Below are 54,461 nucleotides of genomic sequence, written 5' to 3'. Positions count from 1 at the left end.
ATCGCCGCGCAGGCGGGGGTGAGCGAAGCGACCGTCAGCCGCGTCCTCAACGGGAAACCGGGCGTCGCCGCCACCACCCGCCAGGCCGTGCTGGCCGCCCTCGACGTGCTGGGCTACGAGCGCCCGGTACGGCTGCGGCAGCGCAGCGAGGGGCTGGTGGGCCTGATAACCCCCGAACTGGAGAACCCGATATTCCCGGCCCTGGCCCAGGTCATCGGCCAGGCGCTGACGCGGCAGGGCTACACCCCGGTGCTGGCCACCCAGACCCCCGGCGGGTCGACGGAGGACGAGCTGACGGAGATGCTGGTGGACCGCGGGGTCGCGGGCATCATCTACGTCTCCGGGCTGCACGCGGACACCACCGCCGACATGCAGCGCTACGAGCGGCTGCGCGCCCAGGGGGTGCCGTACGTGCTGGTCGACGGCTTCTCGCCGAAGGTGCAGGCGCCGTTCATCTCCCCCGACGACCGGGCGGCGATGACCCTGGCGGTGACGCACCTGGTCTCCCTGGGCCACACCCGCGTCGGACTGGCGCTGGGCCCGAAGCGGTTCGTGCCCGTGCAGCGCAAGATCGAGGGCTTCGTGCGCACGGTGCAGGACCAGCTGGGCCTGAGCGCGCAGACCGTCGAGTCGGAGCTGATCCAGCACTCCCTCTACACGCTGGAGGGCGGCCAGGCCGCGGCGACGGCGCTCATCGAGCGCGGCTGCACGGCGGTCGTCTGCGCCAGCGACATGATGGCGCTGGGCGCGATACGGGCGGCGCGGCAGCGCGGCCTGGACGTGCCGAAGGACTTCTCGGTGGTCGGCTTCGACGACTCCCCGCTGATCGCCTTCACCGATCCGCCGCTGACCACGATCCGCAAGCCCGTCCCGGCGATGGGCCAGGCGGCGGTGCGCACGCTGCTGGAGGAGATCGGCGGGACGCCCGCGCCCCACAGCGAGTTCGTCTTCATGCCGGAGCTGGTGGTGCGCGGTTCGACCGCCTCCGCCCCCGGGGACCGCTCTCGTCCCTGAATCGCCCGTAATCGTCCCCGGGATGGAGGGCTCACGGCTCCGTGCCCTGCGGGGGTAGGACGCGGGGGCCTCCTCCCGTCGTAGAACATGCGGCCCGGATCGGACGAGAGGATGATCGGGGGACAGGGCTTTTCTGGCAGACTCTGTGCCTATGGGTGACACGACCGTGACGACACTGGAGGGCCGGGAAGCGGCCGTTCCACAGCCCGTCGCGGAGAAGGCGGGGCAGGATCTCCTGCGCCGGTTGCGCGCGCCGCGCCGGCCCCGCATCTGGTTCGAGGTCCTGCTGATCGCGGTGAGTTACTGGACGTACTCGCTCGTCCGCAACGCCGTGCCCGAGCAGAAGGCCGAGGCGCTGCGCAACGCGGACTGGATCTGGAAGCTGGAGCACCAGCTCGGCATAGCCGTGGAGCAGTCCGTCAACCACGCCGTGAACTCGGTGACTTGGCTGATCGTCGGCATGAACTACTACTACGCGACCCTGCACTTCGCGGTGACTTTGGGTGTCCTGGTGTGGTTGTACCGCAGTCATCCCGGCCGCTACGCGGCCACCCGCCTGGTGCTGTTCTCGACGACGGGCGTCGCCCTGGTCGGTTACTACCTGTATCCGCTCGCCCCGCCCCGGCTGATGAACGGCGGCCGCTTCGTCGACACCGTCATGGTCCACCAGACCTGGGGCTCGATGGCCTCCGGCGACCTGAAGAACATGTCGAACCAGTACGCCGCGATGCCGTCGATGCACATCGGCTGGTCGCTGTGGTGCGGCCTGACCATCTTCGCGCTGGCCACGGTGCCGTGGGCGCGGGTGCTGGGTCTGGTCTACCCGGCGGCGACACTGGTGGTCATCGTCGCCACCGCCAACCACTTCTGGCTGGACGCGGTGGGCGGCGTCCTGTGCCTCGGCTTCGGCTTCGCGGTGGCGCGGGTGTGGTACGGGAACCGGCCGTACGCGCTGCCGAGGCGGGTGGCGGACCGGGAGACGGGCGCGCGGCCGCCGCTGCCGGCCCGGGCCTGAGCCCGCACCCCGCCCGGGCCTGAGCCCGCACCCCGCCCGGGCCCGCTCGTCCGGCAGCCCGGCCGCGCGGCCCGTGCGGCCCGTGCGGCCGCCCCGGGCCGGCGGCTCAGGGCCGGCGGCTCAGGTGCCGTAGAAGAGCTCCTCCACCACGCCCCGCGCCCGGCGCGCCGTGCGGCGGTAGGCGTCCAGCATGTCCCCCACGTGCCCGGGCCCGTACCCCAGGTAGCGGCCGACGGCCGCCAGTTCCCGGGCGTCGGTGGGGAAGGTGTCCCCGGCGCGGCCGCGCACCAGCATCACCGCGTTGCGCACGCGCGTGGCCAGCACCCACGCCTCGTCCAGGATGCCGGCCTCCTCCTCGCCGATCAGCCCTGCCGCCCGGGCCGCCGCCAGTGCCTCCCGCGTGCGGGTGGTGCGCAGGCCCGGCTCCTCGTGGCCGTGCCGCAGCTGGAGCAGCTGCACGGTCCACTCCACGTCCGACAGCCCGCCCGGCCCGAGCTTGGCGTGCAGTTTCGGGTCGGCCCCGCGCGGCAGCCGCTCGGACTCCATCCGGGCCTTCAGCCGCCGTATCTCGCGCACCGCGTCGTCGCCGAGCCCTCGCGCCGGGTAGCGCAGCGGGTCGATCAGCTCGACGAACCGCCGCCCCAGGTCCTCGTCCCCGGCGACGGGCTCGGCCCGCAGCAGCGCGTGCGACTCCCACACCAGGGACCAGCGCCGGTAGTACGCCTCGTACGACTTCAGCGTCCGCACGAGCGGTCCGGACTTGCCCTCCGGGCGCAGGTCCGCGTCGATGAGCAGCGGCGGATCGGCGCTCGGGATCTGCAGCAGGCGCCGCATCTCGGAGACGACCCTGTGGGCGGCCTCGGATGCCTCCCGCTCGTCCGCACCGTCCCGCGGCTCGTGCACGAACAGGACGTCCGCGTCGGACCCGTAGCCCAGCTCGTGCCCGCCGAACCGCCCCATGCCGATGATCGCGAACCGGGTCGGCAGGGTGTCCCCCCAGCCCTCCCGGACGACCGCCCGCAGCGTGCCCGCCAGCGTCGCCGCCGTCAGGTCGGACACCGCGCCGCCGACCCGGTCCACCAGCGCGCCCTGGTCGGCCTCGGCGGGCTGGGACTCGGTGCCGTAGGAGCCGACGATGTCGGCGGCGGCCGTACGGAACAGTTCGCGGCGCCGCACGCCCCGCGCGGCCGTCACCGCCTGGGCCGCCCCGTCGGCCCGCCGCACCGCGGCGAGGATCTCCTGCTCCAGGTGGGCGCGGGGGCGGGGCGCGAGACCGCCGCCGTTGCCGTCGCCGAGCAGCGCGACCGCCTCCGGCGCGCGCATCAGCAGGTCGGGGGCGAGCCTGCCCGCCGACAGCACGCGTGCGAGGTTCTGGGCCGCCGCGCCCTCGTCCCGCAGCAGCCGCAGGTACCAGGGCGTCTTGCCGAGCGCGTCCGACACCTTGCGGAAGTTGAGCAGGCCCGCGTCCGGGTCGGCGGAGTCGGCGAACCAGCCGAGCAGCACCGGCAGCAGCGTCCGCTGGATCGCGGCCTTGCGGCTCACCCCGGAGGCCAGCGCCTCCAGGTGGCGCAGCGCGGAGGCCGGATCGGCGTACCCGAGCGCGACCAGCCGCTCACGCGCCGCCTCGGGGCTCAACCTGACCTCGCCCGGGGCGAGTTGGGCGACGGCGTCGAGCAGCGGCCGGTAGAACAGCTTCTCGTGCAGCCGGCGTACGACGGTGGCGTGCCGCTTCCAGTCGCGCAGGAGGCCGGTCACCGGGTCGGTGCGCAGCCCCAGCGACCGCCCGATGCGCCGCAGGTCGGCCTCGTCCTCGGGCACGAGGTGGGTGCGCCGCAGCCGGAACAGCTGGATGCGGTGTTCCAGGGAGCGCAGGAAGCGGTACGCCTCGTCCAGCCGGGCCGCGTCGGCGCGGCCGACGTAACCGCCCGCCGCCAGGGCCGCCAGCGCGTGAAGCGTGCTGCCGCTGCGCAGGGACGTGTCGGTCCGCCCGTGCACCAGCTGCAGCAGCTGTACGGCGAACTCGACGTCCCTGAGACCGCCCGGGCCGAGCTTGAGCTGGCGGTCGATCTCGGCGGCGGGGATGTTCTCCACCACCCGGCGGCGCATCTTCTGCACGTCGGCGACGAAGTTCTCGCGCTCGGCGGCCTTCCACACCAGGGGCCGGACCGCGGCGACGTACTCCTCCCCCAGCTCCGGGTCGCCGGCCACCGGGCGGGCCTTGAGCAGTGCCTGGAACTCCCAGGTCTTGGCCCAGCGCTGGTAGTAGGCGAGGTGGCTGGAGAGCGTGCGCACCAGGGGGCCGTTCCTGCCCTCGGGCCGCAGGTTGGCGTCGACGGGCCAGATCGACCCCTCCACCGTCGTCTCCGAGCAGATCCGCATCAGGTGCGAGGCGAGCTTGGTGGCGGCGCGCAGGGCCTTGCCCTCGTCGGCGCCGTCGACGGCCTCGCCCACGAAGATGACGTCCACGTCGGAGACGTAGTTCAGCTCGTGCCCGCCGCACTTGCCCATCGCGATCACCGCGAGCCGGCACAGCGCGGCGTCGTCGGGCGCGGCGGCCTGCGCGAGGGCGAGCGCGGCGCGCAGGGTGGCGGTGGCGAGGTCGGCGAGTTCGGCGGCGGTCTGGGCGACGTCGGTGGTGCCGCACACGTCACGGGCGACGATGGACAGCAGGCAGCGCCGGTAGGCCACGCGCAGGGAGACGGGGTCGGTGGCGTCCGCCAGGCCCCGCTCGAACTCCTCCACACCCGGATGCAGGTCGCGCGGCTCGTACGTGACGAGGGCGTGCCAGTCGCCGGGGTGGCGTACCAGGTGGTCGGCGAGCGCGGCGGACGCGCCGAGCACCCCGAGCAGCCGGTCGCGCAGCGGCTTGGCCGCTATCACCGTGTCGAGCAGCTCACGGCGGGCGGTGGGGCCGGGCTGCGCCTCCAGCAGGCGCAGCAGCCCCTGCAGCGCGAGGTCGGGGTCGGCGGTCGCGCCGAGCGCCTCCAGCAGCACCGGGTCGTTGCGGATCGGTGCCAGCTCGGGGCTGTCCAGGAGGCGCTCGGCGGCGGAGGCATCGGTGAAACCGTGCCGCAGCAGTCGTGTGAAGGTACTGCTCCTGCGTCCCGGCCCCGCCGTCATCCTCGGCCTCCCTCGGATCAAGGTCGTACGGCCCTGAGCCTAACCGCAGTGACCGGGACGGGCGCCGGCACGTTCCGCCCGGCGGCCGGGCGCGCCCCGCGTTCCTCGGCGCGAGGAGGCGGAAACCACCGCGTCGGCGGCCCCCGTCACCGCGGGCCGGGAGGCCCGGTCCGACATCCCTCCTCGCTGAGGCGTGTCAAACGCGAACAAGTGGCCACTCGGGGCGAAACGGACGGTCACGTGCAACGCCCGGTGTGCGGCCTCCGGCAGGCGCCGGATCGCGCGGGGCACGGGACCACACGCAGGACATCCGATGAGGGGAAGTCACCCATGAGTGAGTCCGTACAGACCGGAACCGGGGGCACCGGAGAGAAGGTCAAGGCAGAGACCGCCGCGACGGCCGGCCAGGCCAAACAGGCCGCGACCGAGGTCGCGGGCACCGCGGCGGACCAGGCCCGGGCCGTAGTGGGTGAGGCGCGGCAGCAGGCGGGCACGGTCGTCGGCGACCTGCGCAGCCGTGCCGTGGACGAGGCCGAGGAGCAGGCCAGGCGCGTGGCCGGCGCGCTGCGGAACTGGGCGCAGGACCTCTCGGGGCTGGCCGACAAAGCCCAGGGCGACTCGCCGGCCCGCAGCTTGGTGACGCAGGCCGCCGACCGGGGCAACCGGGTGGCCGACTACCTGGAGAAGCAGGGGGTCGAGGGCCTGGTCTCCGACGTCCAGGACTTCGCCCGCCGGCGTCCCGGGGCCTTCCTGGGCGGCGCGCTGCTGGCCGGGCTGGCCGTGGGACGTCTGGCGAAGGCGGCGGGAAGCGCCTCCCGGGCGGGCGGGCCCGGGCAGGGGCAGGCCACCGGGGTGCCGGACCAGGGCGAACTGGGCGCGTCGGCCACCCAGTCCCTGCCGCCCGCTCCCCCGGCGGGATCCGTGCCGGTGACCTCGCCGCAGGCGCCGTCCACCACCCAGGTCCCGCCCGTTCCACCGGTTCCGCCGGCCGTCGGCACGCCGCCCCACGGCGCGCCGGGCCGTCCGTACCCGGAGGTGTGAGATGGCCTCGTTCCACCCGCCCGGCTCGGTCGAGCCGCAGGGTCAGGACAGGTCCGTGGGCCAGTTGCTGTCCGACGTGACCTCGGACGTGCAGGCCCTCTTCCGCCAGGAGATCGAGCTGGCCAAGGCCGAGGTCAGGGAGGAGGCGACCAAGGCGGGCAAGGCCGCCGGGATGTACGGCGGGGCCGGCTTCGCCGGCTACATGGTCCTGTTGTTCCTGTCGCTGGCCGCCGTGCTCGGCCTGGCCAACGTGATGGACGGGGGCTGGGCCGCCCTGATCGTCGCCGCGGTGTGGGCCGTCGTCGCGGCCGTGCTGTACCAGAAGGGCCGCACGCGGATGCGCACCGTCTCCCCGACGCCCGAGCGAACCGTCGAGACCATGAAGGAGAACGCGGAATGGGCACGTCACCCGACGAAATGAGGGCCGAGATAGAGGCCACCCGCGGACGGCTGTCCGCGGACGTGGACCGGCTCGCCGACCGGACCAGCCCCCGACGCGTGGCGCGCCGCCGGGCGCGGCGGATGCGCGGCGCGCTGTCGGGCGTCCGCGAGCGGGTCATGGGCACCGCGTCGCACACCGCGCACGGTGTGACGGACACCGCGCAGTCGGCGGCCGGCTCGCTGCAGGAGGGCACCGGACGGGCGGCCGACACCGCCCGCGAGGCGGTCGGCCAGGCGGGACAGGCCGTCCAGCAGGCGCCCGAGCTCGCCCGCCGCCAGACGCAGGGCAACCCGCTGGCCGCCGGCCTGGTCGCCTTCGGCGTCGGGGTGCTGGCGTCCTCGCTGCTGCCCGCCTCGCGGGCCGAGCAGCAGAAGGCCTCCGACCTGATGCAGAGCGAGGCGATGGAGCCGGTGAAGCAGGCCGCCGCCGAGTCCGCGCAGCACCTGAAGGAAGGCGCCAAGGAGGTGACGCAGGGCGCGGCCGCGGAGGTGAAGGACACCGCCGCGCAGGCCGCCCGCACCACCCAGGAGGAGGCACGCGGCCAGACCGGCCAGGTCACCGAGCAGGCGCGCGGCTCCGGCCGCCAGCTCGCGGACGAGGCCCGACAGCGCAGGTCCGGCTGAGGCCCCGGGGCCGCCCGGCCGGGCCCGGACCCTCCTCGGCCGGTGCCGCGGCCCCCGCGCGGCGGACGACGGGGTCCGGCGGGGGCGGGGCGAACGCCGCGGGGCCGGCGGTCCACGACCGCCGGCCCCGCGCCCGCCGTGGCGGCGGGGCAGCCGCTTCGACGTCCCGCGCGCCTACAGCACCGGCAGGTTCTTGCGCAGCTCGAACGCGGTCACCTCGGAGCGGTACTCCTCCCACTCCTGCTTCTTGTTGCGCAGGAAATGGTGCGGGCCTGAAGCGACTACACACGGCCGAGGTCGGCGCAGCCTTGGTGGGCAGTAGAGGGGCCGTTAGTGGCCTCCCCAGTCGACGGGATGTTTCTTTCGGCGGTCCGCAAATGACTCTGCTCGCGCATAACGGCAGACTTACAGGAGGAGTAATTTTCAGCCAGCGTTCCACTGGCTGGGCCCACATGGACCCCCGTTACCGAGTTCTCGTTTTTTGATCAACCGAAGCCTTGATCACTGCAGATACCCCCGCAAGACTGCAATATCTCGTGAATCTTTTTTGCGGCCCACCCCGTTATTTTTAAACTTAATCTTCCATTCAAGCACCCTCTTTAGGGGCATAAATCTGATTCCTTCGATCGTTTCGGCCTCCATAATCAGAGAGTCGACAGGATACCCGAACCAGCCATCCAAGATTTCGATGACTCCGTCAAAAAGAACTATGCGCTGTGCATACCCAAGCGGCGCAGCTTCCGGCTGCCCCCACTCCAAGGCCACCCTCCAGGCGGCTTCATTAGCCACAACGTCAAGGTCCCCAACATTCTCCCTAAGCCCACGCGCGAGCATAGGCCCACTTCCAGCGATCACGTAGCCATCCACCGGAAGCCCCAGCGAAATAAGCTTTCGAAAGAAGGGATGCTCGCGCAACATCTAGGCTCCCTAGAAAGGCGACAGGCCAAGTCCCAGCCTAGTGATGCTGGACACCCCAAGGGCGACCGCCACACTGACAAGGGTTCCGATCAGATAGTAGTCACCAACCAGCCTCCCGCCTTCCCTGACTTCCGAGGCGCGCGCAAAGGACTTCGCAGTAACAACCAAAGCAGCAGCTTCCGGACTCCCTGAGACAAGGAATGCAAAGAGGATGAACCTCTCAATCCATCCAACATGAGACCCTGCCTCGACGAATTTCCTTACACTCGCCGGAAGTCGACCCGCCGCGATTTCAATGTCAATCTTCTCAATGAGTGGGTCTACAGCCATGGAAATCAGGAACTGACATCCGAAGACGGCCAGCAACAGACCTGAAGCAGTAATCACAAAACGATCATCATCAGCTACTGCCGCCCGTAAGTGCTCCAGTAAGACATTCCACCCCATGTAGGCCAAGAGGAAGGTCGAAGCTGTCGCCCCAGCAACTGCCAAGTATCGCATGGGAGACATTACCGGAAGCCAGCCAAAACTTATTGAAATACTGGCCCACGGCCTATTGAAGACGGCGCCACAAACGGACAACAGGGTAATGCCCAGCAGCACTAGCCAGGCATCGACACTCCTACTTTCAGGCAGTATGACCGCAGCCCCATACAGGAGGCTGAACAAAACTCCCCACCAGGGTGCTTTCTTGAGCCAGCCCAATGCGGCGGGCACAGATAATGCCGCAAGTAAGCCAATGAATGTACGCCCCAATTCCACGGGCAGTCATCCCTCTCTGACCATAAGGTACTCGGCCGCACTTCGCTACCAGCACATCGGATGCTGTCTGTCACCCGGCAGGTTAGCCGGTGGCAGGGGCGGATGTGATGAACACCCAATTTGACTGACTGCAGGATGGGTGAGAGGAACTCGTTCCACGCCGGTATGCGTATGCCTGACCATGCGACAAAGGCCCTCAAGCAGCACATACCGGCTTCAACCTACGCGCCTGGAAGCTCGCGCTCATTGCGGTCGGCGTCATCCCGCAGCCTCAGCCGGACGAACGCCACCAGGCGACGCGCGAACACGGCATCACGCTCTCAGGCACTTCTACGCCTCCGCCCTGTCTGACGCCGACGAGAACATCAAGGCATTGAGTCACCACCTCGGATACAACGATCCGGGCTTCACGCTTCGCGTCCCCACGCATCTCATGCCGAGCAACGAGGCGCGGGCCCAGAAAGCCGTGGACACCCCTACACCGATACTCTTTCAGCTCCTGACTGCCCACAGACAGCCCATGGGGTCGACGGTCCATGACTGTCGACCCCATGCGTCGTTTCAGCGAAAAATTCCCCCTGGCCCGCGCCTACAGCACCGGCAGGTTCTTTCGCAGCTCGAACGCGGTCACCTCGGAGCGGTACTCCTCCCACTCCTGCTTCTTGTTGCGCAGGAAGAAGTCGAAGACGTGCTCGCCGAGGGTCTCGGCGACCAGGTCGCTGCGCTCCATGAGCGTGAGGGCCTCGCCGAGGTTCTGCGGCAGCGGCTCGATGCCCATCGCGCGGCGCTCGGCGTCGGACAGGGCCCACACGTCGTCCTCGGCGCCGGGCGGGAGCTCGTAGCCCTCCTCGATGCCCTTCAGGCCGGCGGCCAGCAGGACGGCGTAGGCCAGGTACGGGTTGGCGCCGGAGTCGAGGGAGCGGACCTCGACGCGGGCGGAGCCGGTCTTGCCGGGCTTGTACATGGGCACGCGGACCAGGGCCGAGCGGTTGTTGTGGCCCCAGCAGATGTAGGAGGGAGCCTCGCCGCCGGCGCCGGCCGTGCGCTCGGTGCCGCCCCAGATGCGCTTGTAGGAGTTCACCCACTGGTTGGTGACGGCGGAGATCTCCGCCGCGTGCCGCAGCAGGCCCGCGATGAAGGAGCGGCCGACCTTGGAGAGCTGGTACTCGGCACCGGACTCGTAGAAGGCGTTGCGGTCGCCCTCGAACAGCGACAGGTGCGTGTGCATGCCGGAGCCGGGGTGCTCGGAGAACGGCTTGGGCATGAAGGTCGCCTGGACGCCCTGTTCCAGCGCCACCTGCTTCATGACCAGGCGGAAGGTCATGATGTTGTCCGCCGTGGAGAGGGCGTCGGCGTAGCGCAGGTCGATCTCCTGCTGGCCGGGCGCGCCCTCGTGGTGGGAGAACTCCACCGAGATGCCCATCGACTCCAGCATGGTGATCGCCTGGCGGCGGAAGTCCATGCCGATGTTCTGCGGGGTGTGGTCGAAGTAGCCGGAGTTGTCGGCCGGGGTCGGGCGCGAGCCGTCCAGCGGCCTGTCCTTCAGGAGGAAGAACTCGATCTCCGGGTGGGTGTAGAAGGTGAAGCCCAGGTCGGAGGTGCGGGCGAGGGCGCGCTTGAGGACGTACCTCGGGTCCGCGAAGGAGGGGGAGCCGTCCGGCATGAGGATGTCGCAGAACATGCGGGCCGTGCCGGGGGCCTCCGCACGCCAGGGCAGGATCTGGAAGGTCGACGGGTCCGGCTTGGCGATCATGTCGGACTCGTAGACGCGGGCGAAGCCCTCGATGGCGGAGCCGTCGAAACCGATGCCCTCGTCGAACGCCTGCTCCAGCTCGGCCGGGGCCACGGCGACGGACTTGAGGAAGCCCAGCACGTCCGTGAACCACAGGCGTACGAACCGGATGTCGCGCTCCTCCAAGGTCCGGAGCACGAACTCCTGCTGCTTGTCCATCTTCCGCTTCCCCATCCTTGCTGGTCAGGCCGCCTTCCCTCCCGCACCGCGGGAGACGGTCGGGCACCTGAGCATCCCACCACAACACCGTTTCATGCGCGTTGCGGACCTCGATCGGCCCGGCGACCCGGGTCTGAACGCCTCGCGTCCGGCAGGTACTGCCCTGTCGCCCATCTTGCCCCGTGAGCGGCGGCCCCGTAACGGCCGGACGACCGCTCTCGCAGCGTAGTGGTCACCTGTTCGACCCGGAAACTCCGCGCCATTCCCGCGCTCTCCCCCTACGAGCGGTCCCGCCTTCCCCATTACGATCAGCGGACCCGTCCGTCCCCTTCCGCAGAAGGACACACCCCATGGGTTCCGCCAAGAAGAGCAGCAGCCCGGCACGCAAGGCGCGCATAGAGGAGATGCGGCGCGCCGAGCAGGCCCGGGAGCGCCGCAATCGCATCCTCGCCGTCGCCACCAGCGTGGTGGTCGTCGCCGGGCTGGTCGTCGGAGGTGTCGTCCTCGTGCGGTCGCAGTCCGGCGACGACGACAGCGCGGCGAGCGACGCCAAGACGTCCGGCAGCTTCGTGACGGGCAAGGACGGCGTACGGGCCTGGAAGGGCACGCTGGGCCGCAACCACGTCACCAAGGCCGTGAAGTACCCGGTCCGGCCCCCGGTCGGCGGCGACCACAACCCGGTGTGGATGAACTGCGACGGCGACGTCTACACCGACGAGATCAACAACACCAACGCCGTGCACTCGCTGGAGCACGGCGCGGTGTGGGTGACGTACAACAGCAAGGCGCCCAAGGCCGACGTCGAGGCGCTCGCGGCGAAGGTGGAGAAGACGCCGTACACGCTGATGAGCCCGGTCGAGGGCCAGAAGGACCCGATCATGCTCACGGCGTGGGGCCACCAGCGCACGGTGACCGGGGCGGACGACCCGAACGTGGACAAGTTCTTCGAGACGTACGTCCAGGGCAAGCAGACGCCCGAGCCCGGCGCCGCCTGCACGAACGGGCTGTCCGAGTGAGACTGGCGGGAGCGGTCGCGGGGGCCGCGGCGGCGGTGCTCGTCGCGGCCGGCGCGATCACCTACGCGGTCGCCGGGGACGACGGCGCGGGCAGGACCCCCTCCGCCGGGTCGGCGGACGCCGGGTTCGCGCGCGACATGGCGGTCCACCACCAGCAGGCCGTGGAGATGTCGTACATCGTGCGTGACCGCACCGAGGACGAGGAGGTCCGGCGGCTCGCGTACGACATCGCGCAGACGCAGGCCAACCAGCGCGGCATGCTGCTGGGCTGGCTCGACCTGTGGGGGCTGCCGAAGGTGTCCGCCGACCCGCCGATGGCCTGGATGGGCATGGGCGGCACGGCCTCCGGCGAGGACGGCGCGCTGATGCCGGGCATGGCGACCGACACGGAGCTGGAGAAGCTGCGGGGGCTGGACGGGAAGCGGGCCGAGGTCTTCTACCTGCAGCTCATGACGGACCATCACAAGGGCGGCGTCCACATGGCCGAGGGCTGTGCCGCCCGGTGCACGGTGGGCGTGGAGAAACGGCTCGCGCAGGGCATGGTGGAGGCGCAGGAGTCGGAGATCGCGCTGATGGCGGACATGCTGGAGGAGCGGGGCGCCCGGCCGCGGCCGTAGCGCGGGCCCGGGACCCGTCCCGCCGGGTGGGCCCGCCCGGGCGGGACGGGTCACGCACCACCCCATTGCGTCGCTCTGACGATTACACTGGGCGGCGTGCCTCAACTACGCCTCGCCCTGAACCAGATCGACAGCAGTGTCGGCGACCTCACCGGGAACACCGAGACCATCCTGCGCTGGACCCGGCACTCCGCCGGGCAGGGGGCGCACCTCGCGGTGTTCCCGGAGATGGCGCTGACCGGGTATCCCGTCGAGGACCTGGCCCTCAGGTCGTCCTTCGTGGAGGCGTCCCGCGCGGCCCTGCGCTCGCTCGCGGCGCGGCTGGCCGCCGAGGGCTTGGGGGAGCTGCCGGTGATCGTCGGCTACCTCGACCGCTGCGAGACCGCCCAGCCCAGGTACGGCCAGCCGGCGGGCGCCCCGCAGAACGCGGCGGCGGTGCTGCACCGCGGCGAGGTGGTGCTGGCCTTCGCCAAGCACCACCTGCCGAACTACGGCGTCTTCGACGAGTTCCGCTACTTCGTGCCCGGCGACACCATGCCGGTCCTGCGGCTGCACGGCGTCGACATCGCCCTGGCCATCTGCGAGGACCTGTGGCAGGACGGCGGGCGGGTCCCCGCCGCGCGCTCGGCGAAGGCCGGGCTCCTGGTCTCGGTCAACGCCTCGCCCTACGAGCGCGACAAGGACGACACCCGTCTGGAGCTGGTCCGCAAGCGGGCCCAGGAGGCGGGCTGCACGACGGCGTACCTGGCCATGACCGGCGGCCAGGACGAGCTGGTCTTCGACGGCGACTCGATCGTCGTCGACCGGGACGGGAAGGTCGTCGCGCGGGCACCGCAGTTCACCGAGGGCTGCGTGGTCCTGGACCTGGACCTGCCGGCCGCCGCGGCCGACGCACCGGCCGGCGTGGTCGACGACGGGCTGCGCATCGACCGGGTCGTCCTGTCCGAGGAGCCGCTGCCCGCGTACGAGCCGGAGCACACCGGCGGCCACGCGGACCGGCTGGAGGACGACGAGGAGGTGTACTCGGCACTGGTGGCGGGCCTGCGGGCGTACGTCCGCAAGAACGGGTTCGGGTCGGTCCTGGTCGGCCTGTCCGGCGGTATCGACTCCGCCCTGGTCGCGGCGATCGCGTGCGACGCGCTGGGCGCGCGGAACGTGTACGGGGTGTCCATGCCGTCCAGGTACTCCTCGGAGCACTCCAGGGACGACGCGGCGGAGCTGGCCCGCCGGACGGGCCTGAACCACCGCACGGTCCCCATCGAGCCGATGTTCGACGCGTACATGGGGTCGCTGGGCCTGACGGGCCTGGCGGAGGAGAACCTCCAGTCGCGCCTGCGGGGCACGCTGCTGATGGCGATCTCCAACCAGGAGGGCCACCTCGTCCTGGCGCCCGGCAACAAGTCGGAGCTGGCGGTCGGCTACTCGACCCTGTACGGCGACTCGGTGGGCGCGTACGGCCCCATCAAGGACGTCTACAAGTCGTCGGTCTTCCGGCTGGCCGAGTGGCGCAACCGGGCGGCGCGGGAGCGCGGCCGGACCCCGCCGATCCCGGAGAACTCGATCACCAAGCCGCCGAGCGCGGAGCTGCGGCCCGGGCAGGTCGACACGGACTCGCTGCCGGACTACCCGGTGCTGGACGCGATCCTCGACCTGTACGTGGACCGGGACCGGGGCGCGGACGAGATCGTCGCGGCCGGCTTCGACCGCGACCTGGTCACGAGGGTCCTGCGGATGGTGGACACCGCCGAGTACAAGCGGCGGCAGTACCCGCCGGGGACGAAGATCTCGGTGAAGGGGTTCGGGAAGGACCGGCGGCTGCCGGTCACGAACCGGTGGCGGGAGACGGCGTAGCGGGGGCCGTACCGGTGGCGGTCCGCACGGGGACCGCCACCGGTTCGCCGCGGCGGGGCCGGACGCGCCCCGCGCCGGGCCGCGTCCGGCCCCGGGCCTCGGGCGTGACGGGGTGGACGGGGTGGGACCGGGGCGTGTCCCGGCCGCCGCCTCCGGCCCGGGCGCCCGTCAGCGGCGCACCGCCTGCGCGTCCTGCGGCACGTTCCCGGCGACCACGCGCTCGCGGGAGCCCCGCGGCACCCGGCGCCGGTCCACCGCGTACGCCGTCGCGGCCACGGCCAGGCCCAGCACGGCCAGGGCCGCGCCCGTCAGGGCCGGGGACGTCACGCCGTGGCCCGCCGCCAGCGCGAGACCGCCGATCCAGGCTCCGCCGGCGTTGGCCAGGTTGAAGGCGGCCTGGTTGGCGGAGGACGCCAGGGACGGGGCGGAGGCGGCCTTCTCCATGACCGTCAGCTGGAGCGGGGAGCCGGTGACGAAGGCCGCCGTGCCGAGCAGCGTCACGGCCGCGGCAGCGCTCCACGCCGTGCTCATCAGCAGCGGGAAGAGGGCCAGTACCGCCGCGAGCGCGGTCAGGCCGCCGAACAGGGTGGCGCGCAGGGAGTGGTCGGCCAGCCGGCCGCCCAGCAGGTTGCCGGCCGTCGCGCCCACGCCGAACAGGGCCAGCAGCAGCGTCACGCTGGTCTCGGCGTACCCGGCGGCGTCGGTGAGCATCGGCGTGATGTAGCTGTAGGCGGCGAAGAGCGCGCCGAAGCCCGCGACCGTGGTGCCCAGCGCCAGCCAGACGGGCAGGGAGCGCAGCGCGGCCAGTTCGCCGCGCAGGCCCGTCGCGGTGGCCTGGGCGCGGTCGTGCGGGACCAGGAGCGCGAGCGAGGCGATCGCCGCCACGCCGATCGCGCCGACGCCGAGGAACGCGGCCCGCCAGCCCAGGTGCTGGCCCATGAGGGTCGCCGCCGGCACGCCCACGACGTTCGCGACCGTCAGGCCGAGGAACATCAGCGAGACCGAGCGGGCCCTGCGCTCCGGGGCCGCCATGCCGGCGGCGACCACCGCGCCCACGCCGAAGAAGGCGCCGTGCGGCAGGCCGCTGAGCAGGCGGGCGGCCAGCAGCCAGTGCTGGTCGGGGGCGAGGGCCGACAGGGCGTTGCCCGCCACGAACAGGCCCATCAGGGCGATCAGGACCGTACGGCGGGACATCCGCGCGGTCGCCGCCGCCAGCAGCGGGGCGCCGATGACGACGCCGAGCGCGTACGCCGAGACCAGGTGGCCGGCGGCGGGGATCGAGATGCCCAGGTCGTCCGCGACGTCGGGCAGCAGCCCCATCATCACGAACTCGGTGGTACCGATGCCGAAGGCACCCACGGCGAGGGCGAGCAGGGCCAGGGGCATGAAGAACCTCTCGAGACTTTCGGGCGCGTTCGGCACGCGTATGTTCAACTACGGAACAAAGTCTCTCAGGAGGAGTGTTCCGCGAGGTGACGGCCCGGTTGCCGGAAAGTGCCGAAACCGGGCCGACCTGCGGCTTTCAGGAGCCGGATGTGGCGACCTTCACACGGGCCGCGACCGGCAGGTGGTCGCTGCCCGTCTGCGGCAGCGTCCACGAGCTCTCCGGCTCGATGCCCTTGACCATGATCTGGTCGATCCGCGCCATCGGGAACGAGGCCGGCCAGCTGAACCCGAACCCGCTGCCCGCGGCGCCCTGCGTGGAGCGCATCTGGGAGGTGACGGCGTTGAGCGCGCGGTCGTTCATGGTGCCGTTCAGGTCGCCGAGCAGCACGACCTTCGTCAGCCGCTCGCCGGCGATGGCCTCGCCGAGGGCGTCCGCGCTCTTGTCGCGCTGGCGGGCCGTGAACCCGGCCTCCAGCTTCACGCGCACGGACGGCAGGTGCGCGACGTACACCGCGACCCGGCCGGCCGGGGTGGCCACGGTGGCGCGCATCGCCCGCGTCCAGCCCAGCTTGATGTCCACCGCCCGCACGTCGCTCAGCGGGTACTTGCTCCACAGCCCGACCGTGCCCTGCACCGAGTGGTACCGGTACGTCGGCGCCAGCGCCCTCTCGTACGTCGGGACGGCGCTCGCGGTGAGCTCCTCCAGGGCCAGCACGTCGGCGCCGGAGGCGGCCACGTCGCGTGCGGTGCCGGACGGGTCGGCGTTGTCGGCGTTGACGTTGTGGGTGGCCACCGTCAGGCCGCCGCCCCCGGTGGCCTTGTCGGTGAGCAGGCCGCCGAAGAGGTTCAGCCACACGACGGCCGGCACCAGCACCGCGATCAGCGCGGTCGCCGAGCGGCGGACCAGGGCGAGCAGCAGCAGCACCGGGACGAGCGCGCCCAGCCAGGGCAGGAAGGTCTCGATGAGGCTGCCGAGGTTGCCGACCGCGTTCGGGATGCGGGAGTGGACCAGCATGACGCCGGCCAGCAGCACCGCGCACCCGGCCACGATCACGCCGCGCCGCCAGATCCGCCGGTCGCCGCGCCAGCCGGCCGTCAGGCGGTCGAACAGGCGCCGAAGCCGGGTCCCTGGACGCTCGGGTCCCGAGCCGCCTGCCGTCTCCGTCATGTACGCCTGCTGCGCCATACCGTCGCCTCACAACCTGCCGTGCACACCGTCTTCCCCCCGTGCCTCCAAGACCCTAGGGGATGATCGGCTCCGTTCCCGCCGTCCTGCGACGGCCGTACGGGGGCGAGGACGCACGAGCCGCGCGCGTGAGTTCCGGCCGCGGACGCGGAAAGCGCCCTCTGTGACGAAACGCGCACACTGGGCCCTGCCGGCCGGCCCCCGCCCCGCCGTCGAACTCCCGCTCCCCGGGCGGACGGCGGGAGTCCGGCGGCGGGGCTCAGGGCCGCGGGAGCCGCGCGGCGAGGGGCGGCGGGCCGGCCGGGCGCAGCCCTTCGAGGAGGGTGTCGACCACCTGTTCCGCGAGGTCCTCCGGGAGGTCGGCGTCCGGGTGCAGGACGGCGCGCACCAGGAGGGGGCCGACGAAGAGGTCGTACAGCAGTTCCGCGTCGACGTCGGCGCGCAGTTCGCCGCTGCGCTGGCCGCGGCGCAGGACCTCCAGGCCGGCCCTGCGGCGCGGGGCGACGACGGTCTTGTGGTACGCGGCCCAGATCCCCGGGCTGTTCTTCATCTGGACGCGGACGTTGTGCAGGATCGCCGACGCGCGGTCGGCCAGGCCGCGGCGGCGCAGCGCCTCCAGCAGGATCACGAGGTCCTCGCGCACCGAGGTGCCCGGGAGCTGGGGGTCGGGCGGCTCGGCGGCGCGCAGCACGTCGACGAAGAGCTCCTCCTTGCCTCTCCAGCGGCGGTAGATGGTGGCCTTGCCGACCCCGGCGGTGCGGGCGATGCGCTCGATGGACAGCTCCGCGAGCGGCACGCCCTCCTCCAGGAGCCCCATGACGCCCTCGATGATGGCGCGTTCGGCGGACTCACTGCGGGGGCGGCCCCTCGGGGGGCCGTCCTGGCGGGGGTGGCTTCCGGCGAGGCTCACGTCACTGCGTCCTTTCCGCGGGCTGGGGCGGTGCTCGGTCGGCGGGCTACTCCGCCGCCCCCAACTCTGCCTCCTGCGCGCCCTTTCCGGGCACCTGCCGCTTCCCCGGGAGGAACAGGGCCACCACGATCGCGCCGATCACGGCGACGCCCGCGCCCCACAGGGCGGTGATGTGCATGGCGTGCAGGAACGCGTCGTGGGCCGGTCCGACCAGGTCCCTGCCCCGCGGGCCGAGCTTCGCGGCGACGCCCAGGGTGGCCTCGACGGACTCGCCCGCGGTGTGGCGCAGGCCGGCCGGCAGCGCGCCGAGGCTGCCCTCGATGTCCGTGCGGTAGGCGGTGGACAGGACCGAGCCGAGGACCGCGATGCCGAGGGCGCCGCCGACCTGCCGGAAGGTGTTGCTGAGCGCGGAGGCCGAGCCGGCCTTCTCGCGGGGCAGGGCCTGCATGACGACGACGCTGACCGGGGTCATGACGTGCGCCATGCCGGTGCCCATGAGGAAGAAGACGGCTTCCAGGATCCAGAGGGGCGTGTCGGCGTCCAGGGTGGCGAAGGCGGCCAGCATGGCGGCGAGGAGGAGCATGCCGGCCGTGGTGGTGGCCCTGTTGCCGAAGCGGTCGACGAGCAGCCGGGCGCGCGGCGCGAAGAGCATCTGGGCGGCGGCCAGCGGCAGCAGCAGCAGGCCGGTCTCCAGCGGGGAGTAGCCGCGCACGCTCTGGGTGTAGAAGACCGCGAAGAAGGTCACGCCCATCAGCGCGAAGAAGACCAGCGCGACGGCGGCGATCGCGGCCGAGAAGGCCTTGTTCCTGAAGTACGTGACGTCGAGGGAGGGATGGTCGCTGCGCTTCTCGTGGACGACGAAGGCGACGAGGACGGCGAGGCCGGCGCCGATCGTCGACAGCACGGTCGCGTCGGTGAAGTCGGCGAGTTCGCCGCCCTTGATGACGCCGTGCACGAGCAGGACGAGGCCGACGACGGACAGCACGGCCCCGACGGGGTCGAGGCGTCCGGGGCGCGGGTCGCGGGAGTCGGGCACCAGCCACAGCATCAGGACGAGCGCGAGCAGCACGATCGGCACGTTGACCAGGAAGACCGAGCCCCACCAGAAGTGTTCCAGGAGGACACCGCCGGTGATCGGGCCGATGGCGATGGCGAGGCCCACGCCGCCCGCCCAGATGCCGATGGCCTTGGGCTGCTCCTCGCGCTCGAAGACGTTCATGAGGACGGCGAGGGTGGCCGGCATGACGAACGCGGCGCCCAGGCCCATCACCCCCCGGAAGGCGACCAGTTCGCCGGGCGAGCCGGAGAAGGCGGCGAGCGCGGAGCCGACGCCGAACACGGTCAGGCCGCCGAGCAGCACCTTCTTGCGCCCCAGCCGGTCGCCCAGCAGGCCGGCCGTGAACAGCAGGCCCGCGAAGACGAGGGTGTAGGCGTTGATCGCCCACTCCAGCTCGCTCTGGGTGGCCCCCAGGCCGGTCGGGGCGGGGGTGGAGATCGTCTTGACGGCGACGTTCAGGATCGAGTTGTCCAGCACCACGATCAGCAGGCTCAGCATCAGTACGCCGAGGATCGCCCAGCGCCGCCGGTGCACGGCTTCCGGTATCCGGGGGCTGTGGCGGGCGCGGTCGGGGGAAGTGGTCATGCCGCCGAGGGTAGAGGATTTACGATACGACACCGTCTCGTATCTTATTGTTTTTACCCGACTCTTACGCGCCGGACCGGCCCCGCCGCGGCCGCCGCGGGCCCGCGGCGGGGCCGGTCCGGAGGTGACGGGGGTCCCCTAGCCGTCGGTGACACGAGGTGCCACCATGGATGTGGTCCGGGGACGCCGTCAGGGCGCCTCGAGATGACGTGTAAGGAGCCGTTGCCATGACGCAGCTTTCGGCTGCCCAGAACGCGCAGCAGAAGTCCTCCGACGGCAGCAGGGCGCTGTACGGGGGCAAGAGCACCCGCCGTGTCACCGTCCGCGACATCGCCGCCGCCAAGGAACGCGGCGAGAAGTGGCCCATGCTCACCGCGTACGACGCGATGACCGCCTCCGTCTTCGACGAGGCCGGGATCCCGGTGATCCTCGTCGGCGACTCGGCGGGCAACTGCCACCTCGGGTACGACACCACCGTGCCCGTCACGCTCGACGAGATGACCATGCTGTCCGCCGCCGTCGTACGCGGCACCCGGCGCTCCCTGATCGTCGGCGACCTGCCCTTCGGCTCGTACCAGGAGGGGCCGGTGCAGGCGCTGCGCTCGGCGACCCGGCTGGTGAAGGAGGCCGGGGTCGGTGCCGTCAAGCTGGAGGGCGGCGAGCGCTCGCACGAGCAGATCAGGCTCCTGGTGGAGTCCGGGATCCCGGTGATGGCGCACATCGGTCTGACGCCGCAGTCCGTGCACGCCATGGGCTACCGCGTGCAGGGGCGCGGCGAGGAGGCGGCCCAGCAGCTGCTGCGGGACGCCAAGGCCGTGCAGGACGCGGGGGCGTTCGCGGTCGTCCTGGAGCTGGTGCCGGCGGAACTGGCGGCCGAGGTGACGCGGACCCTGCACATCCCGACGGTCGGGATCGGCGCGGGCGCGCAAACCGACGCCCAGGTGCTGGTGTGGACCGACATGCTCGGGCTGACCGGGGGCCGGGTGCCCAAGTTCGTGAAGCAGTACGCCGATCTGCGCACGGTGATGGGCGACGCGGTGAAGGCGTTCGCCGAGGACGTGGTCGGCGGAACGTTCCCGCAGGAGGAGCACTCCGTCCACTGAGCCACTGCGGCACCACGGGCGGCCCCGCCGATCTTCCCCCGTCGGCGGGGCCCGCCCTTTTCCGCGCCGCCGTCGGCGCCCTGTCGGCGGCTTGTAGACGGTTTGTCGGCCGGCACCGGCACCCTCGTCGGCATGACGCGAATCGACAAGAACCCCGGCGGCAGTGCCGTCACCGTGCGGGGGCTGGTCAAGCACTACGGGGAGACCAGGGCACTGGACGGCGTCGACCTGGAGGTGCGGGAGGGCACCGTGATGGGGGTGCTCGGCCCGAACGGGGCCGGGAAGACCACCCTCGTGCGGATCCTGTCCACCCTGCTGGCCCCCGACGCCGGGCAGGCCGTCGTCGCCGGTTACGACGTCGTACGGCAGCCGCGGCAGCTGCGGCGGGTGATCGGGCTGACCGGGCAGTACGCCTCGGTCGACGAGAAGCTGCCGGGCTGGGAGAACCTGTACATGATCGGGCGGCTGCTCGACCTGTCCCGCAGGGAGGCACGCGCGCGCGCCGACGAGATGCTGGAACGGTTCTCCCTCACCGAGGCCGCCGGGCGGCCGGCCGGCACCTACTCCGGCGGGATGCGGCGGCGGCTCGACCTGGCCGCCTCGATGATCGGCCGGCCGGTCGTGCTGTACCTCGACGAACCCACCACCGGCCTGGACCCGCGGACCCGCAACGAGGTGTGGGACGAGGTCAAGCGCATGGTCGGGGACGGGGTGACGGTGCTGCTGACCACGCAGTACATGGAGGAGGCCGAGCAGCTCGCCTCCGAACTCACCGTCGTCGACCGGGGCAAGGTCGTCGCGAGCGGCGGGACCGAGGAGCTGAAGGCGAGGGTCGGGGGCCGTACGCTGCGGGTCCGCCCGGCCGACCCGGCGCAGCTGCGGCCGCTCGCCGGGGCCCTCGACGGCCTGGGCATCACCGGGCTGGCGGGCACCACCGTGGACGCCGAGCGCGGGAGCGTCCTGGTGCCGATCCTCAGCGACGAGCAGCTGACCGCGGTGATCGGCGCGGTCGGCGCGCACGGCATCACCCTCGCCTCCCTCACCACCGAACTGCCCAGCCTGGACGAGGTGTTCCTGTCCCTCACCGGCCACCGCGCCGGTGCCCCGCAGGACGCAGCGCCCGCCGACGCCCGCGAGGAGGCCGCCGTATGAGCGCCCACCCGTCGCCCTCCACCGCCCCGCACCGGGCGCCCGTCGCCGCCCCCTCGCTCACCGCCGACGCCCGCATCCCCCTGCGGGCCCACCTGCGGCACACCGGGGCGCTGATCCGGCGCAACCTGCTGTGGATCCGGCAGGACCCGGAGTCCATGTTCGACGCCGTGCTGTTCCCGGTCGTCTTCACGCTGCTGTTCGTGTACGTCTTCGGCGGATCGATCGGGCAGTCGCTGGGCGGCGGGCAGGACGCGTACGTGCAGTACATCGTGCCCGGGCTGATGGCCATGATGGGCATGAACATGGCCCAGGGGGTGGGGACCGGCTTCAACCAGGACTTCAACACCGGTGTCATGGACCGCTTCCGGTCCCTGCCGATCGGCCGCGGCTCGGTGCTGTTCGCCAAGATCGCCGTGGAGCTGGTGCGGATGCTGCTGGCGACCGTGATCCTCATGGTCGTCGGCGTCCTGGTCGGTTTCGACATCACCGACTGGCCGGGCCTGCTGGCCGCCGTGGGCCTGTCCGCGCTGTTCGGCTCCGCCCTGATGTGGATCTTCCTCACCCTCGGCGTGGTGATGAAGAACGCGCAGTCGGTGCAGGCGATGGGCTTCCTGGTGCTGATGCCGTTGCAGTTCGGCTCGTCGATCTTCGCGCCGCCCCAGTCCATGCCGGGCTGGCTGCAGAACTTCACCGACTACAACCCGCTGTCCTCGCTCGCGGACGCCGCGCGCGGGCTGATGGTGGGCGGCCCGGTCGCGCACGACCTGTGGCTGACCGTGGCCTGGTCGGTGGCCATCACGGCGGTGATGGCACCGGTGGCCGTCCACAAGTTCCGCACGAGGACCTGACGCGCGGCGGCGGGCCGCCGCGCGTCAGACGAGGGCGGTGGCCTCCGGGAAGGAGAGGCCGCCGCCCTCGGCGTACGCGGCCTCGTACGCCGGGCCGTCGAGCAGCGCCCTGGTGCGCCGTTCCGCGTCCGCGCGCACCCGGCGCTCCTGCCGGGCCGGGACGTGGCCGGGCGGCAGCAGGGCGTCGGCGGCCCCCAGGCAGCGGGCCGCGTCACGGGCCCGCCGCTCACCGCCCAGGCCGGCCAGCGCCACCGCGGCGACCGTCAGGTACGCGGAGCGCATGTGGGGCGTCATGGCCTCGGACAGCGGGTCGGCGGCCCGCTCCAGCGCCTTCCGTATCGTCTCCAGGCACTGCTCGTAGCGGCCGTCGACCGCATCCAGCCAGGCTTCCGCGCCGAGGATGAACGCGTCGAAGACGACGTAGTGCGCGATGCGGAACTCCTCGCGCAGCAGCCGCAGGTGCTCGCGCCCCTCGGCGGTGCGGCCGGTCATGCCGAGCCAGCCGACCAGGAAGAGCCGGGCCGCGGGCAGCGCCTCGTTGTGGCCGCAGCGCGTCCGGGCGATCACGTCGCGCAGCAGCCGCTCGCCGCGCTCGCCCTCGCCCGCCTCCAGCAGCGCGGCGCCCAGGCGGGCGCTGAGCACGGCCGTCTGGGCGCGGGCGCCCAGGCGTTCGGCGCGTTCGACGGCCGCCTCGTAGTCGGCGGCGGCGGCCCGGTACTCGCCGGTGCGTTCGTGGGCCTCGCCGCGCGCCGAGAGCGCCTCGGCGGTGCCCCACTCGTCGCCCAGACGCCGGTGGATCTCCAGCGCCTCGTCGGCGTCCCGGGCCGCGCCGCCGGCCCAGTCGGCGCGGTTGGCCAGGAAGTTGGCGCGGATCTGCAGATTGATGGCCAGCTCCCAGTCGAACCCGGGCGTCCGGCGGCAGGTGCGCACGGCGGCGTCGACGGCGGTGCGCAGCCGGTCCATGTCGCCGGTCAGCATCACGGCGAAGACCCAGTACGCGCCGGGCGGACGGCAGGTCTGCGGCAGGCCCGGTTCGTAGGCGGCGGCGACGGCGCGCAGCTTGTCCTGCGCCTGCGGGTTCTGCCAGTCGTCCAGTTCGGTGTCCATGTAGGCCAGATGGGCCAGGTGCACCCCGCGCCGGGCCTCCGCCAGCACCTCGCCGGTCATCGGCGGCGGGGCGTCGGTGCAGCGCTGCCACACCGGCGCGGCGGGCCGCACCGGCTCGGCGAACGGGTCGGGGCCCAGGGCCATGACCTCCCGGCACCAGTTGCGGGCCTCGATGCGCAGATCGCGCATCTGCCAGTACCAGACCAGGGACAGCACCAGGCACAGCGCCTCCTGCTCGTCGCGCCGGGCGACGGCGTGCCGCAGGGCGGTGCGCAGGTTCTCGTACTCCCGCTCCAGCCGCCCGATGGCGGCGCGCTGGCCGGAGCCGCGCAGCAACGGGTCGGTGGTGCGGGCCAGTTCGCGGTAGTACGTCAGGTGCGCGTGCTCCGCCTCCGCGCGCTGCCCCGCCTCCTCGAGCCGGGCGCCCGCGTACTCGGCGACCGTCTCCAGCAGCCGGTAGCGCATCGCGCCGCCGTCCGAGGGCGCGGCGACGACCAGGGACTTGTCGACGAGCGAGGCGAGCGCCTCCAGGGCGGCCGGGCCGCACACGGCCTCGGCGGCGGCGAGGTCGCAGCCGCCCGCGAAGACGGACAGCCGCCGCAGCACGTCCCGTTCGTCCTCGTCGAGCAGGTCCCAGGACCAGTCGACCACGGCCCGCAGGGTCTGCTGGCGGGGCAGGACGGTACGGCTGCCGGAGGTGAGCAGGCGGAAGCGGTCGTCGAGCCGGTCGGCGATCTGGCGGGGCGTCAGCATCCGGAGCCGGGCCGCCGCGAGCTCGATGGCCAGCGGCAGGCCGTCCAGGCGCCGGCAGATCTCGGCGCAGGCGTCCGGATCGTCCGTCACCCGGAAGCCCGGCCGGGCGGCGGCCCCTCGGTCGGCGAGCAGCCGCAGCGCGACCGGCTCGGGCAGCGGCTCCACCGGGCGCAGCAGCTCCCCCGGCACACCCAGGGGTTCCCGGCTGGTGGCGAGCACCGTCAGGCCCGGGCAGCGCTCCAGCAGCTCCTCGGCCAGGCGGGCGACCGCGTCGACGACGTGTTCGCAGTTGTCGAGGATCAGCAGCATCCGGCGCCTGCCGCAGTGCTCGGCGAGACGCTCGACGGGGTCGTCGTGCCGGTCGGCGACGGCGGCCCGGATGCTCTCGGCGCCGGCGCCGTAGAGCACGGTCTCGCGGGCGCCGACGGCGGTGAGGACGGCCTCCGGCACGGCGTCGGGGTCGTCGACCGGCGCGAGTTCGGCCAGCCACACGCCGTCCGGCACGGCGTGCCGGACGGTCTCGGCGGCCTCCTGCGACAGCCGGGTCTTCCCGGCCCCGCCGGGCCCGAGCAGGGTGACCAGCCGGGCCGCCGCGAGGTCGCCCCGGATGGCCTCGATGTCGGCCTCCCGGCCAACGAAGGAGGTGAGGCGGGCACGGAGGTTGCCCGGGGCGGGGTCCGGGGCGGCGGGAGCGGTGCGGAGCCCGGGGGAGTCCGGGGCGGCGCTTCCCGCGCCGGCGCGGGAAGGCGTGGAGTCCGGGAAGCCGTGGGGCGCGCCGCCGTGGCCGGAGGGCCCGGAGGCGGCGGGCCCTGAGGCTGCGGGCCCGGAGGCTCCCGCGCCACCGCTCGCAGGCACGGCGGCCGCGGGGCCGGAGGGCTCCGCGCCGCGGCCGCAGGACCCGGGGTCCGCGGGGCCGGGGTCCGCGGGGCCGGAGGCACCCGTGCCGCCGGGGGAAGGCGTGGGGCCCGGCGGGCCGGACGCTCCCCCCGCGCCCTCGGGAGGTCCGGGCTCGGCGAGGGGGTGCGGCCGGGCGGCCCGGGGCGGGCGCGCGGCGCCCGGCGCGGTGGAACCGCCGGTCCTGGACTCCCCCGGACCGAGCAACTCCGCGTGCAGGGCGCGCAGTTCCGGGCCGGGGTCCGCGCCCAGGCGGTCCGCGAGCAGGTGCCGTACGTCCTCGTAGGCGGCCAGCGCCTCGGCGGTGCGGCCCGCGTCGCGCAGGGCGCGCAGCCGCAGGGCCTGGAGGGATTCGTCCAGGGGATGGCCGTCGCACAGGGCGGTCAGCTCCGGCAGGGACTGCTCGGCGTGGCCCAGGGCGAGGGCGGCGGTGTGGCGGGCGCGCAGCACGTCCAGGTGCCGGGTCTCCCAGCGGGCCGCCTCGGCGGTGCGGTCGGGCAGGTCGGCGAGGGCGGGGCCGCGCCACAGGGCGAGGGCGTCGTCGAGGACGACGGCCGCCTTGGCGGGGTCGCCGTCGGCCAGGGCGCGCAGGCCCTCGCCGGCCAGCCGCTCGAAACGGTGCAGGTCGATGTCGTCGGGGGCGGCCGTGAGGCGGTAGCCGCCCTCCGCGGAGGCGACCGCGTCCGCCCCGAGGGACCGGCGCAGCCGTCCGACCAGCGCCTGTAGCGCGCCGGGCGCGTCGGCGGGCGGGGCGCCGTCCCAGACCTCGTCGATCAGGAGCCCGACGGGGACGGCGCGGCCGGCGCGCAGGGCGAGCACGGTGAGCAGGGCACGCAGCCGGGCCCCGCCGACGGGGGCGGTGGTGCCGTCGGGGCGGAGTGCCTGGGTGGGGCCGAGGATGCGGTAGCGCACGGGGTCCATTGTCTCCGGGGGTCGGTTCGGTCGGACGGGCGGTGCGGGGCGGGGCGGGTGCCCGGGGCGGGCCGGTTCCGCCGGTGGTCGTCGCGCGCGGGTGCCGGTACGGGGCGGGGCGGGTGGCGCGGGTCCGGCGCCAGGCGGCTCCGCCGGATCCGCGCCGCGGGCCCCGCCCGCGTCCCCCACCCTCTCCGGAACCGGCGGCCCCCGCGAGACGTTTTCCGCGTGCGCCCGGTACGGTCGGGCCGTCCGTCCCCGCACGTCACCCGTACGTCCCCTCGCGTGTCCGAGAGCCCAGGGAGCCCGATGACCACCGCAGCCACCCGCCGCAGCGACCGGCGGATCAGTGCCGTCTTCGTCGGGCTCCTGGCCGTCACGGCGGTGACGGGGTGGGCCACCTGGACCGGGTTCGCCGCGCAGCCCGGCGTGGCCGTGTTCCTCTTCGTGACGGCCGCCTGGATCGTCTCCCTGTGCCTGCACGAGTACGCGCACGCGCGCACGGCCCTGCACAGCGGCGACATCTCGGTCGGCGCGAAGGGCTACCTCACGCTCAATCCCCTGAAGTACACGCACGCGCTGCTCAGCATCGTGCTCCCGGTGATCTTCGTGATCATGGGGGGCATCGGGCTTCCCGGCGGCGCCGTCTTCATCGAGCGCGGGCGCATCCGGGGCCGCTGGCGGCACAGCCTGATCTCGGCGGCGGGCCCGCTGACGAACGTGCTGTTCGCCGTCGTGTGCACGGCCCCGTTCTGGCTGGACGCGCTGGACGGCGTGCCCGCCGGCTTCCGGTTCGCGCTGGCCTTCCTGGCGCTGCTGCAGGTGACGGCCGCGATCCTGAACTCCCTGCCGGTGCCGGGCCTGGACGGCTACGGCGTCGTCGAGCCCTGGCTGCCGTACGGCGTCCGGCGGCAGGTGGAGCCCTTCGCCCCGTTCGGCCTGCTCCTCGTCTTCGCGCTGCTGTGGGTGCCGTCGGTGAACGGCGCGTTCTTCGGCGTGGTGGACTCGGTCCTGGCGGCGCTGGGCGTCTCGGACCTCGAGACGTACTGCGGTCAGGAGCTGTACCGCTTCTGGCAGGGCACGAACGAGTACTGCCCGGCCGGGTCGTGAGCCGGGGCCTTTCGTCCGGGGCGGGCCGGACCCCGCGAGCCCGGCACGATCCGGACGAGAGGCCCTAGCCGCGCCGGGCGTCCCGGCCGCGCTTCACGTAGTACCAGGCCATGTTCGACGACAGCCCGGCCAGCAGCACCCAGACGACGCCCAGCCAGCTGCCCCGCACGAAGGAGACCACGGCCGCGGCCACGGCGAGGACGCAGACGACGAGGGCGTAGAGGGCGAGGCGGGGCATGGCGCGGGCTCCTGTCGGGGGACACTGCTACGCCGACCAGTGTCCCCCATGGGCTCACACGTCCGTGACGCGGAGCCCCGCGTGCGCCTTGTAGCGGCGGTTGACGGAGATCAGGTTCGCGACCAGCGCCTCCACCTGGTGGGCGTTGCGCAGCCGCCCGGCGAAGACGCCGCGCATGCCGGGGATGCGGCCGGCCAGCGCCTGCACGGTCTCCACGTCGGCGCGCGCCTCGCCCAGCACCATGACGTCGGTGTCGATCTCCTCGATCTCCGGGTCCTGCAGCAGCACCGCCGACAGGTGGTGGAAGGCGGCCGTGACCCGGGAGTCCGGGAGCAGGGCGGCGGCCTGCTCGGCGGCGCTGCCCTCCTCGGGCCTGAGCGCGTAGGCGCCCTTCTTGTCGAAGCCGAGCGGGTTGACGCAGTCGACGACGAGCTTGCCCGCCAGTTCCCCGCGCAGGGACGCCAGGGTCTCGCCGTGGCCCTCCCACGGCACGGCGACGATCACCACGTCGCTGCGGCGGGCGCACTCGGCGTTGTCGGCGCCCTCGATGCCGTGTCCGAGCTCCTCGGCGGCGGCCCGGGCCCGTTCCGCGGCCCGGGAACCGATGATCACCTTCTGGCCCGCCTTGGCGAAGCGGTAGGCCAGCCCCTTGCCCTGCGGCCCGGTCCCGCCGAGCACGCCGACGACGAGTCCGGAGACGTCGGGCAGGTCCCAGGGGTCCTTGGCGGGAGCCTTCTGTGCGCTGTCGGTGGCAGCACTGTCGGTAGAGGTCATGGGCCGACTCTACGTCCGCCCCCGGCCGCCCTCGCACGCCCCCGGCCGCCCCTCGTACGCCCCGGCGGCCTCCCGCACGCGCGCGGGTCCGGGTGGGCTCCGTCGCGGGCGCCCGCCGGAGGGCGGTCGCCCCGCGGGCGCCGAAGGCGCCGCTCCCGTACGGCGGCCCGGCGGTGCCGGCACCGGTCCGGCCCGAGCCGGCCCGAGCCGGGCCGGGCCGGACCGAGCCGGGCCGGGCCGGACCGAGCCGGGCCGGGCCGGACCGAGCCGGGCCGGGCCGCGGTACGCGGCGACCGGGGCGACGACGGCCGGGGTGCCGGCGACCGGGGGCCGGGATGAGGAAACCGGCGGACCCCACGGGTGTTCGACGCCGGCACGGGTGATCCGTCCCCGTGCCCGGGTCGAGCGAATGCGGGGTGAACTCCAGATCACGGAAGACCGGTTGCGGCAGGATGCGGCCCCATGGATGCCGTACGGGTCGCGCTGCTGAGGGAGGTGCTCGCCGGGACCGAGTGGCTCGGGGCCACGCGGCGGTTCGCGGGGGTGCTGCGGGGATCGGTGGTGTCGCACGGGGGCGGGCTGCTGCTCGTGAGCACCGAGGAGTACGAGCCGTGGCACCTGGCGGCGCACCTGGTGGACGAGGCCGCCTGGTCGGGCACGCCGGAGCTGGTCCCGACCCTGGTACGGCACGACGCGCGCCCGTCGGATCCGCCGCACCTGGCGGTCGGGCCGGGGCGGCTGACGGCGGCACGGCGCGGGGAGACGCTGCTGGTGGTGGCGGAGCGGGGGCCCGGCGCTCCGCTGCTGGAGCGGGTGCACGACGCCCGGCGGGCCGGGGCGACGGTGCTGGCCCTCGGCCCCGGCGAGGGGGAGCTGCCGGCGATGGCCCACGAGGCGCTGGCCGTGCCGGACGGCTCGGAGCTGGACCTGGACACGGTGCAGCACCTGGTCGGCGCGGCGGCCGGGGAGAACGCGGTACCGGCGCCACGGGGGCGGCGGCGCTTCCGGGACCGCCTGGCGAGGCTGGCGGAACAGGTGACGGCTCCTCCGCCGGCGCACTGGTAGCCGCGGGACCGTGCCCGGACGGCCCCGCCCGCCCCTCCGGCGGGCGGGACGGGCGCGCCGGCCGCGCACGGCCGCGGCGCACCCGCCCCCGCATCCGCACCCGCCCCGCCAGGGAGGGCTTCAGTCCTCGTCCCGGCCGCCCGCCGGGGCGTCGTGCCACCGCGGGTCGTTCTCCCACTGGAGGTTGCGGTCCCGGGCCGTCTGCATCGCGTGTTCGGCCTCCGTGCGGCTCGCGTAGGGCCCGAAGCGGTCCTTGGCCGGGCACTCCGGCCCCTCCTCGACCTTCTTGTGCTCCAGGCAGTAGTACCACTCGCCCGGCTTCCCGGCCGTCCGCTTCTTGAACAGGGGCATGGGCAGCTCCTTTCGCCACGGACATGGTCCCCCGTCGGCGCTGTCTTAGACTCGCTGGCATGTCTGGCCAGTCGCTGCTCGTACCAGGGGAGCTGTCTCCCATCCGTTCCGTGCCCGGAAACATCCGCCGCCCCGAGTACGTCGGCAAGCCCGCGCCGGCCCCCTACACCGGCCCGGAGGTGCAGACCCCGGAGACCGTCGAGGCGATGCGGGTCGCCGGCCGGATCGCGGCGCAGGCGATGGCCGAGGCGGCGAAGCACATCGCGCCGGGCGTGACGACGGACGAGCTGGACCGGGTGGCGCACGAGTTCCTGTGCGACCACGGGGCCTACCCGTCGACGCTGGGCTACCGCGGCTTCCCCAAGTCGCTGTGCACCTCGGTCAACGAGGTCATCTGCCACGGCATCCCCGACTCGACCGTGCTGCGCGACGGCGACATCGTCAACCTGGACGTGACGGCGTACATCGGCGGGGTGCACGGCGACAACAACGCCACCTACCTGGTCGGCGACGTGGACGAGGAGAGCCGGCTGCTGGTCGAGCGCACGCGTGAGGCGCTCGACCGGGCGATCAGGGCGGTCAAGCCGGGCCGGCAGATCAACGTCATCGGCCGGGTCATCGAGTCGTACGCCAGGCGCTTCGGGTACGGGGTCGTCCGGGACTTCACCGGGCACGGCATCAGCACGGCGTTCCACTCCGGGCTGATCATCCCGCACTACGACAGCCCGCACGCGACGACGGTCATGCGGCCCGGGATGACCTTCACCATCGAGCCGATGCTGACGCTCGGCACCCACGAATACGACATGTGGGACGACGGCTGGACGGTCGTGACGAAGGACCGCAAGCGCACGGCCCAGTTCGAGCACACGCTGGTGGTGACCGAGACCGGGGCGGACATCCTCACGCTGCCGTAGCCGTCGTCCCTCCCCCGCCCAGGGCCCGCTCTCCCCGGAGAACGGGCCCTTTGCCGTGCCCGCGCCGGCCGGCCGGGACGCGGCTTCGCCGATTTACCGACACCCTGTCGGCAACCTATTGACTTAGGTAAGCCTAAGCATGAAGGATCGGCCGCATGGACTCGTTCTCGACCCTCATCCGCACCGCCTCGCACGAGCAGCACGCGGAGGCGGAGAACTCGACGTTCATGAGCGATCTGCTGGGCGGCCGGCTGGGGGTGGAGGCGTACGCGCGCTACACCGAGCAGCTGTGGTTCGTCTACGAGGCGCTGGAGTCCGCCGCGCGGCCCCTGGCGTCGGATCCGGTGGCCGGGCCCTTCGTCCGCCCGGAGCTGTTCCGCCTGGCCGCCCTGGAGCGGGACCTGGCGCACCTGCGCGGTCCGGGCTGGCGGTCCACCCTGACCGCACTGCCCGCCACGCGGGCCTACGCCGACCGGATCCAGGAGTGCGCGCGGGACTGGCCGGCCGGCTACGTCGCCCACCACTACACCCGCTACCTCGGCGACCTCTCCGGCGGCCAGGTCATCCGCGACAGGGCCGAGCGGACCTGGGGCTTCGCCAGGAAGGGCGACGGGGTCCGCTTCTACGTCTTCGAGGAGATCGCCAACCCGGCCGCCTACAAGCGGGGATACCGCGAACTGCTGGACGCGGTGCCGGCCGACGAGCTGGAGAAGCAGCGGATCGTGGCCGAGTGCAAGCGGGCGTTCGCGCTGAACACGGCGGTCCTGCGGGCACTCGGCGAGGAGTTCCCGCTGTCGGCGTGAGCCGCGCGGACACGGGGCGGGTCTCCCGCTCGCGGCGGGAGGGACCCGGTGCCGGCCCGGGCGGGCGCGCGGCGCCCGTCCCGGCTCAGCGTTCGAGGCGGACGCGTCCCCCGACCTCGACCCACCCGTCCGGTTGCGGGGCGGTGAGTATCTGCGAGCCCGCGCCCTGCGTGATGTTCAGGGCCCGGCCGAGCAGATCGGTCAGGAGCAGGGCCGCCGCGCCGGTCGCCTCGTCCTCCTCGACACCGTCGCCGCGGCCGGGGAAGGCGCGGGCGCGGACCCGCCCGGCGGCCTCGTCCTCCCAGGCCCAGGCGTAGACCCACTCCCCCGGCGGCGGCACGGGCAGGTCGTCGACCTCGGCGGCGCTCGCGTACCGGCGCAGGGTGCGCGGCGGCGCCCACTGCGCCCGCGCCTCGATCCAGCAGAACTCGCCGTCCTGACGGGCCCCCACCACTCCCGCGGGCGTGACCAGTTCGGGCACGTCGAGCAGCCAGGCCGTGCCGACGCAGGGGTGGCCGGCGAAGGGCAGGCGCAGGGTGGGGGTGTAGATGTCGATGACGCCCCGTTCGGGGTCGTCGACGAACACGGTCTCGCTGAAACCGAGTTCGGCGGCGAACGCCTGGCGCTCCGCGGGGCCGGGCAGCAGGGAGCCGTCGCGGACGACGCCCAGTTCGTTGCCGTATCCGCCGCGCGGGCCGCAGAAGACGCGCAGCACGTCGTAGTCAGTCACGGGGGCATTCAAACACCGCCCGGACGGCCGGGTCGTCCCGGGCGGCGGGGCCGCCGGGTCACGGTGTGGCCGCTGTATCCGGTGCCGGCGCTCGCGCTCTCGTCCGCCCCGGTAGGGTTCGCCTCCGGAAAGGGGAAGGTGAAGGAACCCGATGAGCAGGGATCTCGGCCCTCGAAGGCCCCGCAGGCTTGTCCGCAGCGCCCTCGTGGCGGCCTCGCTGACCGCTTCGTCGCTCACGGCGGGCGGCTGCGTGGTGGTGCACGGGGAGCGGGAGGTGCTCCCCGCCGCCACACGCGCCGAGGCCGCGAAGGCGCTCCGGCAGTTCACCACCGCGTACAACAAGGCCGACCAGGCGTACGACAGTTCCCTGGACGCCGGCCGCACCACCGGTGCCTTCGCCGACATCGACCGGGCGCGGCTGAAGGCGGGCCGCGCCAACAACCCGGGCGGAAACCCCCGCCACACGCCGCTGGAACTGACCGACGCCAGGTTCACGATCCCCAAGAAGGCGGGCTGGCCACGCTGGTTCCTCGCCGACGCGGCGGGCAACAAGGGCGGCGAGGCGCGCTGGCTGCTGGTGTTCACCCGCAGCGGCCTGGAGGATGCCTGGCGGGTGGCGTACCTGACGCTGGTGGCCCCCGGCGACGTCCCGGAGTTCAAGACGGACAAGGACGGCTGGGCCGAGGCCGTTCCCGCGAACTCCGCCGGGCTGGCCGTCCCGCCCGGCGGTCTGAGCCAGGGCTACGCGACGTACCTGAAGGACGGCGGGGACGCCTTCGCGGGCGGCACGCACACCAGCAAGTGGCGCGCGGAGCGGGCGAAGGCCGCCAAGCGGCCGGGGCTGGTCACCCAGTACATCGACGAGCCGCTGACCGGCGGCGCGTACGCGCCGCTGGCGCTGCGGACGGCGGACGGCGGGGCGCTGGTGTTCTTCTCCACGCACCACTACGAGAAGCAGACCGCCCACCCGGGCGCCTCGGTCCCCCCGCCCGCCGACGACGTGCTCGCCCTCACCAAGGGCGAGATCAAGCAGTCGCTGACGATGGAGTTCGTCTCCAACGAGGTGGCCCTCGCCCCGGCGAAGGGCGGCGGGAAGGTGTCGGTCCTGGGGCGGATCCAGGGGCTGACGTCGGCGCAGGGCGGGTGACGCCCGCCGGGCCTCAGTGGCGCAGGGGCCAGGCCGTGCCCGTCTGGTCGGCCTCCTCGCCGCCGTGGCGGGCGCAGGAGTCGGTGAGGACCTCCAGCAGGCTCAGCGGGTCCGGCAGCGGGTGCTCGGGGCCGCGCAGCCAGTGCACCGACTGGTCCTCGCCGGGCAGCCGGGCGGGCGGCACGAGGACGTAGGAGCCGCGGCAGTGCCAGCGCAGGCCGGGGTGCTCGTCCATGGTCTCCGGGTGGCAGTCCAGCTCGCACGGCCACCACTCGTCCTCGTCCTCGGGGGTGCCGCGGGTGAGGGTGAAGAACAGCATGCGGCCGTCGTCGCTCTCGGCGACCGGGCCGACCTCGACGCCGGCGGCGAGCAGGCGCTCCAAAGCGTCGCGACCGGCGTCCAGGGGCACGTCGAGGACGTCGTGCACCATGCCGGTCGCGGTGATGAAGTTGGCCTGCGGCTGGTGGCGGGCCCAGCGCTCGATCTGGGCGCGGTCGGTGGTGGACTGCGTCTGCCAGGCGAAGGACACCGGGTGCCGGGCCGGGGTGGGACAGCCCACGCGGTCGCAGGAGCACATGTATCCGGCCGGGTGGGCGGCGGGCGCGAGGGGCAGTCCCGCGGCGGCGGCGGCGAGCAGCAGGGCCTCACGGCCGCCGTCACCGGCGGCCTCCTTCGGCCGGCGTCCGCCGCGCAGCCACTGGGAGAGTTTGCCCTGCAGGCCGCTCCGGCCGCCGAACTCCGCGCTCATCTATCCCCTCGCCTCGCCGTCGTGCCGAACAGCATGCCTTATGGTCCCATCATCCTGCGCGCCGGGGGGCCAGTGCCCACATCCGGAACAGGTGGGGCGAGACGCACACGGGTGGGGCGAGGCGTACGCCGGCGGGACGAGGCGTACGCCGTGCCGAGATCGGGTGTCATTGACCGCTTTGCCGGGATTTCTCGCCCTACCGTGGTCGCATGATCACAAAGATCGCGCTGACCGGCCTGGCCTCCGCGGCGTCCGTGGTCTCGCCGCTCCTCACGGGATCCGGCGGCCGCGCGCCGGTCCCGCTGGAGTGGGGCACGGCCCCGGTGACGGTGGCGGCGCTGCCCCGCGTGACGTACGTCGCCCACCGCGGCGGCGCCCGCGAGGTCCCCGAGAACAGCATGTCGGGGCTGATGGCCGCCTACCACCGTGGCACGGCGCAGGTCCTGGACGTCGACACCCGGGTCCTGCGCGACGGCACGCCGGTCGCCTTCCACGACCCGACCCTGAACCGCACCACCTACCTCGGCGGCGAGGTGCGCGCGCTGAACGCCCGGGAGTGGCGGGGCGTGCGGCTGCGGCCGAAGGCGTCGCTGCCGGGCAGCTGGCGTTCGGAGCGGCCGCCGACGGTCGCCGAGGTGCTGGACCGCCTCGGCGGGCGGATCGTGCTGATGCTGGAGGCGAAGGACCCGCAGGGCCTGGACCGGCTGGCCGGGCTGATCCGGGACCGGGGCCTGACCCGCTCGGTCTTCGTGAACTCCAACGATCCCGAGGTGGCCCGGCGCGCGCACCGCCTGGGCCTGCTGTCGCAGGTGTGGCGCTCGGCCCGGCAGCTGCGCACCGACCGGCCCGAGCGGTGGCGGTCGTACGTGGACCTCCTGGACGTCGACGTCAAGGCGCGGGACGCCGACCTGGTGCGGGCGGCGCGCTCGGGCATCCCCCGGGTGTGGGCGCACACGGTGCTCACCCCGGGGCAGCGGGACCGGGCCCTCGCGCTGGGCTGCGACGGGATCATCACGGACGCGCCGGGACGGCTGGCCCGGCATCCGGTGCGGGCCGTGCCGGTCAGCGCGGCGCGAGGCCGTTGAGGGCGTAGTCGACCAGGGTGTCGGTGTACTCGTACGTGATCGGGCCGGTGTACTGCAGCCAGCGCTGGGCGAGGGGGGAGACGAACAGTTCCAGGGCGATGCGCGGGTCGACGTCGGCCCGGACCTGCCCCGCCTCCTGCGCGGCGCGCAGCCGGTCGACGTAGAGCCGGAGCGAGGGCTCCAGCAGCCTGGCCACGAAGATCCGCCCCAGCTGCTCGTCGACGACGCCCTCGGCGGCCAGCGCGCGGGAGGGCGCCTCGAACCTGGGGTCGCGCAGTTCGTCGACGGTGGCGCGCAGCACGGCCTTGAGGTCGGCGGCGACGTCACCGGTGTCGGGGATGGCCTGCGACGCCTGCCCCGCGTCCCGGGCGGCCCGCTCGCCCAGGTTGAGGAACGCCTCCAGCAGCACGTCCGCCTTCGACGACCACCACCGGTAGATGGTCTGCTTGCCGACGCCGGCGCGGGCGGCGATGCCCTCGACGGTGGTCTTCCGGTAGCCGACCTCGCCGACGAGCGCGAGGGCGGCGTCGTAGATGGCGCGCCGGGACCTCTCGCTGCGGCGGGTGGCGTCGGGCGTGGGCCTGCGGGGGGTGGACGGGGCGGACTCGTATGCGGCCATGGGGCGAATTTATCAGGTTGACAAGACGGAACGTCTCGCCGGAGAGTGGGGCCACGCGAGCGAGACGAACCGTCTCGTTCATTGGCGCGGTGGTGCACGGAAGGAGAGCCCGATGACCCGAGGCGGAGCCGGGAACATGCTGGGAGTCGGCGGGACGCGGCAGAAGCTCGGCCGCAGGGCCCTGCGCGGCGGCGGTCACGGCGGCCGGGCCGGCGGCGGCACCGATCCCCAGGCGCAGAAACGGGAGCTGCTGCGCAAGCTCCAGGAGAAACGGCGGGAAGGGGGCGCGGCCGACAAGTCGTCGTGACCGGCGCCCCGCGTCCTCCCCTCCGGGGCGGACGGCGGAGCCGGCGTCCGCCGGCCGCCGTCTAAGCCTCCTCGCGCACCGCCGCGGGCCAGGCGTCCCCCCAGTCCGTGTCCCGGGCCTCCTTGTAGAGGGGCCCGTGGCGCTTGGTGACCGTGGCGCGGCGCAGCGACGGCTCGGTCCCGCACAGGTCGAGCAGGACCTGCCCCTTGCGGATCTGCGGCCTGCGGACGACGCGGGACGGGACCGGGGCGACCGGGAGGCGGGCGGCGGCGACGTAGCTGAACTTCTCGTCCTCGTAGGCCAGGGAGCCGCCCTTGACCTGGCGGTGCAGGGAGGAACGGCTGACCCGGGCCGAGAAGTGGCACCAGTCCGTGCCGGGCGCGATGGGGCAGGCGGCGCTGTGCGGGCAGGGGGCGGCGACGTGGAAGCCGGCGGCGATCAGGCGGTCGCGGGCCTCGATGACACGGGCGTAGCCGTCGGGGGTGCCGGGTTCGACGATCACGACGGCCCGCGCGGCGCAGGCGGCGGCGTCGACGAGGGCGCTCCGGTCGGCGGCGGTCAGCTCGTTGAGGACGTAGGAGACGGTGACGAGGTCCGTGTCCTGCAGGGTGAGCGCCGCCCCGATCCGGTCGCGCCGCCAGCGGGCGCCGCGCAGCGCCGGGTGGGCGGCGGCGATCTCCCGGCCGAGCGCGAGCGCGGGTTCCGCCCAGTCGAGGACGGTCACGGGCCGCTCCCCCTCCCAGGTGGCGCTCACCGCCCAGGCGGCGGCACCGGTGCCGCCGCCGACATCGGTGTGGCTGTCCGGTGCCCAGCCGGGCACGGCGTCCGCGAACGCCGCCAGCGCCGAGCGCACCGCCTCGAAGGTCGCGGGCATCCGGTACGCGGCGTACGCGGCCACGTCGGCCCGGTCCCGCAGGATGGGCGCGTCGGTCGGGGTGGCCCCCCGGTAGTGGGCGATGAGCCGGTCGACCGCCTGCGCGGCCCGCTTCGGGGGGAGCCCGTCGAGCAGGCCGGCGAGGGCGGTGCGGAGGGTTTCGGCCGGGGCCAGGACGGGGGTGTTCACCGTGCGATTCTCTCAGGTCCGCCGGCCGGCCGGACCGCCCGCTCCCGTGCGTCCGCCCTCACGCCCCGCGCACCGCCCGGGCCATCCGCGTCCCCGCCGCCGCCCTCGGGCCGTTGTCCGGGCGGCGTCTGCGCGGGTGGACGGTGTTCGCCAGCAGCACCAGGAAGGTGCCGGTCGCCGGGTCGATCACCAGCGAGGTCCCCGTGAAGCCCGTGTGCCCCGCCGCGCCCCGGCCCGCCAGCTCCCCCATGAACCAGGGCTGGTCCACCGCGAAACCCAGTCCGGGCGGGGTCAGCAGCAGCTCCGTGAAGTCGGGCCCGAGGATGCGGGCCGGGCCGTAGGAGCCGCCCGCGAGCAGGGCGCGGCAGAAGACCGCCAGGTCCCGGCCCGTCGAGAACAGGCCCGCGTGGCCCGCGACCCCGCCCAGCGCCCACGCGTTCTCGTCGTGGACCTCGCCGCGCAGCATGCCCCGGTCGGCCTTGGCCCACGGCCGCCGCTGGTCCTCCGTCGCCGCCGCGCCCGGGCACGGCCCGAAGCGCGTGGCCGTCATCCCGAGCGGCCGGGTGATGCCGTCGTGGACGAGGGTGTCGAGCGTGCGGCCGGTGAGGCGTTCCAGGACGTGCTGGAGCAGGAGCATGTTCAGGTCGGAGTAGCAGTACGTGCCCGGCACCCCGACCGGCGGCTCGGCACGCAGCAGCGCCAGGCGTTCGGCGTCGTCGGCGCAGTCGTACAGCGGGAGTTCGGGCCGCAGTCCGGAGGTGTGGGTGAGCAGCTGCCGTACGGTGACGCCGTACCGGGCGGCCGCCGTGAAGTCCGGCAGGTAGGCGCCCACCCGCGCGTCGATGCCCAGCCTGCCCCGTTCGATCTGCTGCACGGCGGCCACCGAGGTGAACAGCTTGGTGAGCGAGGCCAGGTCGAAGGGCGTGTCCACCGTCATCGGCACCCGCTCCCCGGGCGGCAGTTCCACGCCCGTGCCGGCCGCCTCGTCGTACGCCGCGTACCGCACGGCCCAGCCGGCCGCCTCCGCCACGGCGATCACCGGGCCGCGCCCGGCGACCACGACGGCGCCCGCCGCCCAGGGGCGCTCCCCGGCGGTGCGGGCGCGGACCTCCGCCACGAGGCGGCGCAGTTCCCCGGGATCGAGCCCGGCCCGTTCCGGTGTGCCGTGGCGCAGTCTCGGTGTGCTCAGGTGTCCTCCCCCGCGCTCCCGGCCCCGCCCGGGCGGCGGGCGCCCCCGCCCGCCTCGTCCGCCGCCGCTCCGGTCCAGGGCCGGCACAGTCCCGCGAAGCAGGCCAGCGCCGTCAGCGCGGCGGCCAGCTGGACGACGGCCATCGGGAGGGCGGTGTCCTCCCCGGCGACGCCGACGAGCGGGGAGGCGACCGCGGCGATCAGGAAGGAGGAGGTGCCGAGCAGGGCGGACGCGGACCCGGCGGCGTGCTTGACGCGCATCAGGGCGAGCGCCTGGGTGTTGGGCAGGGTGATGCCCATCGCGGACATCAGCACGAACAGCGCGGCGGCGACCGGGGCGAGCCCCACCTCGCCGAAGACCCCCAGGGACATCAGCAGCAGCGCGGTGGCGGCGCCGATGACGACCGTGAGGCCGACGGCCAGGACGCGGTCCAGCCGGACCCGGCCGACCAGCACCTTGCCGTTGATCTGGCCCACGACGACCAGGCCGACCGAGTTGAGGCCGAACAGCAGGCTGAACGTCTGCGGGGAGGCCCCGTGGATCTCCTGGATCACGAACGGGGACGCCGAGATGTAGGCGAACAGCGCCGCGAAGGCGAAGCCGCCCGCGAGCAGGTAGCCGGAGAAGGCCCGGTCGGCCAGCAGGCCGCGCATCGAGCGCAGGGCCTCGCCGACGCCCCCCTCGTGGCGGCCGGCGGCCGGCAGCGTCTCGGGCAGCCTCGCCCACACCGTCCCGGCCAGCAGCGCCCCGAGGACCGCCAGCACCACGAACACGCCCCGCCAGTCCGTCACGCGCAGGACCTGCCCGCCGACGAGCGGCGCCACGATCGGGGCGACCCCGGAGATCAGCATGAGCGTGGAGAAGAAGCGGGCCATCGCCACGCCGTCGTACAGGTCGCGGACGACCGCCCGGGCGATGACGATCCCGGCCGCGCCGGCGAGGCCCTGTGCCAGCCGGAAGGCGACCAGGAGTTCGACCGTGGGCGCGAGCGCGCACAGCGCGGTGGCGACGACGTAGACGGCGAGACCGGCCAGCAGCGGGCGGCGGCGCCCCCACCTGTCGCTCATCGGGCCGACCACCAGCTGCCCCAGCGCCATGCCGGCCAGGCAGGCGGTGAGGGTGAGCTGGACGGTCGCGGCGGGCGCGTGTAGGGAGCGGGTGACCTCCGGCAGGGCCGGGAGGTACATGTCCATCGCCAGCGGGGGTGTGGCGGTCAGGCCGCCGAGGAGGAAGGTGACGAGCAGGCCGGTCCGGCGGTGCGCCGCGCCCGCGGGCGGTGCGTCCCGCGGTCCGGCCGTCTGCGGCGCGTGCGGTGTGGATGCCCCACCCTCGGGCATGTGTCCCTCCCTTTCGACGGATGCGCCACCCATGCTCTCAGGTCGTACAGAATGCTTGAAGCCGCAACAGTGGGGCGGGGCGCGGATGACGGCGGACGGCGTGCGGTGGGGGATCCCGGCGACCGGCCGGATCGCGGCCGCGTTCACGGCGGACCTGGTGGACCTGCCGGCCGCCGCGGGCCCGTGAACGCCGCGGGCCCGTGGACGCCGCGCGGACGGACGCCGCGCGGACGGATGCCGCGCGGGCGGATGCCGCGCGGGTGGATGCCGCGCGGGTGGATGCTGCGGACAAACGGGGAGGTCACCCCGGAACCGGTCATGGACGTCGCCGGCGCGGCGCGCACGGCGCGGCACGGGGCGGAGCCACCGCCGGAGACGAACGCGCAGTTCGCGCCCGCAAGGGCGGGGACGATGCCGTGCGCGGGGCGCAGCCGAGGGCGCCCGCCGGTCGTCAACTCCTCAACCTACACAAACGGAATTTCAACGTCCGCACTATTGCGGCCGGTCGGGAACCTATGCTCAACTCGTCTCCACCAAAGCTCCACATGTGGAGCAGGAGGATTCCGCCGACCACATCCAGGGGGGAGGCGGCAGTCGTTCCACGGCACCGGGTGGGGGTGGACCCCGCGCGAGTTCCGCGGGGTACGCACCGGTGCGTGGAACGGCTGCCGCACACGCCGTTCCGGCCGGCGCGTGCTCAGCGTCCGAGGATCCGCTCCACCTCGGCCATCTGCCCGGCGGTGAGCGGTCCCTTCTCCAGCGCCCCCGCGTTCTCCTCGGCCTGGGCGACCGACCGGAAGCCCGGGATGGGCACGGTGCCCGGGCCGCGCGCCCACAGCCAGGCCAGGGCGCCCTGGGCGAGCGTACGGCCCCCGGCGGTGAGGACCTCGCGCAGCGCCTCGACCCGGGCGAACCACTCCGGATCGGCGCCCGCCCCGTCGACGAAGCCCTTCAGCCAGGCGGGCGGCCGGCTGCGGATGTCCCCGGCCCCCGGTACCCGGCCGGGCACCTGCCCGCCGGTCAGCAGCCCCATGGCGAGCGGACTGCGCACCACACCGGCCAGGCCCGTCTCCTCGCACAGCCTGAACATCCCGGGCGCGTCCTGCAGGACGTTGGCGGAGTACTGCACGGCGGCACAGTGCGGCCCCTTCGCGAACACGGCGGCGCGGGCGGGGTCGTCGGTGCTCCAGGCGTAGGCCCGGATCAGCCCTTCCCGCACCAACTCCTCGCACACGTCGCGCAGCGGGGCGGCGCGCTCGGGGTCGGCGTCGGCGAGGTGGAACTGGTACAGGTCGACGTAATCGGTGCCGAGGCGGCGCAGGGAGGCGGTCAGCGCGCGGCGGACGTACGCCACGGAGTCGTCGCCGCCGGTCAGGGTGCGGGTCCGCTCGTCGAAGACGTTGCCCCACTTGGTGGCGACGACGACGTCCGCCCGGCGCCTGCCCAGGGCCCGGCCCAGCACGCGCTCGCTGTGCCCGGCGCCGTAGGTGTCGGCGGTGTCGAAGAAGGTGACGCCCAGGTCGAGGGCGCGCCGGACGGCCCGCACGGACTCCTCGTCGTCCACCCGGCCCCAGCCCAGCGGCTGCCCGTCGGTGGACCGCCACTCGCCGCCGATCGCCCAGCAGCCGAATCCGAGGGCGCTGACCTCGATCCCGCTGCGTCCCAGTACTCGTGTGGTCTGCATGCCCGGAACGCTAGGAGTTGGAGCCCACGCGAAGGCAAGGCCCTGACGCGGAGGCCGGTTTCGGCCCGCCCGCGGCCCCGCTCGGCGAGGTCCCGACCGGCGCCTTCGTCCACCGCGGTCCCGCCGGACGCGAGGAACGCCCGGCCCTCTCGCGACCGCGCCGGCCGGCGCCGCACCGACCGGCGTGCGCCGCCCCGTCCCGACGTCACCTTCTCGCGCCGCCTGCCCGCGTCACCCGGACGGCGGCCCGGCCGGGCCCGCCCCCGCCGGCGGTGCGACGGTGGGAGGGCGATGAGGAGCCCGGGGGATGCCCCTGCTGTCTGTTCCGCTGCCTGTTCTGCTGCCTGTTCCGGGAGACGACGTGACGAGCTACGACCGACGCGATCTGGGCCTGTTGCTGCTCCGTCTGGGCACGGGCGGCGTCCTGGCGGCGCACGGCGCGCAGAAGCTGTTCGGCTGGTTCGGCGGAGGCGGGATCGCGGGCACCGGGCAGTTCATGGAGTCCGTCGGCTACCGGCCGGGCCGGGCCAGCGCGACGGCGGCGGGCCTCGCGGAGGCGGGCGGCGGCACGCTGCTCGCGCTGGGCCTGGCGACCCCGGCGGCGGGCGCGGCGGCGGCCGGCGCGATGGCGGGCGCCGCCGCGGTGCACACGCCGAACGGGTTCTTCAACCAGGAGGGCGGCTACGAGTACGCCGCGTCCCTGGGCCTGGCCGCCGCCGGCCTCGCGGTCAGCGGCCCCGGCCGCCTCTCCCTGGACCACGCGCTCGGCCACGTCCTGGACCGCGGCTGGATGGTGCCGGCAGCGCTGGCGGCGACGGCGGCGGGCACGGTCCTGGTCGTGGGCGCGCGCACCCGGCACCTGCGCCGGCTGGCGGAGGGCGAACAGGAACCCCTGTTCGAGGAGTAGTCCGGGGCGTGGGGACCGCAGGGGTGCCGCGGGGCCCGTTGCCGGACCCCGTTGTCGGACCCCCGTGGCAGGCTCTGCCCCCATGAACGATCACACGACGCCCGCACCGGCCCCCACCGCCCTCTGGGACACCGTCGACGCCCTGTGGACCTGGCTGGAGACCCACCAGCCGATCGACGGCGAGCAGGGCGTCCTGCTGCGGATGCTGAAGCTGTCGGAGGAGGTCGGCGAGGTCTCCGAGGCGGTGATCGGGGCGACCGGCCAGAACCCGCGCAAGGGCGTCACCCACACCTGGGACGACGTCCGGTCGGAACTGTGCGACGTGGTCATCACGGCCCTGGTCGCCCTGCGCACGCTGACCCCGGACGCCCGCGGGGTGTTCGCGCGGCATCTGGCGGGGGTGGCGGAGCGGTCGCTGGGGGCGCCATGACGCACGGTCGGCGCTCCTCGCGCACCTCCGGCTGGAATGAGGAAGAGCTGAGACGGAAGCCAGCCTCCCTGGTCTTCCGCAGGAGTGACACCCATGAACAGCAGCGCGTGCGTGAGGGGATGAGCCAGCAGATGTCGCCCCAAGTTCAGGGATCGGCTGTGTCGTACCCGACGGTCACGCGGGCGACGGCGAGCGCGGCGGGCGGGCGGCTCCAGGTCGAGCGCGGACAGTGCGTCGGTCAGGGGCTTGGCCTGTCCCGGCATGACCGTCCGTCGATGGCTGCGTCACTGGGCCTGTAGCTGTTGGTCCACTCCGGCTCGGCCACGACGAGCTTGGGCAACGAGGAACGGATGTCGTCGACCCATTCGCTACTGCCCACGTAACTCTTCACATATTCGCGCAACCGCTCGCAATCCTCGCGGTGCCCTTTGGGCAGGCCGATGCCGTAGTGCTGCGGAGCCCCGACGACCAGATCCGGAACCACACGCAGGCCCTCCTGGTCATAGAGATCCGCGAACCCGTAAAGGATCATCTGGTCCGTGGTGACCGCGTCGACCCGGCCCGCCCGGAGTTCCTCGACGCAGCCGGCGACGTCCTGCAGGACGAGGGGGTCGATGCCGAGGTGAAGCTCCTTGAGCGCCTCGACGGACGTGGTTCCCTCCCACGTGCAGACCGTGGTACCGCGCAGGTCGTCCCGCGTCACGATGCGCGCTCCCTTCCCTCCCACGAGGAATCCCTGCCGGGTCGTGACGTAAGGCCCGACGAAGTCGATCTTCTTCATCCGGTCCGTGGTGATGGAGAAGGCCGACAACACCATGTCCGCCGTGCCGTCGGTCAGGAGTTGGACGCGGTCCTGGGACCTCACGTCGGATGTTCCGGTCATCGGCACCTTCAGCCACTCCTTGATGCGCTGCAGCAGCTGCACCTCGAACCCGGAATGGGGGTAACGGGTCTTGTACGAGAGGCCCGGCATGTCGTTGTGCATGGCGGGGCTGATGCGCGTCCTGCCCATGAACTCGGGCGCCGCCTCGTCCTTGGCGCAGCCGAAGGCGACCAGAGTCAGCGACAGGCATGCCGCCGTCAGTGCCGTACGCCGCGTCTTCCAGCGCTTCACCGGTGTGCTCCGGCCCCTCTCGTCGTCAGTCATGGAGGACGGCCTCGGCGATCGAAACGTTCATACGGCAGCCGGGGGCGGTGTGGAGTATGACCCGCAGTCGGATGCGTGGGCGCTGCCCACCGAGGGAGATCTCGACGGTGGAACCGGAGCGGACATCCCTGTGTGCGCGCTGCGGGGTCGCGCCCGCGAGTCCCACGTCCAAACGGGTGTCAGGCGTACACGATTGCGCCGCCGGAACGGTGTCGCTGACCGTGAACGCCATGCGCAAACGTGCGCGGGCCGGAACACGGTCGACGCCCACGGCAGCGGTCGCGCCGTTGTGCAGAGAGGTGGCCGGCGAGATGGACGTGAGGCCGGTGACGTCGACATCCCCGTGATTGCGCAGTTCCTCGCTCCACACCAGCCCCGAGATGGAGAGCGTGAGGGAGAGCGCGGACACGGCCGCGCGCCTCCCCAGAGGCGCCCGGGGTTCCAGCCGTCCGACGCCGATGGCCCGCCAGCTGGAGGCGAGGACCGCCAGGCCGCACACCAGGAGGATCCCGATGGACTCGCCTCCCGGCCCGCCAGGGCTGCGGATGATCGCGACGGAGGTCAGAGCGAGGACCAGGAGGAAGAGGGACCAGCTCCATATCCGCCCGGCCATGGGCCCGACGGCCTTCGACGTCAGTTCACCGAAGGCCTTCGCCACCGCCTCCCCGATGACCACGATGAAGGTCCCGACGGCAGCGGCGCCCGGTCCGAGAGCCGTGGTGAACCGGCTCCGGCGACCGGTACCGGGGTCTTCGGCGGTTCCCGTCACGAGGGTGCCTGCCCAGCCGTCCCGGCCCCGCCGATGGTGACCGTTCCGCCGTGCACGATGAGCTTGTCGAGGGCCACCGAACCGTCACCGACGGCCAGCACGACGTCGGCCGACCGCCCTGCCGCTTCCACCAGCTCGCTCTCGTCGTCCGACGGTTGGGCGAGGGCGTCCGCGTTCTCCTCGCCCGTCGGCGCGTCGTCGCCTTCCTCGCTTTCCCGGCGGTACCGCAGGGCCTGGTCCAGGAGGACGTGGCCACGGGTGACGACGCTCTCGGCGACTCTGTCGCGGGCGGCGGCCACGATGGCGGCGCCCAGCGACGCAGCCCCCACAGCCAGCACCGGGGTCATGTGCTGAAACACCGCCATGAGGTCGGTCATCCGAATGCTCCGTTCTGTACGGCAGGACGAGCGACGCTCCTCGACCTCGGCCCGAGACCGGAGCCGCCCGACCGCTCGGCTACGGAAGCACGGACGGACGGGCCGGGAGAACGGATCGAAACAAACTCACCCGAGAGGATGAAGTTCGAGAGTCTCGTTGACGGCTTGCGATGAGCAAAGGCGGCACCGTGCCGGTCAGGAGGCGGGTCCGGACGTGGCGTTGGGCCGGGGAGGAGGTGGTGGTGGATGGCTGAGCACACGGGACGGAAGCCGTTCCGGGCGGCGGGGCCGTTATGAGCCTGGGGGCGGGTGGGTTGCTGTGCCTGTGGAAGGAGGAGGTGGAGCGGGCTCAGTACCCGGTGTTCTTTCAGGGAATGGCTGCGCTGGAGAAGGAAGCCGTTGAGCTCCTTGCCTACGACACGCTCGTGGTCAAGGGGCTGCTCCAGGCCGAGGAGTACATGAGGGCACTGCTGGGGATGCGGCGCCCGGTTCTGGACGAGGAGACCATCGAGCAGCGGGTAGCTGCGCGGCTGGTCCGGCAGGAAATCTTCGACCGGCGGCCCGCGGCGCTGCTGAGTTTCGTGATGGACGAGTCGGTGTTGCGGCGCCCGTACGGCGGAAAGGACGTGCTGCGTGGGCAGTTGGAACACCTCCTCCTGATCGGCCAGAAGCGGCACGTCGAGATCCAGGTCATGCCGCTCGACTGCGAAGAGAGCGTGGGCGTGGACGGACCGTTCACGATCGTCACGCGCAAGGACGGCAAGAAGTTCGTCCACGCCGAGGCGCAAGGAACCAGCGCTCTTCGGACCGACCCGGAACGGACGACTCTCGCCGCCGCACGCTATGGGATCATCCGATCACAGGCTCTCAGTCCACGAGAGTCGACGGCGCTCATCGAAAGGTTGCTGGGATCGCTATGAACAACGCTGGGTCCTCGACCGCCGCCGCATCCGGCCTCGCCCGGTTCAAGAGCAGCTACAGCGGAGCCGAGGGCGGCGATTGTGTAGAGGTCGCGGCCGGGACGGCCGCTGTGCACGTCCGGGACTCCAAGGCCGTCGCCGGGCCGGTCGTCACGGTGTCGCGTGAGGCCTGGGCGGGGTTCGTCGGGCCGGCCTCGTCGGAGCGGGACGTCTGACGCTGGTACGTACACGAGAGCCCTGCCGGTTCCTCCCGGGCGGCGGGGTTCTCGCGTGTCGCCTCCGCGGGGGTCGTGTGTCACCGCGTTCTCAGCCGGTCTCGCGCAGGCGACGCGTGAACTCGGCGTGGACGGTGCGCATCTCGTCCTTGCGGTGGACCCGGCGGAGCGGGCCGGTGTAACCGTCCGGGACGTGATCACGACCGCAAGGTGTGCGGTCTGATCACCGCTGCCGATCTGACGGTTCAGTTCGGCACGCGGGTGCGGCCCTTCCGTCCTGATGGAGGAGATCGAGCAGCGGCTGCGCCGCGTGGTCGACCGGTGTATTCCATTCGACTACATCCGCGCCGTCGTCCCTCGCCACCGCGCCTCCCGCGTGCGCTCCGCCGCGAACCTCAGCTCTGGGGCGTACGGGTGCCTGCTGAAGGTTCCCGAGAACTGGGCCGCCCTGGGATGGGGTATCGCCCGGCAGTACTTCTTGGCGGCACTCGGGGAATGCCGCAACTTCCGCAACGACCTCATGCGCTTCAGACCGGACCGGCGACCAGTCGCTGCCCGCACAGGCCCTGCTCGAACTGCTGCGTTCAGTGGATTCGCAGCTCTGACCACGGGTCGGCGGCAGACGAGTCGGGCTGTACGCCGGGTTCTGTTCCCGGGGTTCCTCGCGGAGCCCCGGGCGACGGCCATCCATCTAGGACCGGCGTTGCCGCCGGCCTCGTGCGGTCTACCCGCGGACTCGGGCGGGCAGCCCTCGAACGTCCGCGCAGAAGCACCGGGGTGCTTCCTCTTGACCTTGCTCCGGGTGGGGTTTACCTAGCTGCCCAGGTCACCCTGGGCACTGGTGGTCTCTTACACCACCGTTTCACCCTTACCCGGCGCCGAAGCGCCGGGCGGTCTGTTTTCTGTGGCACTGTCCCGCGGGTCACCCCGGGTGGCTGTTGGCCACCACCCTGCCCTGTGGAGCCCGGACGTTCCTCGGGGAGCTCCCCGTCAGGGGGCTCCACGCGGCCGTCCGCCCGGCTCGTCTGCCGTGCCGACCATGGTACCGGCCCGGAGCGCGGCCCCGGTCCGCCGGCCCCCTGACCGGCCCGGTTCCGGCGCCGGGCCGGTCAGGGGGCCGGCGTGCGCGCGGCCTCGGCGCGGTCGCCCCCGTCGGGGTCCGGCGCGTCGGGTTCCCGGCGCGGGCGCCGCCCCGGTGCCGCGGCCGTCGCCAGCACCGAACCGGCGAGGATCAGGGCGAAGGCAGCGAGGATCCCGGCCGTCAGGGGCTCGTCCAGGAAGAGCGCGCCGGCCGCCACCGCGACCGCCGGGTTGACGTACGTGATGACCGTCGCGCGGGTCGGTCCGGCCTCCCTGATCAGTTCCAGGAAGGCGACGAAGGCGACCGCCGTGCAGACGACGCCCAGTCCCGCGAGGGCGGCCAGGACCTCGGCGGAGGGCACGGCGGCCGGCCGGGTGAGGGCCGCAGCGGGCGCGTAGACCAGCGCCGCCAGGGTCAGGCAGAGCGCCGTGAGCTGCAGGGAGGGGACGTCCTTGAGGTGGCGGGCGGCGATCAGCGGGGCCGTCGCGTAGCCCACCACCGTCACCAGCACCTCGGCCAGCGAGCGGGCGTCGCCGCCGGTCAGGTGGGGGACGGTGAGGACGCCGACGCCGGCCAGGCCCAGCGCGAGGCCGGTGACGCGCCGTACGCCGAGCCGTTCGGTGTCGCCGAAGAAGCGGGCCAGGGCCACGCCGACGATCGGCACGCCCGCGATCAGCAGGCCGGCCGTGGAGCTGGACAGGTGGCGTTCGGCGTCGGTCAGCGTCCACCACGGGGCGATGATCTCGATGCACGCGAAGGCCAGCAGGGGCCGCCAGTGGGCCCGGGCCGTCCGGGTCAGGCCGCCCTGCCGCAGCGCGAAGGGCAGCAGGAGCGCGGCGCCGAGCGCGCAGCGCGTGAACACCACCGTGGACGGGGACACCGCGTCCACCGCCACCTTGATCATCAGATAGGGGATGCCCCAGACCACTCCCATCAGGGAGAACAGGAACCAGCCGCGTGCAGTCATGCGCCGAGTCTCGGCCTGCTCAGCGCGCGCCGTCTTGAACGCTGTTGCGGTACGCCGCCGGGGTCACCCCCAGCACCCGGCGGAACCAGCGGGTCAGGTGCGCCTGGTCGGCGAAGCCGACGAGGGGGGCGACCTCGGCGGGGCGCAGTCCGTCCTCCAGCAGGCCGCGGGCCCGGGCCACCCGGTACTGGGCGAGCCAGGTGTACGGCGGCATCCCCGTCGCCGTGCGGAAGGCGCGCAGCAGCTGGTAGCGGGACAGGCCGAGGTCGGTGGCGAGGGAGGCGAGGGAGGGCGGGGCGAGCAGCTCGTCGGCGAGGCGGTCGCGGACGGTCCGGGCGAGGCGGTCGGCGCCGGGCACGGTGTCGTCGGCGGCGCGGGCCGTGGAGTGGCGGCGGGCGAGCGCGGTGAGCAGCCAGGGCAGCCGGGACTCGGCCTCCAGCGGGTCCGGGCGGGCGCTGAGGTCGGTGTGGGCGAGGCGGAAGGCGGCGGCCAGCTCGGGGTCGTCGATGACGGGCTCGCGGAAGTGCGGCAGGCCGCCGAGGGTGCCGTCGGCGAGCAGGGCGGGCGCGGCGTACAGGGCGCGGTAGGCGTAGCCGCCGGACGCGGCGGGGCCGCCGGTGTGCGTCTCCCCGGGTTCCAGGACGACGATGGAGCCGGGTCCGGACTGAATGCGGCCACCGCGGTACTCGATGACCTCCAGCCCGCCGACCGTCACGCCGACGGTGAACTCCTCGTGTGCGTGCGGGGCGTAGACGTGCCGGTCGAAGCGGGCGGTGAGCAGGTCGAGCGGGGGACCGCCACGCCCGAGCCGCGCCCGCGTCCAACGGGCGTCCTCCCTTGTCTTCACCTCACACCCCCGGGGGACAGGGGATCAGAGGAAGTCGGCGGTGTCCAGGTCGAAGGCGAAGGGGGCGGGGAGGGTGAGGGGCTTGCCGAAGGGGAGGGTGGTGAGCTGGCGGTAGTCGTCCTTCTCCGGCTCACCGAACAGGGTGACCGACGCGGTCTCCCGGTCGACGAGGAGGTGGAGGGGGATGCCGCCTCGGGCGTAGCAGCGGCGCTTGGCCTCGCGGTCGGCCCGGGGCTTGGTGGAGGTCACTTCCAGGACCATGGCGACGCCGTCGCAGGGCATCCAGGAACCCGCATCGCCGAAGAGGTCACGCTCGAGGGGCGCGAAAGTGGCGTCCGGGATCACGTGGTCCCTGGGACAGGCTCCCCCGCTCCTCAGCGTCAGGCCCTTGTTGCCGGAGACGTCCATATCGGTCCGGGCCTTCTTGATCACTTGCCGGACGATCCGGCTGATGTACTTCTCGTGCTCCCCGTCCGGCGGCGGCGTCACGACGATCTCCCCCTCGATCAGCTCGGCCCGGAAGCCCTCCGGGGTGTCCAGGGCGAGGAAGCCCTCCAGCAGGACCTCTTCCTGCGTGAGCGGCTCATGGGCCACGGCAGTCATGTCACGCCCCTCCTTCGGTCGCTCGCCAGACTGGGACATCGGCTGCTCACCTGCCCGGGAGATCGGGAACCGTTCCCTCGATCGTGGCACACGGCGCACACCGCCGTCAGGCGGCGGGGCCGCCGCTTGACCCTGCCGCGACGTCAACGTCTTCACTGGTCCCATGCGGATCGGAGAACTCGCCGCGGCCGTCGGCGTCACCACGCGGGCCGTGCGGCACTACCACCACCTCGGCCTGCTGCCGGAGCCGGAGCGGCGGGCCAACGGCTACCGGCACTACACGCTCCGGCACGCCGTCGTGCTCGCCCGGATCCGGCGGCTCACCGAGCTGGGACTGGGGCTGGCCGAGGTGCGGGACGTGCTCGCGGACGACGCGGGGAAGGACCTGGTGGAGGTGCTCACCGAGCTGGACGAGGACCTCGCGCGGCAGGAGGAGGCCCTCCGCGAGCGGCGGGCGCGGCTGCGGACGCTGCTGGAGACGGAGGGCGGGCTGCCCGCCGAGGGGCCGGTCTCCCCGGAACTGGCCGCGTTGTTCGCCGGCGCGGCGGCCCCGGCCGGATCCCCCACGGCCGCCAAGGACCGCGAGATCCTCGCGCTGCTGGACACCGCGGCCCCGAAGCAGGCGCGGGAGCGGATGGCGGCCGTGCTCACCGAGGTCTTCGCCGATCCGGAGGCGGTGGCGCGGACGCACGAGGCGTACGCGCTGCTCGACGCCCTCGCGGAGGCGGGGACGGACGACCCGCGCGTGGAGGAGGCGGCCCGCGTCCTGGCGGCGCTGATCCCGCGCGGTCTGCTCCCCGAGACCGGTCTCGACGCCGACGACGGCTTCCTGCGCGCCTTCTACGCCGACTTCGCCCCGGCCCAGGCCGAGGCGATCCGCCGCACGCTCGCGAAGCTCACGCAGGACCCGCGATGAGCGTCGCCCGCGCCCTCGTCCGGCACGAACTGCGGCTGCTGGTGAGCCTCGCGCTGTGGGCGGCGCGGCGCACGCACGGCACCGGGGGCGGGCGGGCCTTCGGGTACGCGCGGGGACAGGGCGCCATGACGGCCGGGATCGCGTTCGTGTGCGTGATCGAGACGCTGGCGATGTCGGTGCTGCTGCGCGACCGGCCGGCCGTGCACACGGTGGTCCTCGTCCTGGACGTGTACACCGTGGTCCTCGTGGTCGCCCTGCACGCGGCGTCCGCGGTCCGCCCCCACGTGCTCGGCCCCGACTCGCTGCGGGTCCGCCTGGCCGCCCGTGTCGACCTGCGCGTCCCGCTGGAGCGGATCGCCTCCGTCCGCCGCGAGCTGCGGACCACGCACGAGCGCGCGGAGGGCGAGCTGGACCTGGCCGTGGGCTCGCAGACCTCCGTCACGCTCACGCTCGCCGAGCCCGTCACCCACGTCACCCTCCTCGGCCGCCGCCGGGAGGTGCGCGTGCTGCGCCTGCACGCCGACGACGCCGACGGCCTGGTCCGCGCGCTGGCCCGGGAGCGGAACCCGGCCTCCTAGGGAGCCGTACCCTGTCCGGAGTCCGACCGAAGGAGTACGTGTGCTTGTCCTGCTGCCGCCGTCCGAAGGCAAGGCCGCTTCCGGCCGTGGCGCCCCGCTGGAGCCGGAGTCGCTGTCGCTGCCGGGGCTGGCGGCGGCCCGCGCGGCCGTTCTCGACGAGCTGGTCGAGCTGTGCGCCGGCGACGAGGACAAGGCGCGCGAGGTGCTCGGGCTGAGCGAGGGACTGCGCGGCGAGGTCGCGAAGAACGCCGGGCTGCGCACCGCCGGGGCGCGGCCCGCCGGGGAGATCTACACCGGTGTGCTGTACGACGCGCTCGGCCTGGCCTCCCTCGACGCGGCCGCGCGGGAGCGAGCCGCCCGTTCGCTGCTGGTGTTCTCCGGGCTGTGGGGGGCGGTCCGGGTGACCGACCGGATCCCGTCCTACCGCTGCTCGATGGGGGTGAGGCTGCCCGGGCTCGGGCCGCTGGGCACGTACTGGCGTGCGCCGATGGCGTCCGTGCTGCCCGAGGCGGCCGGTGACGGGCTGGTCCTGGACCTGCGGTCGGCGGCGTACGCGGCGGCCTGGAAACCGAAGGGCGAGGTCGCCGGGCGCACCGCGACCGTGCGGGTGCTGCACGCCCCGACCCGCAAGGTGGTCAGCCACTTCAACAAGGCCACCAAGGGGCGGATGGTGCGCGCTCTGCTCACCGCCGGGGTGGCGCCGGAGGACCCCGCCGAGCTGGCCGGGGCGCTGCGGGACCTCGGGTACGAGGTGGAGGTCCGGGCGCCCGGGAGGGCCGGGCAGGCGTGGGCGCTGGACGTGCTGGTGACGGAGGTGCACTGACACCTCGCCGCACGTTGCATCATGCGCAATGACCTTTGCGCATGATGCGGATGCGGGGGCAGGATGCGGGCATGACCTCTCCGCCGCCCTCGTCCGTGCTGGACCTCGCGCCCGTCGTGCCCGTCGTCGTCGTCCAGGACGCCGGCGACGCCGTACCGCTCGCGCGGGCCCTGGTCGCCGGAGGGCTGCCCGCGATCGAGGTGACGCTGCGCACGCCCGCCGCGCTGGAGGCGATCCGGGCCGTCGCCGGCGGGGTGCCGGGGGCGGTGGTCGGGGCCGGGACGGTCCTGACGCCTTCGCAGGTCACCGACGCGGTGGCCGCGGGAGCCCGCTTCCTGGTCAGCCCGGGCTGGACGGACACCCTGCTGGAGGCGATGCGGGCCTCGGGGGTGCCGTTCCTGCCGGGGGTGTCCACCGCCTCGGAGGTGGTGGCGCTGCTGGAGCGCGGGGTGCGGGAGATGAAGTTCTTCCCGGCGCAGGCGGCCGGCGGCACGGCGTACCTGGCCTCGCTCGCCGGGCCGCTCCCCCAGGCCCGCTTCTGCCCGACCGGCGGGATCGGGCCGGCCTGCGCGCCCGACTACCTGGCCCTGCCCAACGTCGGCTGTGTGGGCGGGAGCTGGATGCTGCCGCCGGAGGCGGTGGCGGCCCGCGACTGGGCGCGGATCGAGCGGCTGGCCCGTCAGGCGGCGCAGCTCAGCGCAGGTGCGAGGTGTCGTTGAGGAGCCGGACGCTGGCGTTGCCGTCCGCGTAGTACGCCACCACCGACAGGGACGCCGCCGACAGTTCCATGCGGAACAGGGACTCGGGCGGGGCGCCCAGCGCCAGACGCACGAGCGTCTTGATCGGGGTGACGTGCGTGACGAGCAGGACCGTGCGGCCCGCGTACGCCGCGATCAGCTTGTCGCGGGTGGCGGCGACGCGGGTCGCGGTCGCGGCGAAGCTCTCGCCGCCGCCGGTGGGGGCCGCCTCCGGGGAGGCGAGCCAGGCGTCCAGGTCCTCCGGGTGGCGCTCGCGCACCTCGCCGAAGGTGAGTCCCTCCCAGGCGCCGAAGTCGGTCTCGCGCAGCCCGTCGTCGACGCTCACGTCGAGTCCGAGGCGGGCGGCGACGATGCCGGCGGTCTCGCGGGCGCGGGCCAGCGGCGACGACACGATCGCCTGGACCGTGCCCCGCCGGGCCAGTGCGGCGGCGACCCGCTCGGCCTGCTCCCGGCCCGCGCCGGACAGGGCCGGATCGCTGCCGCCGCTGCCGGAGAACCGCTTCTGGGGGGTCAGCGGGGTCTCGCCGTGCCGGAGCAGGACGAAGGTCGCGGGCGGGCCCAGGTCCGCGGGAGCCCAGCCGGCGGACGGGGTGGTCGTCGTGGCGGGGACGGGGACGGGGGCGGGGGTGGTGGCCAGGTTCCCGGCGGCCCGTACGTCGTCCGCCGCGGCCGCCCCGCCCGTCGCCCTCCGGTCCCCGCCGGACGTGCTCCGGCCCTCGCCGACCGTGCCCCGGCCCCCGTCGGACGTGCCCCGGCCCTCGCCGACCGTGCCCCGGTCCTCGCCGGACGTCCTCCGGCCCCCGTCGGACGTGCCCCGGCCCTCGCCAGCCGTGCCTCGGCCCCCGCCGGACGCCGGACCCGAGGGGCCGGGCGCGGCACCGTCCGTACCGGTGGACGTACCGGTGGACGTACCGGCGGACGTACCGACGGATGTACCGGAGGGCGTGCCCACCGCGCTCCGCGCCCCCGTCAGCGCCGCCCGGGCGCGGGCCGCGCCCGCGACCGGGTCGCCGGGCGGTCCGGAGGGATCGGGAACGCGGGACGGGGCGGACGCGGCCGTGCCGGGGTCCGCCGCCGGCCCCGGCGGCGTCCACCGCTCGCCCCGGCCGCCCGCGTCCATCGCCTCGTTCGCCAGCCGGTCGGCGTGCTTGTTGCGCTCGCGCGGGATCCACTCGTAGGTCACCCGCCCGGGCGGGAAGACGCGGGCCGCCTCCGCGGCGAGCGGCTTCATGCCGGGGTGCTTGATCTTCCAGCGGCCCGACATCTGCTCGACGACGAGTTTGGAGTCCATCCGGACGTGGACCGTGGCGGACGGGTCCAGCGCGTGGGCTGCGCGCAGGCCGGCGAGCAGGCCCCGGTACTCGGCGACGTTGTTGGTGGCCACGCCGAGGTACTCGGCCGCCTCCGCCAGCGTCTCGCCCGTCGCCGCGTCGCTCACCACGGCCCCGTAGCCGGCGGGTCCGGGGTTGCCCCGCGACCCGCCGTCCGCCTCGACGATGAACTCCCGCACCCCGACGGCTCCTACAGCCCCGACTCGGCCGTGCGCACCAGGATGCGGCGGCAGTTCTCGCAGCGGACGACGGTGTCGGGCGCGGCCTTGCGGATCTCGCTCAGCTCGGTGATCGCCAGCTCCTGGCGGCAGCCCTGGCAGGTGCGCGCGTACAGCTTCGCCGCGCCGATGCCGCCCTGCTGC

The 54,461-nt window shown here is 73.6% G+C and carries 53 protein-coding genes, 1 other RNA gene and 3 pseudogenes (2 of these 57 running past the window's edge); 29 read left to right on the top strand and 28 right to left on the bottom strand.

The window, feature by feature from the left end; translation table 11 throughout:
- Positions 1–1,014 carry the 3' portion of a LacI family DNA-binding transcriptional regulator gene (locus tag AB0L29_RS17605; protein ID WP_365828035.1) on the top strand. The gene continues 21 nt to the left of window position 1, outside the view, so only the last 1,014 of its 1,035 coding nucleotides appear in the window; the start codon falls outside the window, past its left edge; its stop codon occupies positions 1,012–1,014.
- Between the two features lie 151 nt (positions 1,015–1,165).
- Positions 1,166–2,029 (top strand): phosphatase PAP2 family protein, encoded by an 864-nt coding sequence (locus AB0L29_RS17600; protein WP_365828033.1) that lies wholly within the window; start codon positions 1,166–1,168, stop codon positions 2,027–2,029.
- A gap of 120 nt (positions 2,030–2,149) precedes the next feature.
- On the opposite strand, the gene AB0L29_RS17595 is transcribed toward AB0L29_RS17600, so the two are convergent.
- Positions 2,150–5,149 carry a bifunctional [glutamine synthetase] adenylyltransferase/[glutamine synthetase]-adenylyl-L-tyrosine phosphorylase gene (locus AB0L29_RS17595; RefSeq protein ID WP_365828031.1) on the bottom strand — a complete coding sequence of 1,000 codons (3,000 nt, stop codon included), beginning with the start codon at positions 5,147–5,149 and terminating at the stop codon, positions 2,150–2,152.
- Positions 5,150–5,479: 330 nt separating this feature from the next.
- On the opposite strand from AB0L29_RS17595, the gene AB0L29_RS17590 reads away from it, so the two are divergent.
- Genes AB0L29_RS17590 through AB0L29_RS17580 form a run of 3 tightly spaced genes read left to right on the top strand, consistent with a single transcriptional unit; the run spans position 5,480 to position 7,255 of the window.
- Positions 5,480–6,190, top strand: coding sequence for a hypothetical protein (locus tag AB0L29_RS17590; protein WP_365828029.1), 711 nt, complete (start codon positions 5,480–5,482; stop codon positions 6,188–6,190).
- A gap of 1 nt (position 6,191) precedes the next feature.
- Positions 6,192–6,611, top strand: coding sequence for a phage holin family protein (locus AB0L29_RS17585; RefSeq protein WP_365828027.1), 420 nt, complete (start codon positions 6,192–6,194; stop codon positions 6,609–6,611).
- Positions 6,587–7,255, top strand: a complete 669-nt coding sequence (locus AB0L29_RS17580) for a DUF3618 domain-containing protein (RefSeq protein WP_365828025.1) — start codon at positions 6,587–6,589, stop codon at positions 7,253–7,255. The genes AB0L29_RS17585 and AB0L29_RS17580 overlap by 25 nt, the downstream gene beginning before the upstream one ends.
- A gap of 501 nt (positions 7,256–7,756) precedes the next feature.
- Here AB0L29_RS17580 and AB0L29_RS17575 read toward each other — a convergent pair.
- Both AB0L29_RS17575 and AB0L29_RS17570 read right to left on the bottom strand, forming a co-directional pair.
- Positions 7,757–8,173 carry a hypothetical protein gene (locus tag AB0L29_RS17575; protein ID WP_365828023.1) on the bottom strand — a complete coding sequence of 139 codons (417 nt, stop codon included), beginning with the start codon at positions 8,171–8,173 and terminating at the stop codon, positions 7,757–7,759.
- Between the two features lie 9 nt (positions 8,174–8,182).
- The gene (locus AB0L29_RS17570) at positions 8,183–8,842 is read right to left on the bottom strand and encodes a hypothetical protein (protein WP_365828021.1); all 660 of its coding nucleotides are present in this window, start codon (positions 8,840–8,842) and stop codon (positions 8,183–8,185) included.
- Positions 8,843–9,150: 308 nt separating this feature from the next.
- On the opposite strand from AB0L29_RS17570, the pseudogene AB0L29_RS17565 reads away from it, so the two are divergent.
- A pseudogene (locus tag AB0L29_RS17565) lies at positions 9,151–9,475 on the top strand (site-specific integrase); the annotation flags it as partial.
- 49 nt (positions 9,476–9,524) lie between these two features.
- Here the strand turns inward: AB0L29_RS17565 and glnA are convergent.
- On the bottom strand, positions 9,525–10,886 hold the full coding sequence (gene glnA, locus AB0L29_RS17560; protein ID WP_365828019.1) for a type I glutamate--ammonia ligase: 1,362 nt from the start codon (positions 10,884–10,886) through the stop codon (positions 9,525–9,527).
- Between the two features lie 350 nt (positions 10,887–11,236).
- Between glnA and AB0L29_RS17555 the strand changes: the two genes are divergently transcribed.
- The 3 genes from AB0L29_RS17555 to AB0L29_RS17545 all read left to right on the top strand — a co-directional run bounded on the left by AB0L29_RS17555 (position 11,237) and on the right by AB0L29_RS17545 (position 14,370).
- Positions 11,237–11,902, top strand: coding sequence for a DUF3105 domain-containing protein (locus tag AB0L29_RS17555; RefSeq protein WP_365828017.1), 666 nt, complete (start codon positions 11,237–11,239; stop codon positions 11,900–11,902).
- Positions 11,899–12,519 carry a DUF305 domain-containing protein gene (locus AB0L29_RS17550; protein ID WP_365828015.1) on the top strand — a complete coding sequence of 207 codons (621 nt, stop codon included), beginning with the start codon at positions 11,899–11,901 and terminating at the stop codon, positions 12,517–12,519. The genes AB0L29_RS17555 and AB0L29_RS17550 overlap by 4 nt, the downstream gene beginning before the upstream one ends.
- A 96-nt stretch (positions 12,520–12,615) precedes the next feature.
- Positions 12,616–14,370: an NAD+ synthase gene (locus tag AB0L29_RS17545; protein WP_365828013.1), complete on the top strand. Its 1,755-nt coding sequence runs from the start codon at positions 12,616–12,618 to the stop codon at positions 14,368–14,370.
- 168 nt (positions 14,371–14,538) lie between these two features.
- Here the strand turns inward: AB0L29_RS17545 and AB0L29_RS17540 are convergent, their stop codons facing one another.
- The 4 genes from AB0L29_RS17540 to AB0L29_RS17525 form a co-directional block, all read right to left on the bottom strand.
- On the bottom strand, positions 14,539–15,756 hold the full coding sequence (locus AB0L29_RS17540) for an MFS transporter (RefSeq protein ID WP_365828086.1): 1,218 nt from the start codon (positions 15,754–15,756) through the stop codon (positions 14,539–14,541).
- Positions 15,757–15,892: 136 nt separating this feature from the next.
- Positions 15,893–16,942 carry an endonuclease/exonuclease/phosphatase family protein gene (locus AB0L29_RS17535; protein ID WP_365828011.1) on the bottom strand — a complete coding sequence of 350 codons (1,050 nt, stop codon included), beginning with the start codon at positions 16,940–16,942 and terminating at the stop codon, positions 15,893–15,895.
- A 259-nt stretch (positions 16,943–17,201) separates the two neighbouring features.
- Positions 17,202–17,852, bottom strand: a complete 651-nt coding sequence (locus tag AB0L29_RS17530; RefSeq protein ID WP_365828009.1) for a TetR/AcrR family transcriptional regulator — start codon at positions 17,850–17,852, stop codon at positions 17,202–17,204.
- A gap of 46 nt (positions 17,853–17,898) precedes the next feature.
- On the bottom strand, positions 17,899–19,494 hold the full coding sequence (locus AB0L29_RS17525) for an MFS transporter (RefSeq protein ID WP_365828007.1): 1,596 nt from the start codon (positions 19,492–19,494) through the stop codon (positions 17,899–17,901).
- A 227-nt stretch (positions 19,495–19,721) separates the two neighbouring features.
- Between AB0L29_RS17525 and panB the strand changes: the two genes are divergently transcribed.
- The 3 genes from panB to AB0L29_RS17510 all read left to right on the top strand — a co-directional run bounded on the left by panB (position 19,722) and on the right by AB0L29_RS17510 (position 22,597).
- Positions 19,722–20,597: a 3-methyl-2-oxobutanoate hydroxymethyltransferase gene (gene panB, locus AB0L29_RS17520; RefSeq protein ID WP_365828005.1), complete on the top strand. Its 876-nt coding sequence runs from the start codon at positions 19,722–19,724 to the stop codon at positions 20,595–20,597.
- A 132-nt stretch (positions 20,598–20,729) separates the two neighbouring features.
- Complete coding sequence (locus tag AB0L29_RS17515) at positions 20,730–21,749, top strand: ATP-binding cassette domain-containing protein (protein WP_365828003.1); 1,020 nt, start codon at positions 20,730–20,732, stop codon at positions 21,747–21,749.
- Positions 21,746–22,597, top strand: a complete 852-nt coding sequence (locus AB0L29_RS17510) for an ABC transporter permease (protein ID WP_365828001.1) — start codon at positions 21,746–21,748, stop codon at positions 22,595–22,597. The genes AB0L29_RS17515 and AB0L29_RS17510 overlap by 4 nt, the downstream gene beginning before the upstream one ends.
- Before the next feature lie 24 nt (positions 22,598–22,621).
- Here AB0L29_RS17510 and AB0L29_RS17505 read toward each other — a convergent pair whose 3' ends face one another.
- A complete protein-coding gene (locus tag AB0L29_RS17505; RefSeq protein ID WP_365827999.1) occupies positions 22,622–26,272 on the bottom strand; it encodes a BTAD domain-containing putative transcriptional regulator in 3,651 nt (1,216 codons plus the stop codon).
- 300 nt (positions 26,273–26,572) lie between these two features.
- Between AB0L29_RS17505 and AB0L29_RS17500 the strand changes: the two genes are divergently transcribed.
- Positions 26,573–27,373: a site-2 protease family protein gene (locus tag AB0L29_RS17500; protein ID WP_365827997.1), complete on the top strand. Its 801-nt coding sequence runs from the start codon at positions 26,573–26,575 to the stop codon at positions 27,371–27,373.
- Between the two features lie 64 nt (positions 27,374–27,437).
- Here AB0L29_RS17500 and AB0L29_RS17495 read toward each other — a convergent pair whose 3' ends face one another.
- Complete coding sequence (locus AB0L29_RS17495) at positions 27,438–27,611, bottom strand: hypothetical protein (protein WP_365827995.1); 174 nt, start codon at positions 27,609–27,611, stop codon at positions 27,438–27,440.
- 54 nt (positions 27,612–27,665) lie between these two features.
- Positions 27,666–28,385, bottom strand: a complete 720-nt coding sequence (npdG, locus tag AB0L29_RS17490) for an NADPH-dependent F420 reductase (RefSeq protein ID WP_365827993.1) — start codon at positions 28,383–28,385, stop codon at positions 27,666–27,668.
- A gap of 462 nt (positions 28,386–28,847) precedes the next feature.
- Here npdG and AB0L29_RS17485 point away from each other — a divergent pair, with 462 nt between their 5' ends.
- Positions 28,848–29,450 (top strand): hypothetical protein, encoded by a 603-nt coding sequence (locus AB0L29_RS17485; RefSeq protein ID WP_365827991.1) that lies wholly within the window; start codon positions 28,848–28,850, stop codon positions 29,448–29,450.
- Between the two features lie 120 nt (positions 29,451–29,570).
- Here the strand turns inward: AB0L29_RS17485 and AB0L29_RS17480 are convergent, their stop codons facing one another.
- The gene (locus AB0L29_RS17480) at positions 29,571–29,801 is read right to left on the bottom strand and encodes a hypothetical protein (protein ID WP_365827989.1); all 231 of its coding nucleotides are present in this window, start codon (positions 29,799–29,801) and stop codon (positions 29,571–29,573) included.
- A 59-nt stretch (positions 29,802–29,860) separates the two neighbouring features.
- Here AB0L29_RS17480 and map point away from each other — a divergent pair, with 59 nt between their 5' ends.
- Together map and AB0L29_RS17470 are read left to right on the top strand one after the other, a co-directional pair.
- Positions 29,861–30,718: a type I methionyl aminopeptidase gene (gene map, locus AB0L29_RS17475; RefSeq protein WP_365827987.1), complete on the top strand. Its 858-nt coding sequence runs from the start codon at positions 29,861–29,863 to the stop codon at positions 30,716–30,718.
- A 155-nt stretch (positions 30,719–30,873) separates the two neighbouring features.
- Positions 30,874–31,521 (top strand): biliverdin-producing heme oxygenase, encoded by a 648-nt coding sequence (locus tag AB0L29_RS17470; protein WP_365827985.1) that lies wholly within the window; start codon positions 30,874–30,876, stop codon positions 31,519–31,521.
- 85 nt (positions 31,522–31,606) lie between these two features.
- On the opposite strand, the gene AB0L29_RS17465 is transcribed toward AB0L29_RS17470, so the two are convergent.
- The gene (locus AB0L29_RS17465) at positions 31,607–32,251 is read right to left on the bottom strand and encodes a PhzF family phenazine biosynthesis protein (RefSeq protein ID WP_365827983.1); all 645 of its coding nucleotides are present in this window, start codon (positions 32,249–32,251) and stop codon (positions 31,607–31,609) included.
- A 151-nt stretch (positions 32,252–32,402) separates the two neighbouring features.
- Between AB0L29_RS17465 and AB0L29_RS17460 the strand changes: the two genes are divergently transcribed.
- Complete coding sequence (locus tag AB0L29_RS17460; RefSeq protein WP_365827981.1) at positions 32,403–33,398, top strand: hypothetical protein; 996 nt, start codon at positions 32,403–32,405, stop codon at positions 33,396–33,398.
- 13 nt (positions 33,399–33,411) lie between these two features.
- On the opposite strand, the gene AB0L29_RS17455 is transcribed toward AB0L29_RS17460, so the two are convergent.
- On the bottom strand, positions 33,412–34,146 hold the full coding sequence (locus AB0L29_RS17455; protein ID WP_365827979.1) for a bifunctional DNA primase/polymerase: 735 nt from the start codon (positions 34,144–34,146) through the stop codon (positions 33,412–33,414).
- Positions 34,147–34,355: 209 nt separating this feature from the next.
- Between AB0L29_RS17455 and AB0L29_RS17450 the strand changes: the two genes are divergently transcribed.
- Positions 34,356–35,231 carry a glycerophosphodiester phosphodiesterase gene (locus AB0L29_RS17450; protein ID WP_365827977.1) on the top strand — a complete coding sequence of 292 codons (876 nt, stop codon included), beginning with the start codon at positions 34,356–34,358 and terminating at the stop codon, positions 35,229–35,231.
- Here AB0L29_RS17450 and AB0L29_RS17445 read toward each other — a convergent pair.
- A complete protein-coding gene (locus AB0L29_RS17445) occupies positions 35,209–35,850 on the bottom strand; it encodes a TetR/AcrR family transcriptional regulator (protein WP_365827975.1) in 642 nt (213 codons plus the stop codon). The two genes, AB0L29_RS17450 and AB0L29_RS17445, sit on opposite strands and share 23 nt — an antisense overlap.
- A 112-nt stretch (positions 35,851–35,962) precedes the next feature.
- Between AB0L29_RS17445 and AB0L29_RS17440 the strand changes: the two genes are divergently transcribed.
- Entirely contained in the window at positions 35,963–36,157 is a 195-nt protein-coding gene (locus AB0L29_RS17440) for a DUF6243 family protein (RefSeq protein ID WP_365827973.1), read from the top strand.
- A gap of 61 nt (positions 36,158–36,218) precedes the next feature.
- Here the strand turns inward: AB0L29_RS17440 and AB0L29_RS17435 are convergent, their stop codons facing one another.
- Genes AB0L29_RS17435 through AB0L29_RS17425 form a run of 3 tightly spaced genes read right to left on the bottom strand, consistent with a single transcriptional unit; the run spans position 36,219 to position 39,746 of the window.
- Positions 36,219–37,220: a small ribosomal subunit Rsm22 family protein gene (locus AB0L29_RS17435; RefSeq protein WP_365827971.1), complete on the bottom strand. Its 1,002-nt coding sequence runs from the start codon at positions 37,218–37,220 to the stop codon at positions 36,219–36,221.
- 58 nt (positions 37,221–37,278) lie between these two features.
- Positions 37,279–38,394: a serine hydrolase domain-containing protein gene (locus AB0L29_RS17430; protein ID WP_365828084.1), complete on the bottom strand. Its 1,116-nt coding sequence runs from the start codon at positions 38,392–38,394 to the stop codon at positions 37,279–37,281.
- Positions 38,395–38,405: 11 nt separating this feature from the next.
- A complete protein-coding gene (locus tag AB0L29_RS17425) occupies positions 38,406–39,746 on the bottom strand; it encodes a multidrug effflux MFS transporter (protein WP_365827969.1) in 1,341 nt (446 codons plus the stop codon).
- A 55-nt stretch (positions 39,747–39,801) separates the two neighbouring features.
- Between AB0L29_RS17425 and AB0L29_RS17420 the strand changes: the two genes are divergently transcribed.
- Positions 39,802–39,933: a hypothetical protein gene (locus AB0L29_RS17420; RefSeq protein ID WP_365828092.1), complete on the top strand. Its 132-nt coding sequence runs from the start codon at positions 39,802–39,804 to the stop codon at positions 39,931–39,933.
- 92 nt (positions 39,934–40,025) lie between these two features.
- Positions 40,026–40,139: pseudogene (locus AB0L29_RS17415) on the top strand (3-oxoacyl-ACP reductase); the annotation flags it as partial.
- 304 nt (positions 40,140–40,443) lie between these two features.
- Here the strand turns inward: AB0L29_RS17415 and AB0L29_RS17410 are convergent.
- Positions 40,444–41,430: an aldo/keto reductase gene (locus tag AB0L29_RS17410; RefSeq protein WP_365827967.1), complete on the bottom strand. Its 987-nt coding sequence runs from the start codon at positions 41,428–41,430 to the stop codon at positions 40,444–40,446.
- A gap of 361 nt (positions 41,431–41,791) precedes the next feature.
- On the opposite strand from AB0L29_RS17410, the gene AB0L29_RS17405 reads away from it, so the two are divergent.
- Together AB0L29_RS17405 and AB0L29_RS17400 are read left to right on the top strand one after the other, a co-directional pair.
- The gene (locus AB0L29_RS17405) at positions 41,792–42,337 is read left to right on the top strand and encodes a DoxX family membrane protein (RefSeq protein ID WP_365827965.1); all 546 of its coding nucleotides are present in this window, start codon (positions 41,792–41,794) and stop codon (positions 42,335–42,337) included.
- A gap of 82 nt (positions 42,338–42,419) precedes the next feature.
- Positions 42,420–42,767 carry a MazG-like family protein gene (locus AB0L29_RS17400; protein ID WP_365827963.1) on the top strand — a complete coding sequence of 116 codons (348 nt, stop codon included), beginning with the start codon at positions 42,420–42,422 and terminating at the stop codon, positions 42,765–42,767.
- 238 nt (positions 42,768–43,005) lie between these two features.
- On the opposite strand, the gene AB0L29_RS17395 is transcribed toward AB0L29_RS17400, so the two are convergent.
- The 3 genes from AB0L29_RS17395 to AB0L29_RS17385 form a co-directional block, all read right to left on the bottom strand.
- A complete protein-coding gene (locus tag AB0L29_RS17395) occupies positions 43,006–43,914 on the bottom strand; it encodes a transporter substrate-binding domain-containing protein (protein WP_365827961.1) in 909 nt (302 codons plus the stop codon).
- Positions 43,907–44,590 (bottom strand): hypothetical protein, encoded by a 684-nt coding sequence (locus AB0L29_RS17390; RefSeq protein WP_365827959.1) that lies wholly within the window; start codon positions 44,588–44,590, stop codon positions 43,907–43,909. The genes AB0L29_RS17395 and AB0L29_RS17390 overlap by 8 nt, the downstream gene beginning before the upstream one ends.
- An 89-nt stretch (positions 44,591–44,679) precedes the next feature.
- Positions 44,680–45,060 (bottom strand): hypothetical protein, encoded by a 381-nt coding sequence (locus AB0L29_RS17385; protein ID WP_365827957.1) that lies wholly within the window; start codon positions 45,058–45,060, stop codon positions 44,680–44,682.
- 299 nt (positions 45,061–45,359) lie between these two features.
- Between AB0L29_RS17385 and AB0L29_RS17380 the strand changes: the two are divergent.
- Together AB0L29_RS17380 and AB0L29_RS17375 are read left to right on the top strand one after the other, a co-directional pair.
- Positions 45,360–45,980: pseudogene (locus tag AB0L29_RS17380) on the top strand (DUF5753 domain-containing protein); the annotation flags it as partial.
- Positions 45,977–46,195 (top strand): DUF397 domain-containing protein, encoded by a 219-nt coding sequence (locus AB0L29_RS17375; RefSeq protein ID WP_365827955.1) that lies wholly within the window; start codon positions 45,977–45,979, stop codon positions 46,193–46,195. The pseudogene AB0L29_RS17380 and the gene AB0L29_RS17375, both read left to right, overlap by 4 nt.
- A gap of 619 nt (positions 46,196–46,814) precedes the next feature.
- On the opposite strand, the gene rnpB is transcribed toward AB0L29_RS17375, so the two are convergent.
- The 4 genes from rnpB to AB0L29_RS17355 all read right to left on the bottom strand — a co-directional run bounded on the left by rnpB (position 46,815) and on the right by AB0L29_RS17355 (position 49,693).
- Positions 46,815–47,219, bottom strand: an RNA gene (gene rnpB, locus AB0L29_RS17370) — RNase P RNA component class A.
- 85 nt (positions 47,220–47,304) lie between these two features.
- Entirely contained in the window at positions 47,305–48,243 is a 939-nt protein-coding gene (locus tag AB0L29_RS17365; protein ID WP_365827953.1) for a DMT family transporter, read from the bottom strand.
- Positions 48,244–48,262: 19 nt separating this feature from the next.
- The gene (locus AB0L29_RS17360) at positions 48,263–49,090 is read right to left on the bottom strand and encodes an AraC family transcriptional regulator (protein ID WP_365827951.1); all 828 of its coding nucleotides are present in this window, start codon (positions 49,088–49,090) and stop codon (positions 48,263–48,265) included.
- Between the two features lie 24 nt (positions 49,091–49,114).
- A complete protein-coding gene (locus tag AB0L29_RS17355) occupies positions 49,115–49,693 on the bottom strand; it encodes a Uma2 family endonuclease (RefSeq protein ID WP_365827949.1) in 579 nt (192 codons plus the stop codon).
- A 163-nt stretch (positions 49,694–49,856) separates the two neighbouring features.
- Here AB0L29_RS17355 and AB0L29_RS17350 point away from each other — a divergent pair, with 163 nt between their 5' ends.
- From AB0L29_RS17350 to eda, 4 genes are all read left to right on the top strand, one after another.
- The gene (locus tag AB0L29_RS17350) at positions 49,857–50,609 is read left to right on the top strand and encodes a MerR family transcriptional regulator (RefSeq protein WP_365827947.1); all 753 of its coding nucleotides are present in this window, start codon (positions 49,857–49,859) and stop codon (positions 50,607–50,609) included.
- Positions 50,606–51,187 (top strand): hypothetical protein, encoded by a 582-nt coding sequence (locus tag AB0L29_RS17345; protein WP_365827945.1) that lies wholly within the window; start codon positions 50,606–50,608, stop codon positions 51,185–51,187. The genes AB0L29_RS17350 and AB0L29_RS17345 overlap by 4 nt, the downstream gene beginning before the upstream one ends.
- 40 nt (positions 51,188–51,227) lie before the next feature.
- Entirely contained in the window at positions 51,228–52,010 is a 783-nt protein-coding gene (gene yaaA, locus AB0L29_RS17340) for a peroxide stress protein YaaA (RefSeq protein WP_365827943.1), read from the top strand.
- Between the two features lie 71 nt (positions 52,011–52,081).
- The gene (gene eda, locus AB0L29_RS17335; protein ID WP_365827941.1) at positions 52,082–52,729 is read left to right on the top strand and encodes a bifunctional 4-hydroxy-2-oxoglutarate aldolase/2-dehydro-3-deoxy-phosphogluconate aldolase; all 648 of its coding nucleotides are present in this window, start codon (positions 52,082–52,084) and stop codon (positions 52,727–52,729) included.
- On the opposite strand, the gene AB0L29_RS17330 is transcribed toward eda, so the two are convergent.
- The gene (locus AB0L29_RS17330) at positions 52,704–54,278 is read right to left on the bottom strand and encodes a bifunctional RNase H/acid phosphatase (RefSeq protein ID WP_365827939.1); all 1,575 of its coding nucleotides are present in this window, start codon (positions 54,276–54,278) and stop codon (positions 52,704–52,706) included. The genes eda and AB0L29_RS17330 overlap by 26 nt on opposite strands.
- A gap of 11 nt (positions 54,279–54,289) precedes the next feature.
- A protein-coding gene (locus AB0L29_RS17325) for a C4-type zinc ribbon domain-containing protein (RefSeq protein WP_365828082.1) crosses the window boundary here: on the bottom strand, positions 54,290–54,461 show its 3' portion. It continues 572 nt past the right edge of the window; only the last 172 of its 744 coding nucleotides appear in the window; its start codon lies off the right edge, out of view; it ends in the stop codon at positions 54,290–54,292.

Source organism: Streptomyces sp. NPDC052701, from assembly GCF_040678355.1.
GTDB lineage: Bacteria > Actinomycetota > Actinomycetes > Streptomycetales > Streptomycetaceae > Streptomyces.
This window is presented reverse-complemented; position numbering and strand designations above follow the sequence as displayed.

Bases quoted from the DNA above. Each gene is read 5' to 3' on its own strand.
- AB0L29_RS17600 (WP_365828033.1), top strand. From the start codon at position 1,166: ATGGGTGACACGACCGTGACGACACTGGAGGGCCGGGAAGCGGCCGTT.
- AB0L29_RS17595 (WP_365828031.1), bottom strand. From the start codon at position 5,149: ATGACGGCGGGGCCGGGACGCAGGAGCAGTACCTTCACACGACTGCTG.
- AB0L29_RS17590 (WP_365828029.1), top strand. From the start codon at position 5,480: ATGAGTGAGTCCGTACAGACCGGAACCGGGGGCACCGGAGAGAAGGTC.
- AB0L29_RS17585 (WP_365828027.1), top strand. From the start codon at position 6,192: ATGGCCTCGTTCCACCCGCCCGGCTCGGTCGAGCCGCAGGGTCAGGAC.
- AB0L29_RS17580 (WP_365828025.1), top strand. From the start codon at position 6,587: ATGGGCACGTCACCCGACGAAATGAGGGCCGAGATAGAGGCCACCCGC.
- AB0L29_RS17575 (WP_365828023.1), bottom strand. From the start codon at position 8,173: ATGTTGCGCGAGCATCCCTTCTTTCGAAAGCTTATTTCGCTGGGGCTT.
- glnA (WP_365828019.1), bottom strand. From the start codon at position 10,886: ATGGACAAGCAGCAGGAGTTCGTGCTCCGGACCTTGGAGGAGCGCGAC.
- AB0L29_RS17555 (WP_365828017.1), top strand. From the start codon at position 11,237: ATGGGTTCCGCCAAGAAGAGCAGCAGCCCGGCACGCAAGGCGCGCATA.
- AB0L29_RS17540 (WP_365828086.1), bottom strand. From the start codon at position 15,756: ATGCCCCTGGCCCTGCTCGCCCTCGCCGTGGGTGCCTTCGGCATCGGT.
- AB0L29_RS17535 (WP_365828011.1), bottom strand. From the start codon at position 16,942: ATGGCGCAGCAGGCGTACATGACGGAGACGGCAGGCGGCTCGGGACCC.
- AB0L29_RS17525 (WP_365828007.1), bottom strand. From the start codon at position 19,494: ATGACCACTTCCCCCGACCGCGCCCGCCACAGCCCCCGGATACCGGAA.
- panB (WP_365828005.1), top strand. From the start codon at position 19,722: ATGACGCAGCTTTCGGCTGCCCAGAACGCGCAGCAGAAGTCCTCCGAC.
- AB0L29_RS17515 (WP_365828003.1), top strand. From the start codon at position 20,730: ATGACGCGAATCGACAAGAACCCCGGCGGCAGTGCCGTCACCGTGCGG.
- AB0L29_RS17510 (WP_365828001.1), top strand. From the start codon at position 21,746: ATGAGCGCCCACCCGTCGCCCTCCACCGCCCCGCACCGGGCGCCCGTC.
- AB0L29_RS17505 (WP_365827999.1), bottom strand. From the start codon at position 26,272: ATGGACCCCGTGCGCTACCGCATCCTCGGCCCCACCCAGGCACTCCGC.
- AB0L29_RS17500 (WP_365827997.1), top strand. From the start codon at position 26,573: ATGACCACCGCAGCCACCCGCCGCAGCGACCGGCGGATCAGTGCCGTC.
- AB0L29_RS17495 (WP_365827995.1), bottom strand. From the start codon at position 27,611: ATGCCCCGCCTCGCCCTCTACGCCCTCGTCGTCTGCGTCCTCGCCGTG.
- npdG (WP_365827993.1), bottom strand. From the start codon at position 28,385: ATGACCTCTACCGACAGTGCTGCCACCGACAGCGCACAGAAGGCTCCC.
- AB0L29_RS17485 (WP_365827991.1), top strand. From the start codon at position 28,848: ATGGATGCCGTACGGGTCGCGCTGCTGAGGGAGGTGCTCGCCGGGACC.
- AB0L29_RS17480 (WP_365827989.1), bottom strand. From the start codon at position 29,801: ATGCCCCTGTTCAAGAAGCGGACGGCCGGGAAGCCGGGCGAGTGGTAC.
- map (WP_365827987.1), top strand. From the start codon at position 29,861: ATGTCTGGCCAGTCGCTGCTCGTACCAGGGGAGCTGTCTCCCATCCGT.
- AB0L29_RS17470 (WP_365827985.1), top strand. From the start codon at position 30,874: ATGGACTCGTTCTCGACCCTCATCCGCACCGCCTCGCACGAGCAGCAC.
- AB0L29_RS17460 (WP_365827981.1), top strand. From the start codon at position 32,403: ATGAGCAGGGATCTCGGCCCTCGAAGGCCCCGCAGGCTTGTCCGCAGC.
- AB0L29_RS17455 (WP_365827979.1), bottom strand. From the start codon at position 34,146: ATGAGCGCGGAGTTCGGCGGCCGGAGCGGCCTGCAGGGCAAACTCTCC.
- AB0L29_RS17450 (WP_365827977.1), top strand. From the start codon at position 34,356: ATGATCACAAAGATCGCGCTGACCGGCCTGGCCTCCGCGGCGTCCGTG.
- AB0L29_RS17445 (WP_365827975.1), bottom strand. From the start codon at position 35,850: ATGGCCGCATACGAGTCCGCCCCGTCCACCCCCCGCAGGCCCACGCCC.
- AB0L29_RS17440 (WP_365827973.1), top strand. From the start codon at position 35,963: ATGACCCGAGGCGGAGCCGGGAACATGCTGGGAGTCGGCGGGACGCGG.
- AB0L29_RS17425 (WP_365827969.1), bottom strand. From the start codon at position 39,746: ATGCCCGAGGGTGGGGCATCCACACCGCACGCGCCGCAGACGGCCGGA.
- AB0L29_RS17410 (WP_365827967.1), bottom strand. From the start codon at position 41,430: ATGCAGACCACACGAGTACTGGGACGCAGCGGGATCGAGGTCAGCGCC.
- AB0L29_RS17400 (WP_365827963.1), top strand. From the start codon at position 42,420: ATGAACGATCACACGACGCCCGCACCGGCCCCCACCGCCCTCTGGGAC.
- AB0L29_RS17395 (WP_365827961.1), bottom strand. From the start codon at position 43,914: ATGACTGACGACGAGAGGGGCCGGAGCACACCGGTGAAGCGCTGGAAG.
- AB0L29_RS17385 (WP_365827957.1), bottom strand. From the start codon at position 45,060: ATGACCGACCTCATGGCGGTGTTTCAGCACATGACCCCGGTGCTGGCT.
- AB0L29_RS17375 (WP_365827955.1), top strand. From the start codon at position 45,977: ATGAACAACGCTGGGTCCTCGACCGCCGCCGCATCCGGCCTCGCCCGG.
- AB0L29_RS17365 (WP_365827953.1), bottom strand. From the start codon at position 48,243: ATGACTGCACGCGGCTGGTTCCTGTTCTCCCTGATGGGAGTGGTCTGG.
- AB0L29_RS17355 (WP_365827949.1), bottom strand. From the start codon at position 49,693: ATGACTGCCGTGGCCCATGAGCCGCTCACGCAGGAAGAGGTCCTGCTG.
- AB0L29_RS17350 (WP_365827947.1), top strand. From the start codon at position 49,857: ATGCGGATCGGAGAACTCGCCGCGGCCGTCGGCGTCACCACGCGGGCC.
- AB0L29_RS17345 (WP_365827945.1), top strand. From the start codon at position 50,606: ATGAGCGTCGCCCGCGCCCTCGTCCGGCACGAACTGCGGCTGCTGGTG.
- eda (WP_365827941.1), top strand. From the start codon at position 52,082: ATGACCTCTCCGCCGCCCTCGTCCGTGCTGGACCTCGCGCCCGTCGTG.